Origin of the sequence: Moraxella nonliquefaciens (assembly GCF_001679005.1) — a bacterium.
Classification (GTDB): domain Bacteria; phylum Pseudomonadota; class Gammaproteobacteria; order Pseudomonadales; family Moraxellaceae; genus Moraxella; species Moraxella nonliquefaciens.
Map to the genome: position 1 here is coordinate 1 of NZ_LXTW01000034.1, position 57,671 is coordinate 57,671.

Consider the following 57,671-nt stretch of genomic DNA (forward strand, 5'->3'; position numbering starts at 1 on the left):
TCGCAGGTTTACGGCGGTGGGGATAAAAAAGCATTCAATTTTGAAACACTGTCCAAATCTTACTTTTGGGTATGTTTCATTGATGAATGCTTTTTGTGGCAAAATACCAATGGGCTTTTACATGCGATTAGTATTTACGTACGGTACGTGCTTGCTCACGCCATACTTTTTTCTTGTAACGCTTGACCGCAGCGGCTTTTTTACGCTTACGCTCTTGGGTTGGTTTTTCGTAGAATTCTTTTTTGCGTACATCAGCCAAAACGCCTGCTTTTTCACAAGCACGTTTAAAGCGACGAATGGCAATGTCAACAGGTTCGTTTTCTTTGACCTTTACAGAAGGCATGGGTTACTCCGATTATCAAGACAGCTAAGGCATCAATTTGGCTGTATGTTATAATTAGCTGGTACGGTCTTGGCGTAGGCATCAGCTCAAATTGGAACAAGGTGTTTTTACAAAACCTGCCGATTATAACAAATATCCACCGTAAATACAAGCGTTCATGTCTTAATTTTCTTAAATAACACCACCCCCATCAGGGCAACACAACCAGCAATAAAACCCACCATGCCATGATAAATCATCTGGGTCAGACCAGCAAACACCCCCGATAAATGTGATAAATGCTCGGCTTGATGATGAAGCATGTCCACACCATGCACCAAAATGCCACCACCAACCAAAAACATGGCAAGTGTGCCTGCAACAGACAAGAATTTCATCAGCAAAGGGGCAAAACCAAGCAACCAATTGCCCATTTTTTGTTTGATTGGGTCAGGTTGTGCCACCCAGTGCATCCCCACATCATCCATCTTGACAATCACCGCCACCAGTCCGTACACGCCCACCGTCATCACAACAGCAATGGCAGAAAGTGCCAACGCTTTGGACATAAAGGTTGTCTGTGTCATTGTTCCAAGCGAGATGACCACAATCTCTGCTGATAAGATAAAGTCAGTAGCGATTGCCCCTTTGACTTTATCTCTCTCCAATGCCACCAAATCCTCATCATTGGCGTTGGCTTTTAGATGTGCCTCATGAATTTTCTCACCATCTGACTCATGGGGCAAGAGTTTGGGGGCAAATTTATGAATGACTTTTTCAGAACCTTCATAGCACAAAAATAAGCCTCCAATCATCAACAAAGGTGTAATAAGCCATGCTGCCATCGCACTCATGCCAAGAGCAGCAGGGACAAGGATGCACTTATTGATAAATGACCCTTTTGCCACCGCCCACACCACCGCAAGCTCACGGTCAGCACGCACGCCCGTTACCTGCTGAGCGTTTAATGCCAAATCATCACCCAACACGCCCGCTGTTTTTTTGGCGGCGACTTTGGTCAGCACCGAGACATCATCTAGCACCGTTGCGATATCATCTAATAGTATAAGTAAACTGCCTGCCATGTTTGCCCCAGTTTTAGTCCAATTTATAAATATGGTGTTGCAAAAGAACTATTTTAACACAACAACGTGAATATTTTTTGATAATCAGCACCCAATCATCCCATCCAACGCATCATCTGCCACACTAGGGATTTGTAAAAACCAAAAGTGAGTAAAATGGTGCGTAAAATAATGAGTATTCTGCTTTTTATTTGAAGATTTTCATGAAAAATGCACATGATAAATACAAAAGACAAGCACATCCTAGTAAAACATGGAAAAATTTGGTATAATGAACCATTTTTCCTTATTATCATTATCGTTTATCATCATGACCATCAAACTTCACCCATCTATCACCCCAACCCCATCTATCGCCCTAACGCTCATCATGACCGCCTTACTGCTTGTTGGATGCAACCAAAACAGCAGTACCAACACAGACAATACAACAGCCACCTCAGACCAAACCCAAGGGGCAAATGCCGAGCCAATAAACAATGCCCCTGCCCACAATGATGACCCCAATCATCAGCCCGATGTCGCCCTTGCCCTACAAAACAACCTAAACAACTCAGGTCTAAACGCTCAGGTTCAATCTGTCATTTTAACTGACATGCCTGAGATGTATTGGGCGACTTTGGATGGTTTTTCACCATTTTTTGTTGATAAAACAGGTACTTATGTCATACAAGGTGCGGTCATGAAATTAGGCGATGGCGGACCTGTGGACATCAGCAGTGCCATGATGTCAAAAGCGGTCGTCTCTGAACTACAAGCCGTGGACAAATCCGAGATGATTGTATTCCCTGCCAAAGGCGAAACCAAAGCATCCATCTATGTGTTTTCAGACCCTACCTGCCAGTATTGTCAGCTCCTACATAAAGAGATTGACCAAACCAATGCCGCTGGCATTGAAGTGCGTTATTTAGCATGGCCTCGTGGTGATTCTATGGTTGGACTCACAGAACGTGTATGGTGCAGCAGCGACCGTCAAGCCGCTCTAACCGATGCCAAAAAAGGCAAAAATATCACTGCTTCAAGCTGTGATAATCCTGTACGCAAACACATGGCACTGGGTCAGAGATTAGGTGTATCAGGCACTCCTGCTGTCTTTGCTGAAAATGGACAACAGCTTGGGGGCTATCTACCATCGGCTGAGCTTGCCAAACAAGCCATTGCCAATCGGTGATTTGGACTGATTTAAAAAATCAATCAACAATCAATCAAAAAGGCTTAATAAAAGCCTAAAAATAACACCACGCTCATCAAGCTCCATTTTGTTTGGGATAATTTTTACAAATAATTTTGACAAAACTCTTAAAAATTTTTACAAACCCCTAGCATAAGCCACAAACTTATGATAAGTTAAGCAATTGGTTTTTACCGTCAATTTTTGTTATAGATAACCAGTTGGGGCATTCATGAAAGATAAAATTAATATTGCGGTTTTGGGTTTGGGTACGGTTGGTACAGGCGTGGTCAACCTGCTAAAAGATAACGCCATTGAGCTGTCTCGCCGTAGCGGTCATGACGTTTGTATCACTCATGTTGGCACAAGGCGACAGCGAGATGACATTGACCCCATCATCAAACAAAGTGATGACTTGATGGCAATCGCCTCTGATGATGATGTGGACATTGTCATTGAAGTCATTGGCGGTAAAACTGTTGCCAAAGATGTCATCATTCATGCCATCAAACACAAAAAACACGTTGTTACCGCCAATAAAGCCCTGCTTGCTGAGCATGGCAATGAAATTTTTGGGCTTGCTGAAAAACATGGTGTGCAGGTGCGTTATGAAGCGGCGGTGGCAGGTGGCATTCCCATCATCAAAATCATCCGTGAAGCCCTAGCCGCCAATAAAGTGGACTGGGTAGCGGGCATCATCAACGGTACAGGTAATTTTATCTTAACCGAAATGCAACAAAAAAACCGTCGTTTTGGTGATGTATTAAAAGAAGCCCAAGCCCTAGGCTATGCCGAAGCTGACCCCACTTTTGATGTTGAGGGTATTGATGCCGCCCACAAATTATCTTTGTTGGCATCGATTGCCTTTGGCATTCCCTTGCAATTTAACAAAGTGTACTGTGAGGGCATTACTAAGATTAATTTACAAGATGTGATTTATGCCAAAGAACTTGGCTACACCATCAAGCACCTAGGTTTTGCGTTTCGTCGTGAACATGGCTTTGAACTGCGTGTACACCCTACGCTTATCCCCAACAGCACCCTACTTGCCAATGTCAACGGCGTAAAAAATGCCGTCATGGTGGATGCTCACCCACTGGGGCAGTCGCTTTATTATGGCGATGGGGCAGGTGCAGGAGCGACAGCATCGGCGGTTATGGCAGATGTCATGGACTTAATTTATGTCATCAATGCCAACACTCCAAGCGATGTGCCACATTTGGCATTTGTGCCCGAAGAACTCTCCGACACTCGCATTTTATCTGGCGATGAGATGACCTGTGGCTACTATCTACGCTTGACCGTCAAAGATGAACTGGGTGTACTGGCTGACACCACTCGCATTTTAAGTGAAAATGGCATTAACATTGATGCCATCATGCAACGTGATGCCCACAAATCAGGGCTGGTGCCTGTCATTATCTTAACTTTGCCTGTGCTTGAATCAAGGATGAACAAAGCCATCAAAGAGATAGAAGCTCTTAGTGCGGTTACTGAACCTGTGGTACGTATTCGCCTAGAAAGTCTGGATTAGTAAATCCAAAATCAGTGATTTAACACACACAAAAGGCAATCGCTCAAATCACAAATGGTCAGATTTACTATGATAATTGTCAATGCCCTACCATTTGTGGCATAATAGCACCATTTAAATAGTCATCTCTTAGGAGTTCTTATGAAAGCCAAATTATTTACCGCCATCATCAGCACCAGTTTACTTCTTAGTGCCTGTGGCGGTCATAACCATCCAAAGGCTGTGGATAAGCTAGAAGAAGCCAAAAGCAATGCCATCGCCAACGCTCCAAAATCAGAAGAGATAAGATTTGATGACCACGGACAGCCTACCATGGGCAATGTTGGCGGAGCAACAGGCACGGTCGCTCCCACCACCACAGAGACAACACCAGAGGCAGAGCCTAAGGCAACTGACGAAGCCCCACAAACCAACACCACCGCTGATGCTACCGACACCCAGCAATGACAATACCAACCAAAAACACAACACCGCCTGCCCTCACATTTAACAAGCGGTGTTTTTTTAGCAACACTCCCAACACTCAACGCCTTTGCTCTACCACAAGCGAATCTATGCCATGACTGCTTAATTTTCTACTGGTAAAAATGGCCTCTTCTTTGGAATGCATAACATCAGAGATGACTTGATACAATGCCACGCCATCATCAACACGCTTGACAACTCGGGCATTCACCCCTGACATCATGACCTCAGCACGCATGCGGTCAGCTTCATCAGGGCTGTCATAACTGCGAATCTGCAAGATGTAGTAGCTGTTATTGGGTGCTGTGATATGAATACTGTCTCCCACATGATCATGTACGTCATCATAGGTCAGCTCTTCTTCTGTGATAAGCACAGCATCAGTCTGCCCTGCTGATACATTCTCTTGCTTGGGTTTGGTTGCATCACTTTGCTCAAAGACAACCACAGCATCAGGTGCGACATCGGGTTTTGTTATTAGCTCATCACCTTGCTTGGCACTTTCAATATCTGTCATGCTCTTGCCTGTTTGGAATTCACGAGTTGGCAAAACTTCATAAAACTCAAAATCATCGGGTGTGTTTGTTTGGGGCAGCGGCTCAACCTTAACGGGTGCATTGACCTCAACGTCGGTCTTAAAGCCATCAAATAAAGGAGACAAATATAAGAAAAATCCTATCATGACAGCAATCAGTGCTCCCACAAACATCCAAAGCAGACTGATAAGTCCTGATGATGTACGAATCTTTTGTTCACGACTGACTGGTTTATCATAAGGTCTTTGGGGCATAACATACCTTTATTTTTATGGTTGGCTGTTTATTTTTTAAAAATACATTTTAGTATAATCATTTTTTTAAATATTTTTATAAGAATATTGTAACATTTTTTAACGCCATAGCATATGGCACATATTCATCATACGATATTTTTTAGAATAAACCATTAATTTACAGTCCGTTTTGGTGTTTAAAACATCCCATGCCCGCCTTACTTGAATTTAGGTTTTTATTTTTTGGGTAAATGAAGAAAAACCCCCAAAAGCCGATCAGCTTTTAGGGTTTTTAAAATGCCGATTTTTAGGCCTTTAATTGACGTTGCATGTCATCAAACTCAGCCATAATCTTGGTGCTAGGCGGTGCTGTCATGAGTGATACCACCACAGTGGCGATGGCACTAAACACAAATCCGGGCATGATGGAATAAATGGCATCATTGGCAGGCGCCCCACCAATCTCAATACCCCCATACACCCAAATAATAACAGTCAATGCCCCAACAACCATGCCCGCCAACGCTCCTTGATAATTCATGCGTCTCCACATGAGCGAGAGTATTACCAAAGGGCCAAACGCCGCCCCAAAACCTGCCCATGCATGCGAAACCATCTGTAATACCGAGCTGTCTTTGTCTCCTGCCAACATGATTGCAAGCATCGCCACCAACACCACCGAAATGCGTCCGACCATGACCTGACGAGATTGAGATGCTTCTTTGTCCAAAAACAGCTTATATACATCACGGGTCAATGAACTTGACACCACCAACAGCTGACTGGATATGGTACTCATAATCGCTGCCAATATCGCCGCCAACAAGAAACCGCTGATAAGTGGATGAAACAAAAGCTGTGAGAATACCAAGAAAATCGTCTCGGGGTCATTTAGGTTCATGCCCTTATTGTGGATATACGCCACGCCCGACACACCAACCAATAAAGCCCCTATCAAACTCAATATCATCCAACTCATGCCAATGCCACAGGCCACAGGCACGTCTTTCACCGAGCGAATCGCCATGAACCGCACGATAATGTGTGGTTGCCCAAAATAACCCAAACCCCATGCTGCCAGCGAAATCGCTCCCATGACACTCACACCACTCATGACATTAAACAACTCAGGATTGACAGCATGTGCCACATCCATGCCAGCACTGATGCCACCGATTTCATTGAAGGCAACAAATGGCACAAGTAGCATGGCGATGAGCATAATCACCCCTTGGACAAAGTCGGTCAAGGATACCGCCAAAAATCCACCAAAGAGTGTATACGCCACGACCACACCCGCTGTTACCCAAAGACCCAAACCATAATCAAGCCCCAGTGAGCTTTCAAAAAGCTTACCACCTCCGACCAAACTTGCTGCCGTATAGACGGTAAAGAATATGATAATCACGATGGCGGATGCCATGCGAAGTAGGTGCGTTTTATCATCAAAACGGTTGGCAAAAAAGTCAGGTAAAGTAACGGCGTTACCTGCCACCTCAGTATACACACGCAGGCGTGGGGCGACCAGCAGATAATTGGCGAATGCCCCTATTGTAAGCCCGCCTGCTATCCATAAACTCACCATTCCTGATGAGTACATATAACCGGGCAGACCAAGCAGTAGCCAGCCAGACATGTCCGATGCCCCTGCTGATAATGCCGTTACCGCAGGCGATAAGTTGCGTCCGCCAAGCATGTAACCCTCAACGTCATTTTTTTGTTTAAAATAGGCATACACACCAATGGCAACCATGCCCAAAAAATAAATTGACAATGCAATCCATACACCAGCTCCACCTGTTGTTACAGCATCCATGACACACTCCTTACATTATTTAACAAAAAGTAACCCAAGGATTATAACAAAATTAAATTCATTTGCAAATAGGGATGACTCATCAAAATACTCACCAATTTTAAAGAATCATCGCCAATTTTAAAGAATCATCACCAACTCACTAATGCTCTGACCGACTTTAAAAAATCACTTGTCATATCAGAAGAATTATTTTATAATAGCTAGCTATTTTGCACTTTTGTGTGATGATTGGTCGAAAATCATCATTTTTGTCGCCTTTATATAGGAAATCCTTATGAGCTATACTCTAAATGCGGTAGCACGCACTACCGATGAGCAGGGCAAAGGTTCGAGCCGCCGCCTGCGTAAAGCCAACCTAATCCCTGCCATCGTATATGGCGGTGATGCCAAGCCACTGTCTGTAAGCGTCAAGCTAAATGAATTGGTAAAAGCCATCCAAGATGAGAGCTTCTTTTCAAGCGTAACCACACTGGCACTAGATGACAGCGAAAACGAAGAAGTTATCATTAAAGCCTTACAACGTCATCCTGCAAAGGGCACTCCGTTACACGTAGATTTTCAACGTGTTGTTCGTGGTCAAACCATGCACTTTACTGTTCCTGTGCATTATACTGGCACTGCCAAAGGCGTTAAAGCAGGCGGCGTCCTACAAACCAACGTAACCGAACTAAATATCAACTGCTTGCCACGCCAATTGCCAGAAGCCATTGAGGTGGATGTTACTGATCTGGAAATCGGCGATCTGCTTCGCTTCTCTGACATCAAACTTGCTGATGGCATCACCATCGTTGAGCTTGACAGCAACGCTACTGACCGTGTAGTGGTTAGCGTACAAGCACCAACCATGCCTACCGACGATGAAGAAGCAGTAAGCGAAACCGAAGAAACAACAATCCAAACAGTCGGCGAAAGCGAATCTGACAAGGATACAGACGTCGAATAAGCCGTTACTTATAACAAAAGCCAATGGTTCATCTATTGGCTTTTTGTTTATTTCATCATCCATGGGGACAATCATGATAAAACTCATCGTCGGTTTGGGCAATGTTGGAGCAGAATATAAAGACACTCGCCACAATGCAGGATTTTGGTTTGTGGATGCTTTGTCTGATAAATTTGGCATCATGCTCACCTATGATAAAAAATTTCACGGTAGTGTTGGGCGTGGCACGATAGTTGGGCAAGACATTCGTCTACTGACCCCAAGTACATTCATGAACCGTTCAGGACTGGCGGTTGCTCCCCTTGCCAAATTCTACAATATCGCCCCCCATGAGATACTCATCGCCCATGATGAACTGGACATATCAGCAGGCAGTCTACGTCTTAAAAAAGGAGGTGGACATGGTGGACATAACGGCTTAAAGGACATCATACCACACATTGGGGCAGATTTTTGGCGGCTGCGTGTTGGTATTGGCAGACCCACTCATTCATCCATGGTAAGCGGTTGGGTACTCTCAAAACCCAGCAGTGATGACCGTATTTGTATAGACAGGACGATAGAATATGGCATAGATGCCTTAGAGATACTCATAAAAGGTGATGAACAAAAAGCCATCAGTCTTGCCAATGGACTAAAACTGCCAACATGAATACTTTTGCCCATTTGTTCGCCAAACCTGTCCGCCTGCTTGCCCCCATGGAGGGCTTGACTGACCCACTCATGCGACAGATTTTAACGCAAATTGCCCACGATTTGGGGCGACCTTATGATTGGTCAGTGAGTGAGTTTATCCGTGTTACGCATTATCCTTTGCCTGCCCATGTGTTTTATAAATATGTGCCAGAGCTGTACACAAATGGCAAAACCACAAATGGCACGCCCATACATGTTCAGCTTTTAGGCAATAACCCTAAAACCATGAGTCAAAGTGCGGTTACGGCGGTATCGCTTGGGGCGTGTGCAATTGACTTAAACTTTGGTTGCCCTGCCAAAACGGTCAATCACCACAAAGGCGGTTCGGTACTGCTTGATGAGCCTGATACGCTACACACCATCATCTCTGCCGTACGTAAGGCTGTGCCTGCCCACATTCCTGTATCCGCCAAAATCCGTTTGGGCTATGCCGATATGGGTAAAATGCACGATATCGGACAAGCGGTCAAATCTGCCAACGCAAGCTGGCTTACCATTCACGCACGCACCAAAGTACAAGGCTATAAGCCACCTGCTTATTGGGATAAAATCGCTCCCTTTACCGAACTTGGGTTACCCATCATTGCCAATGGTGAGATTTGGCATGCCAAAGATGCCCACAACTGCATGATTCAGGCAAACACACCCCATCTTATGCTGGGGCGTGGAGTGGTAACTCGCCCAGACCTTGTAGCAAGCATTGAACATGGAGATACAGTCTTGACATGGGCAGAGCTACTTCCCTACCAAATCACCTTTTTAAATGATGACACCGACAACCAAAGCGGACTCATCGGACGCTATAAACAATGGCTAGGCATGCTCACCAAAGGCTATCATGAAGCCGAATGCCTGTGGCATGTCATCAAAAAAGAAAAAGACAAGATGCAAATCATCTCACACCTATCTGGGTCGGTGCTTACCTAACTTATAGACCAGATGCAACATAAAACAATCACTAAAAATCATCTTTTTATTTTAGCACCATCTTAGTGTTCATAAGTACAACATTAACTTTTAATCCGCTCAATATTCACACCAAGCGAGGTCAGTTTATTCTCAACGTTATCATAACCTCTATCAATATGATAAATGCGGTCAATGATACTCTCGCCATCAGCACACGCCGCCGCCATAACAAGCGACATGGATGCACGCAAATCAGTCGCCATGACAGGGGCAGGCATAAAACAATCCACACCCGTAACAATGGCGGTATGCCCATCAATGCGAATATTTGCCCCCATGCGATTGAGTTCAGGAACGTGCATAAAGCGATTTTCAAAGATATTTTCAATGATGGTGCTGGTGCCATCTGCCACACAACATATCGCCATGAGTTGGGCTTGCATGTCAGTTGGAAAGCCAGGATGAACCTGAGTGCGAATGTCCACCGCTTTGGGTCTGCCTTTCATCACAGCACGAATCCAGTCATCGCCTGTGGTGATGGTTGCTCCCATGGCCTCAAATTTGTTTAATACAGGGTATAACAGCTCGGCTGATGTGTTGGTCGTTAATACATCCCCCTCACTCATCAAAGCCCCTGCCAAATATGAGCCCGTTTCAATGCGGTCCGCTATCACGCCATACTCACAGCCATGCAAACTCTGCACGCCTTTGATAATCATGGTTGGCGTACCAATACCATCAATCTTTGCCCCCATGGCAACCAGCATATTTGCCAAATCAACCACCTCAGGCTCACAGGCACAGTTTTGCAAGCGGGTTGTGCCACGAGCAAGGGCTGCCGCCATAATGACATTTTCGGTGCCGCCAACGGTTACCATATCAAAGGTAAAATCACAGCCCATCAAACGCCCTCCTGTTGGTGCATGAGCCTTGACATAGCCATTTTCTACCACGATGGTCGCCCCCATCGCCTCAAAAGCCCTTAGGTGCTGATCCACAGGGCGTGAACCGATAGAACACCCCCCAGGTAGCGACACTTCGGCTTCACCAAAACGCCCAAGCAATGCCCCCAGCACCAAAATAGATGCACGCATGGTACGCACCAGTTCATAGGGGGCATAGTAATTGGTGATATGGCGAGCATCTGCGATGACGGTATTGCCTTCCTTTTTGACATTCACACCCATGCCACTCATAAGTTTTATAAGCGTATCGGTATCTTTTAGTGTAGGAACGTTGTGTAATACTGTCTCATCATTAGGCAGAAGCATGGCAGCAAGCAGTGGCAGAGCGGCATTTTTTGAACCAGAGATGGCAACCTCTCCTGCGATGCGACTTTTGCCAATGATTTTAAATTTATCCATGATGATCTCTATCAATATTTATTAAAAATGGTTGTGTTGGGCGTGTCTGCTTTAATATCTATAATAAAATAGCCATTTGGCAACATAACAACAAAGCAAGTATCTGTTTTGTAATAAAAAACACAGACTGATGGTCGTTTTGATGGTCGTTTTGTTAGATGAGTTTATTTTGACCTATTTTTAAATCATAAGTCATATGATAAAGGCTAGGCATGCTCAAAAATACCCACCACAAAACGACAAATACCCAATGACACAGGTGGCATCTTGGTCATTGGGTGCTGAATTGGTTAGGATTGGCGGGCTTGATATTCAGCATGGGTCAAGGCGTGAATGGTCAAGGCGTGCATGGCACCACTTTGGATGTGCTGATTGGCAATGGCATACACTGCTTGTTGGCGTTGTACCAAACGTTTACCATCAAAGCCATCATCAACAATAAGCACTTCAAATTTATTGCCTTGATTTACCGCTTGAATCTCGGCGTTAGGAAAATGGGGGCGTAATAAGGCGATTAAGTCATCTGCATTCATAAAATTCTCTATCATTGATGGATTATTGATTGATGGATTATTGGGATGGTGGTGATTGGTCTAAAACAATAAAAAACGTCTCACTACAAAAACCATTATACCAAATTTTGTGCTTTTGCAACACCACCCATCCAAAATGTAACAATTCATCATTCATGGTTATCAACTAAGGACTGCTGGTATTGTTATACAAATTGACATAGCTTGATGTTGGATTGCCATCCATAAATATTACAGGAGCATTAGGGTGATGGACGCCTGTCGGTGTCTGCGTTGTTGGCTTTGGTTTGGGCATGCTTGACTGGGATGGGTATGAGGTCTGTAAGTCTTGGGCGTTAGGATACATGCTGTATGGATAGCTTGTGGTTGCCGTGGAACTGCTGGGGGTGCTGGGATAGACAGTATTTTCTGTGTTATTTACTGTATTATTTTCTATATTACCGCCGTACATCATGCCTTCTGCATGTGAGTTATTTTCGCTCACAACCGCATTTTCTGTTAAGCTCAGCTGTGATACGTCACCATCAATACGAGTGGTTAGCACTCGCACCCCCTCCATGCCCTGCACCGATGCGATGGTATTGATGATGGTCTGCTCTTGTTGGGCGGTCAAAAATCCCAGTAGATATGCCATGTTATCACGCACTACCAGCTTGTATTGAGAAGGATGCACGCCACCTGTTCCTAGGATTTTAGCAATGATTTTTGATTTTAGGTAATTTTCATGCAAGGTATGGCTTTGGGCTTTGGGCGTGGCGGTTACCGTCAGATAGTTATAGACTTTTTTAACATCATGAATGGATGAGATCATATTTGCCACGTCTGTTTTTACCTGCTCGCTTGGCACTTCACCTGTTAGCAACACCTCACGGCGAAAACTATCAATACCAATGCGGACGCTGTTTTCACTCACACCATGAACATTGGTCAGATTCTTATGACTGGTGCGTTCAATGGCCTCATCACTAATGACCTCAGGGAGGGTGCGATACATGACAGGCACGCCATAATAACCGCTGTTATTATTGCTGTTGGCATTTTGTGTGGCACAGGCACTAAGGAGCATGGCAGGCACAATCAAGCATGTAAACGGTCTTAATAATGAATTCTTAATCGTTTTGGCAGACATGGACTTTTCTTGATAATCTATTTAATTGTCTCATTCTACCAAAAAGGCGTTTTTTAGCCAATGGGTTTTTGTCTGATTTTCACCACTTTTTTTGTCTTTTTGTGATTTTGATGGCACGTCAAAGGCAATCACGTCAAATCGGCATGCCAAGGCTTGTTTTTGACTGTCAGTTAGCCCCAGTTTTTGTATAAAATCATCGCCATAGACCAAAAAATGCTCAGCTGTTTTTATGATTTTCTTTTGCTTAGCACACGTTACCGCCTCCATCGCTTGCCCATAGTAAGCATTAGGATTCATCTGACGCATTTTAACCTCCACAAATACAAGTGTCGGACACACCCCACCTGCCTGCCGTGGTTCATCATGATAGGCGATAATATCAATCTCTCCCATACCATATACAGTGTAGTTGGTTGTGATGATAGTAAGTCCTTGTTGCACCAAAAAACCTTGGGCAAGCTGTTCATAATGGCATCCGATGGCTTTCATGGCACACTAAGCTAAATAACCTAGCATAACAAATTTTATAAAACTTTACCAATTATTTGTGATTTTTATTTATAATACACTTTTTCATTTTGACAAATACCATGAAATTAAGAATCCTAAGTGTCGGACACAAAATGCCTGCATGGGTACAAACAGGCACAGACGAATACACCAAACGCATCCAACCAATGATAAGCACTGACATCATTGAGATAGCTCCTGCCAAACGCACCAAAAATCCATCGCCTGCTGAGATAGAAAAATACAAAAGTCAAGAAGGGCAAGCCATCTTATCTGCTCGCCTACCCAAAGAAAAACTCTGGGTGCTGGACGTCAAAGGCAACATGCTCTCTACTCAAAGTCTGGCTGGGTGTCTGGAAAGTGCCATGACAGACGGTGCTGACATTGCTTTGGTCATCGGTGGGGCGGACGGGGTGTCGGCGGACGTACTAACGCAGGCGGATTTTAAATGGTCGCTGTCGGATTTGACCTTGCCCCACCCTTTGGTGCGAGTGGTGCTGATAGAACAGCTTTATCGGGCGATGAGCATTATTAATAATCACCCCTACCATCGGGCGTAAGTGGAGCGTGGCTTTTATGCCAATTTTTACAAAAAATAGGGCGTATCTGCCTTTGGTATTGGTGATAAAAATTCATGGGATGGTCATCATAACAAATTTATGGCAATTTTTTGTGAAAAAATGATGAATTTCGCCTATAATATGCCCTTTGTCCGCCCATTGTTCACTTTCATGCAAATCATTGACCTAGACCCACACATTCCCATCGCCCTACCCCCACACGCCTTGACCATTGGTAACTTTGATGGGGTGCATTTGGGTCATGAGGCGATGCTTCAAACCCTACAAAAAGATGCAAAAAATCAATCCCTTGCCACAGCTGTCATGGTATTTGAACCACAGCCTAGGGAATTTTTTAACCCACAAAATCCCCCTGCTCGCTTGACAAATTTCACCGAAAAAGTTGCTCTGCTAGATAAGCATGGCATAGATTTTATCATCAAGGCAGATTTTAATGACGATTTTCGCCACCTATCCGCCCACGCCTTTGCCATGCTTTTGACCACACTGGGCACACAGCATTTGGTGCTTGGTGATGATTTTCGTTTTGGGCATGACCGTATAGGTGATAAGGTTTTTTTACAGAATTTGGGATTTGGTGTAGACAGTCTTGCTACCATTACTCATGATAATGCACGCATCAGCTCAACGGCGGTACGTGAAGCATTGGCACAGGGTGATTTAAATGCCGCCAAAATCATGCTTGGGCGGGATTATGCCATGACAGGGCAAGTGATACATGGCGACAAAATTGGGCGTACACTTAATTTTCCAACTGCCAACGTCGCCTTAGGCAGATTAAAACCTGCTATACAGGGAGTTTTTGGGGTAGATGTTTTGGCGGATAAAGACGGTCAAATGATTGATTTATATGTCTTAGGAGGTGGCATCAAAGGGCAGACCATGAGCAGTCTACTAGGAGCGGTCAATGTTGGTAAACGCCCCAGCGTAAATGGCACGGATTATCGCTTGGAGGTGCATCTGCCTGAATTTAGAGGTGATTTGTATGGCATGACACTTACCGTGATTTTTAAAAAATACCTACACGGTGAGCGTCATTATGAGAGCTTGGCAGATTTAAAAGATGGCATAAACAAGGACGTAGATGAGCTTATGGCATGGCGTAATGCTTTGATATAACGCATGACTGGGCGTACAAATACACCCTATTTAGCGCATGGCACGCCTGCCTTTAAAATAAACCAACATAAGCACCCAATAAAAAGAGCGAATACATCGCCCTTTGTCTTAGATTATTGTTCGTTCATCGCAAGCATTGTGCCTGTATTTGCCGTAGCATCTAGGTGGCGAGTATCACGCCATACACTGTATCCATTATGGTTGCGATAGGGGCTAAAATTGGGCTGGCGAAAATCTGATACCCACTGATTACCATCATAGATTTGGATGTGACCGTGCGGATTTTTACTGGTGCGATTAAAGACCGCCACGTCGCCAATTTGTGGTTCATAGTTGTCATGATTAATGCGGGTAAAACCTGCACTGGCAAGCGTGCCATTGGCATACTGATAGGCAGATGTTTGAGGGGTAAAACTATAACCAGCTGATTGTAGTGCCTTACGCACATACATGGCACAGCGACCCACACTCCTGCCATGAGCGGCACGGGCAGCCAAACGGGCGGCGGTGGCAGGGGCAGAGCCATTTAAAGCAGCAACTGCACTGCCTGCATGATTGCTTGTTGAGAAGTTGGTGAGTGCTTGGGTATTGGTGCTAAACCCTTGGGTCAGACGAGAATTACTTTGTGATGCTCCCACCAGCTCATTAATGGCAGTGTCAAGCTCAGCATTACTTAGCGTTTGAGTGGACACAGATGGTGCGATGATGTCTATTTGACGCTCACCATTGGCAGATGAGATGGTGATTCTGCCACTTTCTGCATTTGCACCGACCATTGTAAAGGTAATTGCCGACATTAACCAAAAGAGTTTTTTCATAAAATTGCCTCGCATCAATCATGCACGACGACACAGTCATACTGTGGTGTCATCCCCTGTTCACATGAGTGATGTTAAATGGATTAGTTTTGTTAAAGCCCAGGTTTATGCCATACGCATCCGAACGTACCTTTTAGCTCAATTTCAATCAAAGGTATTGGCATTGAGCAGATGGCGTGATAAACTTAGCTCTTGGACACCATGTCCGTCAGTTTTTAAAGGTATCGTGATGAGTAATGATTTATATCTAAAAACCCATTTTCCAAACCACCTTGCCAATTATACCGAAAAACAAGCGGCGGCAGGGGCGAAACTTCCCAAAGAACTTAGCAGACAACTTGCCTACTTTACCCACTTAACCAATCTGTGCATTCCCCTACTGTCAAGTGTATTAGGCGAGCTTAGCAATCAGATACAAGTGGTGTATGCTCATGATGATAAAATCACCTTAGCACTACCAACAATCACAGCCGCCAATCATGTACGTTATCTACATCAAGAATGTCTGTTGGCACTGCATGGGCATTTAGCATTTGGTCAGTTTTCAAAAATAAAGGTTATTGTCAATCACAAGATTCATCGGATTGGCGGTCAAATTACCAATCAAGAAAATACCCAAGAAAAACCATTAAGCGAAAACACGGTGCAAACTATAACACAGACTGCTAAGCTTGTCATCAAGAATCCAAGTTTACAGGCGTCCTTCATCAAGCTCATTCAGACAGCCGCCATCAAAGCATGACGGTCGTTCTTAAATTGGTGATTTTTGCAAGCTCTTTGTAAGTTTATGTAAATAAATTCGCCAATATTCACAAAATTTTTATAAAACCATCATCAAAAATCCGAAAAAATATCCAAAAACCCCCATCAATACAACAGCGAATCATGATTGACTCGCTGTTATTTTATTACACTGAATATTGATTAATTTTTGGCTTTATTACCGAAATTTTTCCATAGGCTTACCAAACTTTAACTGACCATCTCTAAGCATCATTGTCATTTAAAGGTTTTTTGGGTGAAATAAACGCTATCGGACAGCTGTTTTTGTCATAATTTGTTACAATTTCGTAGGCATGCTCATCCGCCAGTACAGTGCGAATGAGCATGTTATTTAGGGCATGACCTGATTTGTAGGCATCAAACTTACCAATGATATTATGCCCAATGACAAACAAATCCCCCACCGCATCCAACAGTTTATGGCGGACAAATTCGTTAGGATAACGCAGTGTGCCATTAACCACCGATGTCTCATCAAGCACCACAGCATTATCCATACTGCCCCCTAAGGCAAGATTGTGCTTTTTTAGCATCTCCAAATCCTTTAAAAAGCCAAACGTGCGGGCCTGACCCACTTCATGGGCAAAATTGGCGGTATTAAAATCCAGTGATGTGGTCTGTTCGGTCGCTTTGATGGCAGCATGATTAAAATCAATCTCAAAATCCATCAAAAAACCATCATCATAAGGGCTAAGCTGTGCCCATTTGTCTTCATTGCTCACACGTACGGTTTTTTTGACTTTTAAAAAGCTCTTGGGAGCGGGCTGTTCTGCCACACCTGCTTCATCAATCAAAAACAAAAAGGGTGCTGCCGAGCCGTCCATAATCGGAATCTCAGGGGCATTGACTTCTATATACAAGTTATCCAGTCCACACGCTGACACCGCAGAGAGTAAATGCTCTATCGTGCCAACTCGCACATCACCTGCCACCAGATTTGATGACATCATCGTATCTTGGATGAACATGGCGTTCATGGGGATGGGGGTATTGTCAAGGTCAGTGCGTATGAAAACAATGCCTGTACCAATAGGGGCAGGTCGCAAGGTTAGCAGAACTTGCTTGCCACTGTGCAGCCCGATGCCTGTGGCAGTGATGGGTGTGGCAAGAGTGCGTGCAGGATAATAGGTCATGTTAGTATTATCATTCATGATAAATTCATCTGTTAGCATATCACGCATTTTATCATCTGATGACTGATTTGTCATCATGGCAGACTTGAATGGGCATGGATTGATAGAATGAACATGCTTTTACATGGCATGGGGAGCAAATTTTTGTATCCATGCCTGTATCAAGACACGAACGCTATTTAGAGCAGGCTGATGCTCAGGAGCATACAAAAACAACAGCAGGACGATGATATAGAGTATGATATAGCGTAAGGGTTTTTTAGATTCAAAGAGCTTTAATGCCGTGCCTGCTGATTTTTTGAGTCTAAGACCCAACACATTGACGCTGTATAACTCATCTAATGCCAAATGCACCATCGCTCCGATGAACAAAAATCCCCCCAAAAGCCAGCTTAATTTGGCGGTCATGCCAAAACCATAAAACGCCCCATGCACCACAAACAGTCCGCACATGACCATGTACGGTACCGAATGTATCATACCTCGGTGCACCGTCAGATGGTTAAATAGTCCAATCACACCATAACGCATGACCAAAAACACCACACACCACACCATAAATGCTCGCTCTGTCAGCTGTATGGCTGTCGGTTCATAAGTGGTATACAAAATGGCACTTAGCGTAGCGACAAACAAAGAGATGAGTACAAAAAAACGCTTGGCGGGAATGGATGTTTCAAGGTCAATATCAGGCAGTAATCCACCAATCACCCCCATCATCAAACAAAAAATTGCCGCACCAAACCCAAATAACCCACCCAAAAAGCCAAACATAACAAGGGCGGTACTGGTGATGACAGCAACGGTCAAATGCGTGGTGAAATTTGCCATAAAGTGAAAAACCTACCGACATAACAACAAATCCCCAAGTGATGACTTGGGGATTTAGAATGTGGCACTCCATAGGGGATTCGAACCCCTGTTACCGCCGTGAAAGGGCGATGTCCTAGGCCTCTAGACGAATGGAGCGTAAACTTAACGAAACCAATACAAGATTGCTCAAAGAGCGTGCCTAGGTGCTTGTATTTTTAACTTCCCAAATGGAAGTGGTGGAGCTAAGCGGAGTCGAACCGCTGACCCCTTGCATGCCATGCAAGTGCTCTACCAACTGAGCTATAGCCCCTTTGTTAAGGTGGGCGTATTATATAAAAGACCCGATGGCTTGTCAAATACTTTTTTTAAAAAAGTTTAAAAGTTTTATAAGCCATTGATTTTATTAAATTTATAAATGACAAGTACGCTTAGGCTTCATCTAACTTAGGCTTCATCTAAAAAGTTCGGTAATGACTTATTAACCTCCTCTAACTTTTTTAGTTTCTTTTTGCCAAACCCACCTAACACCTCACAAGCATGACGCAAGCGTGCCAAAGTCATGTCCGCTCCGATGACATACATGGCATTCATGATGGGTGTTCCAGACGTTGAACCTGCAATCGCCACAAAAAACGGTTGCATAAAGTCTTTTAATTTAATATCAAAATGAGATGCCAGACCTTTTAGGGTTTGATAAATGTTATTCTCGCTCCACTCGGACAAGGCTTCTAGTTGCCATGTGGCAAGATAGAGAATTTCAAGCAACGTCTCATCATCTAACGACTTGTGAGTAAAATCTTCTGCCCTAACATTTGGCAAATTTTGAAAATAAAACCCTGCCCAATTTACCGCATCAGACAACACATTAATGCGTGGAGCGATGGCTTTGGCGATGGCGGTCAGTTTATCATCATCGCTTGCCCATGCCAAAATCTTAGCCTTTAACTGCTCTGGACTCATCGCACGCAGATACTCGCCATTTAACCAGTAGAGTTTTTCAATATCAAATACAGGCCCACCCAAAGAGACACGCTTGATATCAAAGCTCTTTATCATCTCATCTAAGCTAAACTTTTCCGCTTCGCTTGGCAAGCTATACCCCATACGCCCCAGATAGTTAATCAAAGCCTCAGGCAACACACCTACATCTTTATAATAGGTAATGGATGTGGGATTTTTGCGTTTTGAGAGTTTGGATTTATCAGGATTACGCAGTAGGGGCATGTGGCACAAAACAGGCATGTCCCAACCAAAATATTCGTACAAAAGTTTATGTTTGGGGGCGGAGTTAATCCACTCTTCACCACGAATGACATGGCTGATTTGCATCAAATGGTCATCTACCACGTTGGCAAGGTGATAGGTTGGCAGACCATCTGCTTTTAATAAAACCTGCATGTCCACCGTCTGCCAAGGGATGGTTATCTTGCCACGCAACATGTCATCAATCACGCACTCGCCCTCTGTTGGTACACGCATACGAATGACAAAGGGTTTGCCACTGTCAGCCAGACGGTCGCTGTCTTCACGGCTTAGATTGGCATAACGACCATCATAACGCACAGGCAAACCTTGGGCTTCTTGTTCACGACGCATCTGGTCTAACTCGTCTGTCGTGCAAAAACAGCGAAAGGCATGACCTTTATCCAATAGCTCATTGGCGTATTTTTTATAAATCTCAGAACGCTCAGACTGACGGTAAGGGGCATATGCACCACCCACATCAGGCCCTTCGCTCCATGTCAGACCTGCCCATTTTAGGGCATTTAAAATCATCTGCTCAGACTGGTCAGTAGAGCGAACCTGATCGGTGTCTTCAATGCGTAGGATAAATTCACCCCCTTGTGATTTGGCAAAAACCATGTTGAACAGAGCGATATAAGCCGTGCCAACATGTGGAAAACCTGTTGGGGATGGAGCGATACGGGTGCGAATGGGTTTTGTGGTCATGATAAATTCTCAAAATAAGACATGGTCAATCAAAAAACAGACAAAAAAAATTTGGGATATGATACCAAAATTTGACTTAATTTTCAGCAGTTTTATCAAGCATCAATCTTGCCCCTATTGGCAGATGGTCGGACAAATCTGACCATGGCACACCACCATAAACCTGAGCGGACAGCACGGTCAAATGACGGACATAAATACGGTCAAGGCTTATCATAGGAAATTTGGCAGGAAATGTTGCAGGATGCTTACCGTGCTTGGTATAAAAAACCTCATTTAGCCCCAAATCTGCCATAAATCGCCCTGCTTTTTTTGCCCAATCATTAAAATCACCCGCTAAGATGAGTGGTTTTTCCTTATCAATCTCGCTGTTGATATAATCGCTGATTGCTTGATATTGTTTGGCACGGTCGGTTTCTAGTAGGTTTAGATGGGCGTTTAGCACAACCACAGGCACGCCCCAGCCATCGGGGGTTACCTCGCTGTGTAATACACCTCTTTTTTCTAGGCGTGAGACGGTGATATTGACATTATGCTTGGGGTCTAGGGGATGGCGTGAGAGCGTGGCATTGCCGTGATTGCCGTGCGGATAGCGGACGTTTTCGCCATAACTGTGCGACAGCGACAGATATTCACCAAACCACTCATGGTGCGACTGATTGGGGTATTCATTAAATGAAATGGCTCGTTTTAGGTTTTGACCTTGCACCTCTTGTAGGCACAAAATATCCATGGGTAAATCCGCCAATGCCTGCCCCATGTGTTGTAATTTAACCAAACGGTTTAGGGGCGACATGCCTTTATGGATATTATAAGAGACAATATGAATGGGGTTCATGTTTGATAATCACTGGACATTTAAAGATAAACATATCATGCCTTGATGATAAAAGCAACCTTTTACCTAATACCCACACCTTGTAAAAGTGCGTTTTATCCTTATTAATTATAAACCAAAATTTTCAAGAGCATATCCATGATTGATTTTCATACCACCATCGCTGATGACCTTAATGACCGCTTGCACCTTGTGGATTTTAACAAGGCAGACGCAAGCACGCTTAAAACCTTAGTAGAGCAGGATTTAAAAGTTGCCAATAAATTTTTAGATGACCTGCCAACCACAGATGAACCAACGCTCGCCCTTGATGTCATTGGTCAGTTTAACCGCCTAAATCTTAAATTAAATCGCAGTTTTGGGATACTCTCCCATCTAAACAGTGTGGCATCCAACACCGATCTTCGCACCGCCCATCATGACGTACTGCCTGCCTTATCCGCCTTTTCTACCAAAACAGGGCAATCGGTTAAGCTATATCAGCTTTATAAACTGGTCAATGACAATTTGGATGAACTAGGAGCAGACAACGCCCTAAGACGAGCGGTAGAGCTTGCCTTACAAGGCTTTACACTGTCGGGAATTGCCCTAGATGATGACAAAAAAGCACGCTTTGCTAAGATTTGTGCCGACCTGTCTGTGCTGTCCGCCAAATTCTCAGACAATACCCTAGATGCAACCCAAGCCTTTGCCCTACCTCTAACCCAAGAACAGCTGTCAGGCATCACCCCAAGCGGTCTTGCCCTACTAAAATCAGCAGGCGACAGCTACAAGAGCAAACACCCCAATGCTGTGCTAGCAACCGATTATCTTGCCACGCTTGATATACCCATGTATTTGGCAGTCATGCAGTACGCTGATGACCGCATGCTTCGTGAAACGCTATACCACGCCTATAATACCCGTGCCAGTAGTGTGTGTAGCTATGGGTATGACGAGTACGATAATGGCGACATCATGAGCAAAATACTCACCCTACGCCAAGAAAAAGCCAAATTATTGGGCTTTGATGACTACACTCAGCTGTCTTTGGCCAGCAAAATGGCCAGTGATAAAGATGAGATTGAAAGTTTTTTAAAAACACTCGCTCATCACGCCACACCTTTTGCTTTATCAGAGTTGGAAGAGATGCAAAGTTTGGGCAAAACTTTGGGTCTTGATAAGGTTGAACCGTGGGATGTGCCTTATTTGGCACAAAAAATCCGCCTTGACAAATACAATCTTAACAGCGATGAGATACGTTCTTATTTTCCCTTACCTGTGGTATTAGATGGTCTGTTTGACATTATTGGCAAGCTCTTTGATGTGTCCTTTAAAGAACGTACAGCAGACGTACCACGCTGGCATGATGATGTGCAATTTTTTGAGTTGCATGACAAAAATGGCCTCATAGGCGGAGTGTATCTTGACCTATTTGCTCGCACAGCTAAGCGTGGTGGTGCGTGGTTGTCAGGCTTTCAAGAAAAGCACAAGGATGACGACATTGAGCAATTACCTGTGGGCTTTATTGTAGGTAATTTCTCGCCTGCGGTGGATGATTTGCCCAGTCTTTTGACCTTTGATGAGGTTATCACGCTGTTTCATGAATTTGGGCATGGTCTGCACCACCTGCTTACCAAAATCACTCTAAGCGATGTGGCAGGTATTAGTGGCGTGGAATGGGATGCTGTGGAGTTGCCCAGTCAGTTCATGGAAAACTTTGCCATTGACAAAGACGGCATGACACGCATCAGTCGCCATGTAAAAACAGGCGAACCATTGCCCCATGATAAGCTGACAGCACTACTAAATGCCAAAAATTTTCAAAGTGGACTGCAAACTTTACGCCAAATAGAGCTTGGGCTTTTTGATTTACGCATTCATGGCAAATCATTGACAGATTATGATGAGATTTTAGCGGTGGCAAATGAGGTTCGTGATGAAATTGCCATCATCAAAGTGCCTGCCAATAACCGCTTTGCCAACACATTTAGCCACATCTTTGCAGGCGGTTATGCTTCGGGATATTATTCATACAAATGGGCAGAGCTGTTGTCAGCGGATGCCTTTGGCAAATTTGAAAGTGGTGAAAATACCGCCACATATGGTGTATTTGACGCTACCATCGGAGATGCCTTTAAAAGAGAAATTCTACAAATGGGTGCCTCTCGTGCTGCCAAAGACAACTTTGTTGCCTTTATGGGGCGGGACGCTGACATGGGGGCATTACTACGTCATAGTGGATTTGTCAAATAACAAAAACAACTAAACTTGCACAAGGCAACAAATGGGGGTAAAATTTACCCCTGTTTTTATTGAGCATACACATGAGATATCAATCCATCCGCCCCAAACGTCAATTTCTGGCAGGAGTCAAATGCACTCAGTGCCAAGCGACCGACACCACCGTACAGGTGCAGATTTTCACCCCCTGGCCTGACGAATATATTGAGTGCATAGCGTGCCAATACACAGCACGTCGACCTACCGCTGACGACCTGCCCAAAATCCAAGCCACCACCGAGGGCGGGATGGCAGATGGTGTGGGGGTGGTGCGTTTTATCAAATAACCATCAAGCATGCCAAAAATTGTGTTTTTTTCTTAATTTTGTTGTAAAAAGCTGAAAATTTTTGTAAATTTTGATATAGTACAGCAATATTTGTCATTTGTTGGCAAGTGTCAATCAGCATCACCAATCCAATGTGTTCTAGCTTGTATCAATATTGTATATATATTGTATCACGACTGGGTTGGCTCTTAGATGATAGACATCAGCCACCATCAGCCCAATTTAGCCAATAAGATAGGTTTACCATGTCAGAAAAAAAAGACCCAAATGAGATTAATTTTGATGATGAATTTTTAAACACTAATTTTGATGACGCATCCAACCCCACGCCATCAACTGATGAACAGACACCAAAAAGCGAGCCACACTCCAAATTAGATGAGTTGGATGCAAATTCGGTTACTTTATCCGACCTGCACCTTAGCACAAACACAGATGATGGCGTTGATTTGAGTAACGTCGCCAACTTGGCCGATGACTCTACCAAACCAGAGACTCTACAACAAAACTCCACACCAAACCCAGAACCTGACACCACAGGTGTGAGCAATGCACCAATTACCGCTGGTTCTGCTGTTGGTACTGGCATAAAAGCCACAGAAAAACCCACCAAAAAAGGGGCAAGCGGTCTATTTGGCAAAAAGGACTCACCAAAGCCATCAAAAAGACCCAAACCTGCCAAAGCTGGCGGTACAGATGACTTGACAAAACTGCTGGGAAACTCTAAGAAGCTCAACACAATCATCTTGGGCGGTGTGATTATTTTGGCATTAATTGGTGTAATGCTCTACATGGTAATCGGCGGCAATGATGAAAGCATTGACCATCACCATGCTTTAACTCCTGCCGTTAGTACACCCACGCCTACCACCACACCAGAGCCAGAACAAGTAGAAACTCAGAACCAAAACATTGAACATATTGATGCCACTGACAGTATCTTGCCAACCATCAAACCTGTGGTTGATCCTGATGAGATTTTAAATGCCACAATTCCAACCGACCCCACACTCATCAAAGAAGAGATTGACCGCCTGACAGATAAAGATGCCCAAATCGCTGAACAAGAAAAGCTCATCCAAGACCAACTTACCCTAATGGAAGATTTGACCACTGCCAAAGCCGAACAAATCGCTCTACTAGAAGCCCAAATCGCTGAACTTGAAAAGCAAAAAAACAGCACCGAGACCGCCACAGACGCCAGTGAACAATGAGCGGTACAGTCGGACAAAAAGCCCAATATCTGTCGGGCTTTTTGGTTTATGTGGTTTTATAAAATTCGTATCGCCTGCTCTTTCTTTTGTAATGCCCTGCCCTCTAACACTGATTTGGCGACATGACGTTCTTTGTCATCATCAAAGCCTAGGACATGCCAACTTCTGCCCAAATCAGTGATTACCAACGCATCATTTATCAGTTCAATACTGGCGTTCTCGCTAAGTTTTACGGTGTGTCCTTGTGTGATAAAGGCACGATTTTTGATGATAATCACCCCTGTGGCAATGCGACTTTGATATTTTAGGTGGTCTTTATAAACATTAAAGCCAAAAATGAGTACCGCAAACACTGCCATCGTCGCAATGGTCACTTTCACAGATGCCATCATGGCAACCACTGCCACAACCACCGCCAGCACGACCAACACCCCTGCCATAACAAAGATGGGGTTGGTGTCTGTGCCACTTAGCGTGATAGACACGCCATCATCAATGACTTTTAGCATTACCAGCCCAACGCTTGTTTTTGCAATTCAAAAATCTCCTCAATCCCAGACTGGGCAAGGTCAAGCATGGCATTTGCCTGTTCACGGGTAAAATGCTTATCCTCTGCTGTACCTTGAATCTCAATAAATCCGCCTGCCTGTGTCATGACTACATTCAAATCAGTATCACACGTTGAATCCTCATCATAATCCAAATCCAAATACACTCTCCCATCCTTGATACCAACCGACACCGCCCCCACCAGTCCGATGAGTGGGTCTGTGGTGAGTTTTTTGTTTCGTTGTAGGTTTTCTAAGGCATCCATGAGTGCCACCGCTGAACCTGTAATACTTGCTGTACGTGTGCCACCATCTGCCTGTATGACATCACAGTCTACATAAATGGTATGCTCACCAATTTTTGACAAATCAAGCATGGCACGCAGTGAACGACCGATGAGACGCTGTATCTCTTGGGTGCGTCCTGATTGCTTACCCTTAGTGGCCTCACGTTGGGTGCGTGTGCCTGTGGCTCGTGGGAGCATACCATATTCGGCAGTCAGCCAGCCTTGACCCTGACCTTTTAACCAACGTGGTACGCCCTGCTCTATGCTGACGTTACACAATACTTTGGTATCGCCATAACACACCAACACCGACCCTTCGGCATGTTTGGTATGGTTACGGATAAAGCTGATGGGGCGTAATTGAGATAACTCACGGTTGTTGTGTCGCATGATTTGCCTTGTGGTGATGTGGTGATGAATGAATGTGGGTTATTGTAACAGTTTTTGACCAAAAACAAAACCATCCAACCCAACATATCCCCATTGGCGACACCCAGATTGGACGGTTTTAAAAGCTAAGAGCTTGTAATTATGCTTTTTTGCTTGCTTCTATTTTTTGCTTTCTTCTAATTGACGTAAATCCTTACGCAAGATTTTACCTACGTTGGATTTTGGCAATTCGCTGACGAAAGCCACATATTTAGGGCGTTTATAACCTGTCAAATTCTCTTTTGCCCATGCAATGACCTCTTTGTCCGTTAGGCTGTCGTCTTTTTTGACCACATAGGCTTTAACAAGCTCGCCACTGTGCTCATCAGGCACGCCAATCACACCACATTCTAGCACTTTGGGATGAGCACTAATAACCCTCTCCACCTCATTGGGGTAAACATTAAAACCTGACACCAAAATCATGTCTTTTTTGCGGTCAACGATTTTAACAAAGCCCTGCTCATCCATTATGCCAATATCACCTGTTTTAAAGTAGCCGTCTTGTGTCATGGATTTTTCGGTCTCATCAGGGCGATTGTAGTACCCTTTCATGACCTGAGGGCCTTTAATGGCAATCTCTCCTGGCTCACCAAATGCCACCTCTTTGCCATCATCATCCAGTAAAATCACATCGGTATTGGGGAAGGGAATGCCAATTTTACCTGTATAACTGCCTGGGGGATTTATTGTGGCAACAGGCGATGTCTCAGACAATCCATAGCCCTCAACGATGTAATTACCCGTGAGTCTCTCCCACGCCTCTGCTGTGCTTGATAATACCGACATGCCACCACCAAGCGACAAACGTAGGTTTGAATGGTCAATATTTTTAAAGCCTTTATGGTTAGCAAGGGCATTAAATAAGGTATTGACCGCAGGGAAAAACACAGGGCGGTACTTGGCAAAATCTTTGGTTAAGGCGTCAAAATCACGGGCGTTGGTGATAAGTAGCAAGCCAAAGCCCATCTTAAAGCCAACCATAGACACCGTAAATGAAAAAATATGATACAAAGGCAACGCTGTGGCAATGTATTTGCCTGTCAAGTCCTCATCGGCAGGAAATACCTTATGAATGAATGTCATGCACTGCTCAACGTTAATGATGAGGTTTTTATGGGTAAGCATCGCCCCCTTTGCCACGCCTGTTGTACCGCCTGTGTATTGCAATACTGCAATGTCATCAAGCGACAGTTCGGGGCGGACATAGCGACTTGCTGACACTGCTGTTAGTGCGTCTTTAAAACTTACAGCATTAGGAATGTTCCAGCTTGGTACCATTTTTTTGACATGGCGGACAACCAAATTGACCAAAGTGCCTTTTAGTCCCATCATATCGCCAATGCTTGCTACGATGATGTGCTTCACCTGAGCTTTGTTTTTGACTTTCTCAAAAGTATGAGCAAAGTTTTCAACGATAAACAACGCCTTTGCCCCACTGTCATTTAGCTGGTGTTCTAGCTCATGTGGTGTGTATAGCGGATTAACATTGACAAGGGTGAGACCTGCTCGCACAATGCCCATCATCGCAATCGGATACTGTAAAATATTTGGCATCATCACCGCCACTTTATCGCCCTTGACCAACCCTAGCGACTGCAAATAACTGGCAATCTGACGGCTATATGTATCAAGTTCACGATAGCTAATAGACACCCCCATACACGTTAGGGCGATTTTATTGCCGTGTTTGGCAAAATTATGCTCAAAGCTGTCAAGTAATGAATTGACACCATCTGGCACCTTGACGTTAATATCAAGTCCATGATTGGCGTAAGTTTTTATCCAAGGGCGGTCGGATGGGATGCTAAAATTTTGCATGGCTCTTCCTTAATATCTAAAATAAAATGCAGAAACTGCGTCAGATTGCTAAAAAGTTAGGCAAAATCACAGACATAAATGTAAGCAAATATTACGCATAAAATACACCATTTTTGTCAAATTGCCAAATCATTTTTTAAAAAGATGAGATTTTTATCATGATGACGTTGTTTGTGGGGCTATTTGTAGGATTATTGACAAGATACAAAAATCAGATACAAGAAATCGCCAAAATCAAAAAAGATAAAGCAGCACAAGACACGCAGGCAAAACCCAAATCAAAAGCAAAGACCCCTATTTTTATTAAGTCAAAGCCAAAGATAAGGTCCTAAAATGCCAATTTTAAAAAAATTGGTAAAAACTCTTAGGATAAAAATAGGGCGACGGTTTGATGAATGAATTTTGAATTCATTGTGTTTTTAATGCTAAGGCAAAATGCCAATAAATAACGCCTTGTGCTACTTTGGTTTTTGGGTGATATGGGTTTTATAGGTCAAAACCCATTCCCCCAAAATTGATTATAATGGCTTGATGGTTAATAATTCATCAATGATGGATTTAAATTCGTTAGGGATGATGATTTTAAAATTGGCAATCTCATTTTTTATGCTAATGAGTTTTTGGGTTTGAATATTAACCCTTTCATTTAATAAAATTTGCCGTTCATGGAAGCGTTTGTTATATTCCTCTTCATAGGCTACAAGGGATTTATTTTGAAATTCACGGAATTTGGCTTTATAGGCATTGACTGTGCTTTCATGCTCTCTGTGTTCGGCCAATAGATAGTTTTGTAATTTTTGTAATTCATCTAAGTCATATAAAGGCGTGTGGTGAATTTTAAATACCTGCTCGCCCACTTCTTTAAAACTGATGCGTTCTTTTTTGTTCAGGCTTGTGCGGATTTTATCAAAATTATGAATGAATTTGCCAATATGAGATGCTCGGGCTTCGGCCGTTTTATAAATAATCACATCCGATAAAGGTAGGGTAAGCAAATAATCTTCCATATCTACATTTAATAAAGCCCCCAACTCTTCCATGTCAATCTCTTCTAACAGACGCTCCTGTTCATCTCTTACTTGTTTGATTTTGGTATTGAGTATGTCAAGACGTCTGTCTTTTTCTTTGATGGCACTTCTAAAAAAGGCAGAAATGGCGTACAGATGACCAATGTTGGCAAGTTTGGTATCAATATCATTGACCTTTTTAAAATTATCTAACGCCTCACCATCAAGGCTGGATGTATGCGTTTCAAGATTATTAACCTCATCTTGGATGGGTTTTAGCGTTTCTTTGATACGTTCACAGATGTAGTTAGCCTCCGATGAGCTAAGACCTGAGACGTTAAAATATGGGTTTTTGGTTAGTAATTTATGGGCAAGCTCTTGACTTATCATCATATTTTCCTATTTAATAAAAAATCATCAGTTAAATAACATGAATGGCATTAAAACCATATTAACGTAAATCATCAGCAAAATCAATGATACTAAATAATTCGTGCCACACATTCAACCAAACTTTTGGCGATGCTCTCTTTACTTGCCTTATCCAACACCATTTTATCCATACCATAGTGCTTGGCAAAAAATACCGTCATGGCGTTATCATCCGAACCAAAGCCAATGCTTTTATCTGATACGTCATTGACAGCTATCATGTCCAAATTTTTGGCGATAAGTTTGGCATGGGCGTAATTTTCGCTGTCTTGTGTTTCAGCGGCAAAGCCTACCATGACAGCATTTGGAAAGGTGTGGCTTATCGTTGCTAAAATGTCGGGGTTTTTGATAAGTGCTAAGGTTAAATCATCTTGGTTAGAGGTTTTTTTGATTTTTTGGGAGGCGATGTTGGCAACTTTATAATCGGCGACGGCAGCGGTGGCAATAAAAATACTATCACCATCATCGGTCATGACCAACTGGCAAGCACTTAGCATGTCATCAGCGGTGGTAACTGTGATGCGTTTTGCCCCAAAAGGGGTAGGCAGATGCACACCACGCCCTGCAACTATGGTAACATCCGCCCCTGCATTCATGCACGCTTTTGCAATGGCAAAACCCATTTTTCCTGTGGAATGGTTGGACAAAAATCGCACAGGGTCAATGGCTTCAACGGTTGCCCCTGCGGTGATGATGACTTTTTTGCCACGCAAAGATTGGGGGGTTTGGCTTTTGGCAAGCAAAGTTAAAATCCGCTCGCACAAGTCATCAGGTTCAGGTAATCGCCCTGCCCCCACATCACCGCACGCCTGTTCGCCACTGTCAGGGGTCAGCACGGTGTAGCCAAAACGGGTAAGTTTGGCAAGGTTATCCTGTACGATGGCATGAGCATACATCGCCTGATTCATGGCAGGGGCGATGACAATGGGAGCTGTTGTAGCAAGTGCAACGGTGGTTACAAGGTTGTCCGCCAAACCGCCAGCAAGCCTGCCAATGGTGTTGGCACTGGCAGGGGCGATGACGACCATGTCCGCCCATTTGGCAAGCTCAATATGTCCCATGCCACGTTCAGCTTCATCGTCCAGTAGCTTGGTGTGAACTTCGTTGCCTGTCAAGGCCTGTAAAGTCAAAGGGGTGATAAATTCACACGCCCCATCCGTCATCATCACACGCACAGTGCAACCTGCTTTTATCAGTAAACGAGCAAGGACGGCAGATTTATAGGCAGAGATACCGCCTGTAATGGCAAGTAGGATATTGGGGCAGGTCATGGCAGTTTTGTAACTAAACTAAATGGGTTATTGTACCACATATTACACACCTTGACACACCTTGACAAAAAACTTGTCAAAACAATGGCTGTTTTTAGCATGTCAAACCAACTTGCCTTGTAAACCGATTTGGTCAGTTTGCTTTTTGCTGATACAATCTGTTATAAAAATTACAAGATGAACAAATCACCCCCACACCAATTTTGCCACCATACAAAAGCACACCACCACAATCACAGGGCGAATAAGTTTTGCACCCCCTTTGACAACCATGTGCGAACCCAAATACGCACCAATGAGTTGCCCTACCATCATGACAAGCCCCAAAATCCACACCACTTGACCACCCAAAATAAAGAAAATCAGTGATGCAATGTTAGTGGCAAAATTTAATAATTTGGCTCGTGCGGTTGCTTGCACCAAATCACGTCCACGCAGTACCACCTGAGATAGGCTAAAAAACGTTCCTGTTCCTGGCCCAAAATAACCGTCGTACAGCCCAATAAGCGGAGCAATTGTTCGCTCATAGAGTGTTTGGCTCATTTTGGGCGTGGTTTCAAGTTTACCCAAATTAGGGCTAAACAGCGTATACACCCCAACCGCCCCAATGACAAAAGGCAATGCCTTTTGCAAAAAATCAGGGGGAGACAATTGCACCAGTACCGTCCCCATCCCTGATGCCATGAATGCCACAATAAGGGCAGTCTTCATCATCTTAGGGTGAATGAACCCCTTTTTTATCATGGTAACACTTGCTGAAAATGACCCTGCACAGGCTTGCAATTTATTGGTGGCAAGCACCGATACAGGATTCATGCCCGTCAAAAGCAGCGCAGGAATGGTCAAAAGTCCGCCACCGCCTGCCATGGCATCAATAAACCCTGCCATCAGTGCCACAAAAAATAGCAGGAATATAAGGTGAAAGGTGAGTGCCATGTCATTATTCCAAAAATCTTATTTTAACAAAGAATAAAATGATTTTGTTGATTTGTGTTAAAATAGTGTGTTTTTTGTTAAAAATTATGCTTTTTTACATCAATAGGACTGGTTATGTCAAAACTTTTTTCATGGTATTTTAAACCAAACTTATTATTAAGAATTCTCATCGGTCTAATTCTAGGTTCAATCTGTGGTATTATTTTTCAAAATGCCCAAACCGCCATCAGTATTTTATCGCCCATTGGTGAGCTTTTCATTCGTCTGTTAAAAATGATTGTCATCCCCGTCATTGCCTCCACGCTCGTCGTAGGGGCAAGCTCAATCACGCCTGCCCAACTTGGGCGTATCGGCATAAAAACGCTGATTTATTATACCATAACCTCTGCTTTTGCCATCATCATCGGTCTTGGTGTGGGCAGGCTCTTTAACCCTGGTATGGGGCTAGAACTCATCGCTGACACCACAACCGAAGGCAAAACTGCCCAAGCTCCAAGCATGCTCCAAATTTTGCTTGAAATTGTCCCAACCAACCCCATCGGCGTGATCAGCAGTGGTCAAGTGTTGCCCATGATTTTCTTTTGTCTGATATTTGGTATCGCCCTTGCCTTTGGACGTGATAGCGATGATGACAATGTCAAAAAAAGCTCGGATGCGGTATTTTATTTTGTAGATGGGGTCAGCCATGCAATGTTTAGGATTGTCGGTTGGGTCATGCAGTACGCTCCGATTGGTGTTTTTGCCCTAATTTTTATCGTTTTTTCAAAAAATGGGGCAACCGCTTTTGGTTCGCTTGCCAGTGTTACAGCAACCGTTTATGTTGGTTTTGCCTTGCAAATTGCCCTTGTATACTGTGTGATTTGCGCCCTAATGAAACTGTCTCCACTTATTTTTTTAAAAAAGGTTCGCCCTGCTTTTATCACCGCCTTTGTTACTCGCTCATCAGGGGCAACCTTGCCTGTATCTATCCAAGCATCACAAAATATGGGCATTCCCAAAAACATTTATAGCTTTGGTTTGCCTGTTGGTTCTACGATGAACATGGATGGCACAACAGTATATCTGGGCGTGTGTGCCATTTTTATCGCCAATGCGGTGGGTGTGTCGCTTGATGGCTCACAAATGCTGACCATCACCATGACCGCCATACTGGGTGCAATTGGCACAGCAGGTGTACCGGGGGCTGGGGCGATTATGCTACTTATGGTGCTAGAATCCATTGGTTTGCCTGTGGAGGCTGGCTCTGCGGTGGCGATTGCCTATGGCATGATTTTAGGTATTGATGCCTTGCTTGACATGGGTCGCACCGCCTTAAATGTCGTGGGTGACATCACAGGGGTTGCAACCGTCGCCAAACAAGAGGGGGTTTTGGATAAACAAATGTGGGATTCTTGATTTTAATATCTTCTAGAATGGATACAAATGGTTAGTATTATCGCTTGTTTATCACTTGTATTTGTATTATAATTTTACTTATTTTTACAAACTTTAAACCAAAATAACCAAAATCAAAAATTCAATCACTTTGGTTGGGTGTTTTTAGCAAGCAAATGGTTATTTTGGTAAAAAATAAGTTTTCAAAGACGATACACTTCATACACATTTTTGGCATCTTAAACTTGATGCTTGCCTTGTGGTTGATTGGGGTGTATCGGTGTGTCAAAGTGCAAAAGCCAACAGGTGGTCATTGATGAATCAATCAAAACAAAACAACAAATCCAAAAAATCCAAACAAGTATTAAAACTTAGTGCCTTGTCTTTGGGTCTGCTTAACATCACGCAGGTGGCACTGGCAAACACAACGGCCGATAAGGCGGAGGCAACAGATAAGACAAACCTTGTTGTTGTCTTGGATGAAACTGTCGTAACAGCGAAGAAAAACGCTCGTAAAGCCAACGAAGTTACAGGGCTTGGCAAGGTGGTCAAAACTGCTGAGACCATCAATAAAGAACAAGTACTAAACATTCGAGACTTAACACGCTATGACCCTGGCATTGCTGTGGTTGAGCAAGGTCGTGGGGCAAGCTCGGGCTATTCTATTCGTGGTATGGATAAAAATCGTGTGGCGGTATTGGTTGATGGCATCAATCAAGCCCAGCACTATGCCCTACAAGGTCCTGTGGCAGGCAAAAATTATGCCGCAGGTGGGGCAATCAACGAAATAGAATACGAAAATGTCCGCTCCATTGAGATTAGTAAAGGTGCAAATTCAAGTGAACATGGCTCTGGGGCGTTATCTGGCTCTGTGGCATTTGTTACCAAAACCGCCGATGACATCATCAAAGATGGTAAAGATTGGGGTGTGCAGACCAAAACTGCCTATGCCAGTAAAAATAACGCATGGGTTAATTCTGTGGCAGCAGCAGGCAAGGCAGGTTCTTTTAGCGGTCTTGTCATCTACACCGACCGCCGTGGTCAAGAATACAAGGCACATGATGATGCCTATCAGGGCAGCCAAAGTTTTGATAGAGCGGTGGCAACCACTGACCCAAATAACCGCACATTTTTAATGGCAAATGAATGTGCCAATGGTAATTATGAAGCGTGTGCCTCTGGCGGTCAAACCAAACTTCAAGCCACGCCAACCAATGTGCGTGATAAGGTAAATGTCAAAGATTATACAGGTCCTAACCGCCTTATCCCAAACCCGCTCACCCAAGACAGCAAATCCTTGCTACTTCGCCCAGGTTATCAGCTAAACGATAAGCACTATGTTGGTGGTGTGTATGAAACCACCAAACAAAACTATGCCATGCAAGATAAAACCGTGCCTGCTTATCTGACGGTTCATGACATTGACAAATCAAGGCTCAGCAACCATGCCCAAGCCAATGGCTATTATCAAGGCAATAACCTTGGTGAACGCATTCGTGATGCCATTGGGGAAAATTCAGGTTATGGCATCAACTATGCTCATGGCGTATTTTATGATGAAAAACACCAAAAAGACCGCCTAGGGCTTGAATATGTTTATGACAGCAAAGGTGAAAATAAATGGTTTGATGATGTGCGTGTGTCTTATGACAAGCAAGACATTACGCTACGCAGCCAGCTGACCAACACGCACTGTTCAACCTATCCGCACATTGACAAAAATTGTACGCCTGATGTCAATAAACCTTTTTCGGTAAAAGAGGTGGATAACAATGCCTATAAAGAACAGCATAATTTAATCAAAGCCGTCTTTAACAAAAAACTGGCGTTGGGTAGTACACATCATCACATCAATCTGCAAGTTGGCTATGATAAATTCAATTCAAGCCTTAGCCGTGAAGATTATCGTTTGGCAACCCATCAATCTTATCAAAAACTTGATTACACCCCACTAAGTAATCCTTTGCCAGATGAGTTTAAGCCGATTTTAGGTTCAGACAACAGACCCATTTGCCTTGATGCTCATGGTTATGGCAGTACCCATAACCATGCTTGTAACACCAACAACAGCACTTATCAAAATTTTGCCATCAAGCAAGGCATAGAGCAATACAACCAAAAAACCAATACCGATAAGATTGATTATCAAGCCGTCATTGACCAATATGATAAGAAAAACCCCAACAACACCCTAAAACCCTTTGAGAAAATCAAACAAAGTTTGGGTAAAGAAACATACGACAAGATAGACAGACTGGGCTTTGATGCTTATGCAGAGTTGCGTACCCAATGGGCGGATTGGAGCAATAACAACAGCCGACAAAATGCCAATAAAGGCACGGATAATATCTATGAGCCAAATCAAGCGACTGTTGTCAAAGATGATAAATGCAAATATAGCGAGACCAACAGCTATGCTGATTGCTCAACCACTCGCCACATCAGCGGTAATAATTATTTCATCGCTTTAAAAGACAACATGACCATTAATAAATATGTTGATTTGGGGTTGGGCGCTCGCTATGACAGAATCAAACACAAATCTGATGTGCCTTTGGTGGACAACAGTGCCAGCAACCAGCTGTCTTGGAATTTTGGCGTGGTGGTTAAGCCCACCAACTGGCTGGACATCGCTTATAGAAGCTCGCAAGGCTTTCGCATGCCAAGTTTTTCTGAAATGTATGGCGAACGCTTTGGCGTAACCATCGGTAAAGGCACGCAACATGGCTGTAAGGGTCTTTGGTACATTTGTCAGCAGACTGTCCATCAAACTAAGCTAAAACCTGAAAAATCCTTTAACCAAGAAATCGGAGCGACTTTATATAACCACTTAGGCAGCCTTGAAGTCAGTTATTTTAAAAATCGCTATACCGATTTGATTGTTGGTAAAAGTGAAGAGATTAGAACCCTAACCCAAGGTGCTGATGCAGGCAAACAGCGTGGTAAAGGTGATTTGGGCTTTCATAATGGACAAGATGCTGATTTGACAGGCATTAACATTCTTGGCAGACTTGACCTAAACGCTGTCAATAGTCGCATTCCCTATGGACTATACTCAACACTGGCTTATAACAAAGTTGATGTTAAAGGCAAAACCTTAAACCCAACTTTGGCAGGAACAAACATGCTGTTTGATGCCATTCAGCCATCTCGTTATGTGGTGGGGCTTGGCTATGATGCCCCAAGCCAAAAATGGGGAGCAAACGCCATGTTTACCCATTCTGATGCCAAAAATCCAAGCGAGATTGTGGCAGATAAGAACTTAGGTAATGGCAACATTCAAACAAAACAAGCCACCAAAGCAAAATCCACGCCGTGGCGAACACTTGATTTGTCAGGTTATGTGAACATAAAAGATAACTTTACCTTGCGTGCTGGCGTGTATAATGTATTTGATACCTATTACACCACCTGGGAGGCTTTACGCCAAACAGCAGAAGGGTCGGTCAATCAGCATACAGGACTTAGCCAAGATAAGCATTATGGTCGCTATGCCGCTCCTGGACGCAATTACCAATTGGCACTTGAAATGAAGTTTTAACCTGCACCTTTAATCAGTGGTTTGGATGTGATTTTGGCATGCCAAACCCCAACCAACCAATGAATAAAGCCCCCATCTACCATGAGGGCTTTATTTTATCATCGCTAAGTGATGCTCTTAGCGGTCATCATTCATGATTAGTCATTAATTTATTAGCAATTAATTTATCAGTAATCACGCTGCTCTTTTAGGATGTTAAGTGATGGGTATTCAAGAACGATGTCATACTCAGCACCGTTTTTATAGGCTTCCACTTCAAAGACAGGCTTGCCCAAATAATCATCAACTTCAATCTTGGCAACTTGATAGCCACGAGAAGACAACATTTGCATGGCTTTTTGACGATTTTGGTTAAAATTGCTGTCGCCATAAGCTTGTGCTTTAATACGGTCGTTAGCAACTGCGGTGGTAGAGAAGCCAACGGCAGGCAACAAAACAGCAACACTTAGCACGCCGGCCAATAGTTTATTGGTTAAATTTTTCATAGTAGTTTCCTGATTATTATCATTGTAATTCATGTTTATCGTTATAAACAATCGTTATAAATAACTGTGTCGTGATAACCATCAATCACAAATGGGTTAAATGCCTTTTGCCCAATGGCAAATAGGCACAACGCTCTGTTTGTTCTATGATGATGACTTTGTTAATCTCAATGCTTGTTTAATTTGAGCGTCATCAGTCATCTTTATCATAGTGTGCAAACAGGTTTCGTATTTTACGGATATTTATCCAGATGTCTGTGGTATTTCATAGATGATTTGTAAAATAATTGTCAATAATTATTATCAATTGTAAACTTGTGGCTAATGATGGACAAAACCATGAACAACTTTTTCATCAGATACTAATTTTTGACAAAATAATCATTATTATTCACATTTTTATTTTTAAATACCATAAAAAATGGTAAAATATGCTCGCTTTTTTGATAGGAGCTGTCATGACAATCACGCCTGTTTATACCACATTCACCCCCAGCAAAACACCCATAAAAATTTTTATGGCTGGCTTGACTTTTCTAATCGCTCATATCAGCCATGCCGATGATGGTCGCACCGACAATCAAGAGTCAATCAATCAAGAAATAACCGCCCTTGAACCCATCATTAACCATGCTCAGCCTGAACTATTGCCCCATGGCACATTAACACCAACAACAGAACCAACACTGGCACAAACACCAAATCCTGCCGAAGATACGCTCATCGCCGATGAAGCGTTACTGCTTGATAATCCCGATTTGCTCAATCACGCCCTAAATTCTGCTGTCATGACCAATCATATGGCAGGGGTTCACGCATTATTGCCCATTTATCAAAAACTGCCCAAAGACCATCAAAATGGCATTTTACTTGGATATGCCAATGCACTGGCTGCCTTGGACAAAGGCAACGCCAAAGCAGCCATTGATGAGCTGCGTCGCATCATCGCCATCATGCCTGAATATAATGTGGTGCGTTTTCATCTGGCAAGGGCGTTATTTATGGACAAACAAAACGAAGCCGCCCTTGACCAATTTAATAAATTACATGCTGACAACTTACCATATGATGTGCGACAGGTTGTTGGGCAGTACAGACAAGCGTTAAAACAACGAGATTCATGGACATGGCAAGCAGGCATGAATCTGGCCAAAGAAGACAACATTAATCAAACCCCCAAAAACACCACGCAAGGTCAATGGACTTTTGACAAACCCATTGACGCCATCACCCTAAGCTACCAATTGGGGGCGGATAAAAAGTGGTCTTTGCCCAAAGGGGCATATGTGGGAGCGAACGCCCAAATCTATGGCAAACATCATCAAAATCACAAAAAATACAACGACCATTGGGGCAGACTGGGGGCAAATTTGGGCTTTGCTGATGCCAAAAAAGACCTTGGCATTGAGGCCTATGGTGAAAAAAGATTTTATGGGCATGAGCGTTATACCGACACCATAGGCATACGCATGTCAGCTGATTATAGAATCAACCCAAAATTTCAAAGCCTAAACGCCATAGACATATCACGCCTAACTAACCATCGGACACCTAGGGCTGACAGTAACAACACTTTATACAGCACATCATTGATTTATTACCCAAATGCCACACGCTATTATCTTTTGGGGGCAGACTTTTATGATGAAAAAGTGCCACAAGACCCATCTGACAGCTATGAGCGCCGTGGCATACGCACAGCGTGGGGGCAAGAATGGGCGGGCGGTCTTTCAAGCCGTGCCCAAATCAGCATCAACAAACGCCATTACCAAGGGGCAAACTTAACCAGCGGTGGACAAATTCGCCATGATAAACAAATGCAAGCATCTTTATCATTTTGGCACAGAGACATTCACAAATGGGGCATCACGCCACGGCTGACCATCAGCACAAACATCAATAAAAGCAATGACATTAAGGCAAATTACCATAAAAATCAAATGTTTGTTGAGTTTAGTCGCATTTTTTGATGGGATAAGCACGCCCTGCTTTTGTTTTTGTAAAAAAAATGTACCATCATAGACAATATCAAGAAAAAATCAAGAAAAAAATCAAAAATATAATAGATAATTGTTATTGTTTATGTTATTATTTATCAATGTAAATTTGCCGTATTTTGTCCATCACAAACGCATTTATCATAAATGCCCAAACAAATACGCCAAATGCACATTGTCGGCATGCCAAAATAGGCATTAACAGACTTGTTTAGATAATACCATCAACCCATCAGAGGATTATTTTATGAAACACATTCCTTTAACCACACTGTGTGTGGCAATCTCTGCCGTCTTATTAACCGCTTGTGGTGGTAGCAGTGGTGGTTTCAATCCACCTGCCTCTACGCCCATTCCAAATGCAGGTAATTCAGGTAATGCTGGCGGTACTGGCAGTACTGATAATGCAGGCAATGCTGGCAATGCTGGCGGTGCAAACTCTGGTACAGGCAATGCAGGTAATTCAGGTAATGCAAACTCTGGTACAGGCAGTGCCAACACACCAGAACCAAAATATCAAGATGTGCCAACCGATAAAAATGAAAAAGCTGAAATCTCAGGCATTCAAGAACCTGCCATGGGTTATGCAATGGAATTAAAGCTTCGTAACTGGATGCCAAGACAGGAAGAACATGCCCAAATCAGTACAGATGATGTTGTAAAACTTGAAGGTGGCTTGGAGCATAAGCCATTTGATAACTCTATTTGGCAAAACATCAAAAATAGTAAAGAAGTACAAAATGCTTACAACCAAGAGAAGTCACATATTGAAGAGCAAATCAGAAGAGACAATAAACAACGCCCTGACAAAGAAAGACTTGATGAAGTGGCACTAGAAGCTCATATTAAAAAAACTCTTGATGACCATCTAACAAATCTTGCTAAACCCATTTATGAAAGAAATATTAATTATTCACATGATAAGCAGAATAAAGCACGCACTCGTGATTTGACTTATGTGCGTTCTGGTTATATTTATCACTCAGGTTATTCTAATATCGACATTCCAAATAAAATAGCTAAAACTGGTTTTGATGGTGCTTTATTTTATAAAGGTGAACAAACTGCTAAACAATTGCCTGTATCTGAGGTTAAGTATAAAGGCACTTGGGATTTTATGACCGATGCCAAAAATAAACAATCATTTAGCAGTTTTGAAGCACCGCAAGCTGGTAATCGCCATAGTGCAATATCTTCCCATGAGTACCCATCTTTATTAACTGATGAGAGAGACAAACCAAATGATTATAATGGCGAATATGGTCATAGTAGTGAATTTACGGTAGATTTTAGTAAAAAGAGCCTAAAAGGTGAATTATCCAGTAATGTAAAAAGCTCATCAAATGCCAAGCCTGTTAAAACCAAACGCTACGGTATTAAGGCTGATATCCACGGCAACCGCTTCCGTGGCAGTGCCACCGCAAGCGATAAAGCAGAAGACAGCAAAACCCAACACCCCTTTACCAGCGATGCTACAAACAAGCTAGAAGGTGGTTTTTATGGACCAAAAGGCGAGGAGCTGGCAGGTAAATTCTTAACCGATGACAACAAACTCTTTGGTGTCTTTGGTGCTAAACAAGAGGGTAAAGTAGAAAAAACCGAAGCCATCTTAGATGCCTATGCGCTTGGGACATTTAACACCAAAGAAGCGACCACATTCACCCCATTTACCAAAAAACAACTGGATAACTTTGGCAATGCCAAAAAGTTGGTCTTGGGTTCTACCGTCATTGATTTGGTATCTACCGATGCCACCAAAAATGAATTCACCAAAGAAAAGCTAGAATCTGCCACAAACAAAGCGGGCGAGACTTTGATGGTGAATGATAAAGTTAGTGTCAAAACCTATGGCAAAAACTTTGAATACCTAAAATTTGGTGAACTCAGTGTCGGCACAAGCAACAGTGTCTTTTTACAAGGCGAACGCACCGCTACCACAGGCGAGAAAGCCGTACCAACCACAGGCAAAGCCAAATATCTGGGGAACTGGGTAGGATACATCACAGGAGCGGACTCATCAAAAGGCTTTAATGATGCCAAAGATGTTGCTGATTTTGACATTGACTTTGCAAGCAAAACAGTTAATGGCAAACTTATCACCAAAGACCGCAAAGACCCTGTATTTAACATCACAGGTGAAATCGCAGGCAATGGCTGGACAGGCAAAGCCAGCACCGCCGAAGCGAACGCAGGGGGCTACAAGATAGATTCTAGCAGTACAGGCAAATCCATCGTCATCAAAGATGCCGAAGTTACTGGGGGCTTTTATGGTCCAGATGCAACCGAGATGGGTGGGTCATTTGCACACAAAAACAGCGGTGATGATGGTAAAGTCTCTGTGGTCTTTGGCACAAAAAAACAACAAGAGGTTAAGCAGTAATTTAAACACAATGTTTGGTTTGGCTAATGGGGTGGACACTTAATCAAATATGAATGATTAAGATGATAAGCCCAAGCCATGCCAACGATTGATAGCAACGATGGCAGATGATGAGTTTTCATTATCTGCCATTATTATTTCTTAGTTATTGCTTAGTTATTTGGTGGCATTTTACTTAGGTGGTGTTACTGGTTTTGGTTATGATGCACCATTTTAGAACAAATGGTCGGATTATTTTCACATCAGACACTTGCCTGCAAAGGCTTATGGTTACCGCTGTTCTGCTTAAAAAGCATATACCCTCTACTGTTTATATGGATATTTTTATGGTAAATACAAAATTTCAACACGCCTTATTAATTTTTATGATATATTTATAAGATTGATTTATTTTTATTTATAACTATTTTTTATAGTTATTTTGTTTTTATTCATCTACGTTTATAGGATAAGATAGTCATGCCAATGAGTCGCATAAAATCCTTTTTTGAGCTAGAAGCTGCTGGGGGCATTGTACTTGCCTTTGCTGCTGTGCTTGCCATGATGGTCGCCAATTCGCCCCTGTACGAGTTATACAACGCCTTTATTCACGCTCCTGTGGTGGTGCAAATTGGTCAGTTTGAAATTGCCAAAGATGCTCATCATTGGATTAATGACGGTCTGATGGCAGTATTTTTCTTTTTGGTGGGGCTAGAATTAAAACGTGAGGCCTTGATAGGAGAGCTCTCCGACATCAAGCAAATCATCTTACCTGCCATCTGTGCCATCGGTGGCATGATTGCCCCTGCTTTGGTCTACTATGGGCTAAACCATGGTGATGCCGAAGCCCTAAAAGGATGGGCAATCCCTGCCGCCACGGACATTGCCTTTGCCATTGGCGTGCTTAGTCTGCTTGGCAACAAAGTTCCCAACGCCTTAAAAGTGTTTTTGGTATCCATTGCCATCTTTGATGACATCGGAGCGATCATCATCATTGCCCTGTTCTACACATCCGAGTTATCACTGTTGTCGCTTGGGGTGGCGGCGGTGTGTTTGCCATTTTTATTTTTACTAAATCGCTTAAATGTTACCCGTCTAACGCCTTATTTACTCATCGGAGTCATCTTATGGGCTGCCATGTTAAAATCAGGCGTACATGCAACATTGGCAGGGGTACTTTTGGCGTTTTTCATTCCCTTAAAAAACAATGCTGACCCTGATCATTCGCCCCTAGAAGAGTTAGAACATGACCTGCATAATACCGTCGCTTTTGGTATCCTGCCTTTATTTGCCTTTGCCAATGCAGGCATCTCATTGGCTGGCACCAGCATGAGTGAACTCATGCATGGTGTGCCCATGGGGATTGCTTTGGGTTTGATTATCGGTAAGCAGATTGGCGTAATCATCCCTGTGCTTGTCGTTGTCAAGTTAGGTCTTGCCAAATTGCCCAAAGGCACCACTTTCATACAAATCTATGGCGTGTCCCTGCTTTGCGGTATTGGCTTTACCATGTCACTCTTTATCTCAGGGCTTGCCTTTGGGGGCATTCCTGATGAGTATGACCCACGTTTGGGTATTATCTTAGGTTCGCTTGTCTCAGGCATTATCGGCTATCTTATCTTACGTACTAATATCAAAGATGCCAACCACCCCACTCTCATCAAAAATGATGAGATGTATCTTGGGGTTGGCGAACCGCCCAAACACTAATCAACGACAAATCACCAATAAAAGCGGGCAACATGTCCGCTTTTTGCTGGTCGCTCTTTTCTTTTATCTGCGTTTATCATACAATAAACCGATCTTATTATTTTACCATTGCCATCATCAACCCATCATTTAAGGAACAGACCTCCATGTCGTATCGCACCGCCCTTGATTTGGCATCCGCCCTATCTGATACAGACAAGCTAAAACTTGCCCATCATCTGCTCGGACAGCTTATGCTCTCGCCTAAATCATCATCTGCCCCCACGCCCAAACTGCCACCATCTGCCGATTATGATTATTGCCTAGAACGGGTATTAAAAAGCAAGCCTAATCGCCTGCCTGCTCTACAAACATTTTTGGAGGCGATTTTTAGCTTTCGAGGCGGACAAGATGCCAATATTGATGACATCATCAAACGCTTAGAGTTAAACAAAATCATCAAAAAAGAGGGGGATAATGTGGTATATTTGGTTGATTAAAGTTTTTTACAAGTTTAGCATTATTTTGAAAAAATTTGTTACATATCTTACCGTCATTTCATATATAATAAGACGGTTAGATGGTTATACAAAACTGCTTTTTAACATTTATATTCATCCCTTGTAAGGAGATTGTTATGAAAAAATTATTAATTGCCACGGCGGTAGGTGCGTTAGTTTTGACAGGTTGTGCCACAAATACCCCAACCATGAATCAGCCCATCACTCAGCAGATGCACGGCGAACACGCCCACAAGCATGGCAATCATACCAACAATTCCCATCATGGTATTATATCAAAAACCTACACCTGCAATAATGATGCCAATGATGCCAACATTGTTGCACACTACAACCCTGATGCCAAAAAAGCCTTGCTTAACATCACCGCTTCTCAATTGGGTCTAAATGGTACTGATGTTGAGTTTAAAATTGCCCCCACGGATTCTACATCCAAATCTGGCTCTGGCATGCTGTTTATCAATGACGTCAATCCCAACTCAAAATACGAATGGCACACCAAAGGCAACATAGGCATGCTAGACATCACAACTGCTGATGGTTCGGTATATAGCCTAAGTTGTCAAAGCACCCTTCCCACGCATCATCATATTCACAGCCACTAAAAAAATCACGCATGAGACAAATGCTCTGCTTTGACCCAAAAAACGCATGAGCTTGGCTTGTGCGTTTTTGTAGTTCATATGGTTTGTTGGTCATAAAAGGCAGACACACCCCAAACCGCTCATCTTATTTGCCACTCATCTTAGTTGCATGGTTTATTTTTTCATGATAAGCTGACAGGTGTAATTGGCACATTCCGCCTTTAATATGCCATGTTTTTGTAGTAGCTCTGCCCCAACCATTTGCTCTGTCAGCATTTGCTCCAACACCGCTTTGCCATCATTGCCATACAAAGCCGTGGCAAGAGCGTAGGCTTTTTGGGCGTGGGCATAGCTTGCCTGCTTGATGGCATCGCTGTCTTTGGGATGGGCATAATACCACGTCAGCTCAAAGAGTTCATCTGACTCAATGACATATAACGGTGGCTCATGTGCTGATGTATGACTGTATTTATCCGCCATGACCCCATGAAAATCCAAAGCATCCGATTTGATGGCAGTTTGGGCGATGAATGTTTTGGCACGCTCAAACCGATCTTGTCCCATCTCGGTCATGATAGGCCAGGCTTGCCAACTTGCCACATCATAGACCACTTTTTTATAGACCTGTGGCTCGCCGTCATCTTGTATCACATCCTTGTGTGTGGTGGGACGAAAAAACAATACTAATGCCAATGCACAGGCAATGATAAACACCCAAATGATGGGGGCTTTTAAGAATTTTTTGGTAGGTGTTGTGTTGGTCATGGCTTATGATAAACTGGCAAAATGGATTGATTAAATCAATAAATGTATGCAAAATAATGGCGGTTATTGTAGCTGTTTTTGTGCCATTTTAACAGTTCTAATTTTTAAATTTATCAGGACACCACATGCAACATTTCATCGTCATTGGCAACCCCATTAGCCACTCAAAAAGCCCTGACATTCATACTGCCTTTGCTCGCTTGGTGGGGATTGATATTAGTTATAGATGCCAATTTTGCCCTGATGATTTTGACAGTCTTAGGGCGGTGATAGAAGCTTTTTTTAACGGTGGCGGTGTGGGGGCGAATGTAACCTTGCCCTTTAAAGAAATGACGTTTGACATCTGCCAAGAAGTCGGCACATTAAGCGAATACGCCAAAAACGCAGGGGCGGTAAACACGCTTGCCCTAAAAAATGGCACGCTCTTTGGCGACAACACAGATGGTCAAGGACTGGTGGCGGATTTGGTGAACCATGGTGTGGATTTATACAACAAAAAGGTCGCCATACTTGGGGCAGGTGGAGCAACTCGGGGGGTTATTTTACCACTGGTTCAACGTGGTGCCAGAGTATCAGTTTTTAACCGTACACCATCAAAAGCCCACATACTTGCCCAAAATTTCATCACGCAAGGCATTACCATAAATGCCCACGCCTTGGATGATTTGACAGGACATTTTGACGTGATTATCAATGCCACATCCGCCACAACCACAGGGCAAACGCTGGATTTGGGTGATGTATCGGCTGATGTGGCTTATGACATGATGTATGGCAAGCCGTCTGCTTTTTTAAAGCATTTTCATCACGCTGAGCAGATAGATGGCATGGGCATGCTCATCAATCAAGCTCGCTTATCCTTTGAACTTTGGACAGGACGGACGGTAGATTTGGATAAAGTGATGCCCAATTTATAATTAATTTTTATAAAAAAATTAGAAATTTATGAAAAATCGTTATTTTTAACACAAAAGCCCCATCACAAATCTCAAAATAAGGTATAGTAACAATAAGGTATAGTAACAAAATGACGTTCTAATACACAATTACACTTATATTGACTTGAACTTGACTTGTAATTATTGTCTACGCATTACCCATCTACCATCACAAAGGAGCTGTATCATGCTGACGTACAAAGCCCCCCTACGGGACATTAAATTTCTCATCAATGAAGTTTTTGACTATCCTGGCCACTACCAAACCTTTGAACATGGCAAAAATGCCGACAGCGAAACCGTTGCCATGATTTTAGAGGGTTTTGCTGATTTGGCTCAAAATGTCATCGCCCCCTTATATCAGTCAGGTGATGCCGAAGGTTGTCATTTTGAAGATGGCAAAGTTAGCACACCCAAAGGCTTTAAAGAAGCGTACCAGCAATTTGCACAAGGGGGCTGGCAAGGCATTTCCTATCCTGAACAGTATGGTGGTATGGGTCTGCCAATGTCTCTTAATCTCATCAAATCAGAAATGCTTGGTACTGCCAACTGGTCATTTGCCATGTATCCGGGGTTATCGCTTGGAGCGGTCAATACCATTTTAGAATACGGCACGACCGAGCAAAAAGACCTATACCTACCTAAGCTCGTTACTGGCGAGTGGTCTGGCACCATGTGTCTGACCGAATCCCAGTGTGGTACTGACCTAAACCAAATGAAAACCTCCGCCAAACCCAATGATGATGGCACTTATCTTATTAATGGTTCTAAGATTTTCATCAGTGCAGGTGAACATGACCTAACTGATAATATCGTGCATGTCGTTTTGGCACGCCTGCCCGATGCTCCTGCTGGCACAAAAGGCATTTCGTTATTTATCGTACCAAAATTCTTAGCTGACAATGATGGCAACATGGGCAAACGCAATGGTGTCAGCTGTGGTTCTATTGAACATAAAATGGGCATTCGTGCATCAGCGACGTGCGTACTTAACTTTGACAACGCCACAGGTTATCTCATTGGCGAACCAAATAAAGGACTAAAAGCAATGTTCACCTACATGAACACCGCTCGTGTCGGTACAGGCATTCAGGGTCTGGCACACATGGAACTTGCCTTTCAAAACTCACTGCCTTATGCCAAAGAACGCCGTTCTATGCGTGCTTTATCTGGCACCAAAGAACCCAACAAGCCTGCTGATGCCATTCATCATCACGCCGATGTCCGCCGTATGCTATTAACCCAAAAGGCATTTACCGAGGGGGCAAGAAGCATGATTTATCATGTTGGGCGTTATTCGGATAAACTGGCAGATGCGACCGTGCGTGGCGATAAAAAAGAAATTGCACGTTGGGAGGACAAAATGGGCTTTTTTACACCTGTATTAAAAGGCTTTTTGACCGAAATCGCCCAAGAATCTGTAAAAAATGGCTTACAAATCTTTGGCGGTCATGGTTATATCAAAGAATGGGGCATGGAACAAATCGCTCGTGATGCTCGTATTGCCACATTATACGAAGGCACAACAGGCATACAAGCTCTGGACTTACTCGGTCGCAAGGTGCTACTACATGGTGGCGGTAAAGTGGTGCGTGATTATACCGCCAGTATCATGAAATGGTGTGGCGATTATGCTTTGGATAAAGACATGCGTAAGTACGTTTGGGCATTGACCAAACTGTGTGCTGAATGGAATGCTCTGACCTTGCGTCTTGCCATTACCGCCAAACGCAAAAACCGTGAAATCATCTCAGCGGCGTCCGATGACTATCTCATGTACTCAGGCTATGTGATGATGGCATACCACTGGGCAAGAATGGCAAGTGTTGCTCTTGATAAGATGAAAAATGGCGGTGAACAGCCCCATGAATTTTATCTTGCCAAAACACAGACGGCAGAGTTTTACTTTGATAAAATCCTACCACGCACGAGTGGGCTTGCTGACAGCATGACCACATCAAGCGAGGTGATGACCGAGATGGACATTGAACATTTTATCATCGATTGACAACTGATTAATGGCTGATGATTTTCACACATCACCAAAAACCACTCAGTAAATGAGTGGTTTTTATTTGACCTTATTAATAAATTGACACAGATGGTCATGGTATTTTGTGGTAAAATCACCCTTTTATAAAACCAATGACAATCATGACCAACGCCAATTCTCTACACCCCAATCCACAAGCCCCAACCGCCCTAAATCCCAAGCCCAACGACATAATACCCCCAAAATCCATCCACACCATCAAGCATGGCAACAAACATGTTCTAAGAGTGGTATCTATTAATGTCAATGGATTAAGGGCATCTGAGAAAAAAGGGCTGTTTGATTTTATCATCAAATCAGACGCAGACGTCATCTGTATGCAAGAGACGAGACTCACGCACGAACAATGGACGGATAAATTTAAGCCTGTGGGTTATCATACTCATTTGTTCCCTGCCGAGCGAGCGGGATATGCAGGGGTGGCGATTTATAGTAAATTGCCCTTTGTCCCAACAGATGGTCTGGGTTTTGAGATTGCCGATACACAGGGGCGGTTTAGCTGTGGGCGGTTTGATTTGAGTGAATGGGGACTTGATACGCCTGTGCATATTGCATCTTTGTATTTGCCATCTGGTTCATCAGGTGATGATGCTCAGGCTCGCAAAGATGAATTTTTGGAAAAATACAAAACCATATTAAAACGCTGGCGAGATGACAATAAATCCATCATCATCTGTGGCGATTATAATATCGTGCATAAACGCATTGACATCAAAAACTGGCCTGGCAACCAAAAAGCATCTGGCTGTCTGCCCCATGAACGGGCGTGGCTTGACCATATTTATGATGAGCTTGGTTATGTGGATACATTTCGGGTGGTGCGAGATGACAGCGACATCTATTCATGGTGGTCAAATCGCGGGCAAGCCCGTGCCAAAAACGTGGGCTGGCGTATAGATTATCACGTCTGTTCACCCGACTGGATGGCTCGTACGCTGGGGGCATGGGTCTATCGTGATGCGTGGTATTCTGACCACGCCCCTGTGGTTGTGGATTATGTGATTGGGTAGGTAGGTACATTGTTCAGTTAAGAATAAAAAATTGAGACAACGTTGGGGAAAATGATATTTGTCCCAATACGGCATTTGATTTGAGCGAATATTTTTACCCCCACATGTCAGATTTTATGTTTTAATTTTATATTATAGCAAATTAATACCAATTCACGCCAACTCCATATTTTTTAATAAGGATTTTGTAGGGTTGCGTAACATGCACCTTTTAAATGAAAAATCTTATTGGTGCGTGATACGCACCCTGTCGCCAATGGGTTTATTTTGAAGTTAATTTTACAGGGAGAAAAAATGAGCGATGATTTTTACAAAGAACTGTATGCGTCCGCCCAAGAAGCCCTAGCCATTGCCAAGGGCGAGATTGAGCCAAGCCGTGTTTTCACTTATGAACGTCCCAACGCCAAAGCCAATTACAATTTATTCACAAACTCAATATCCGCCCAAAAACCTTGCAAAATTGGCAAAATCCACAAAAATTCTGTATAATGGGTTAAATCTATTTTTTAGGAGAAATGCAATGGCATTTAAAGAGATGGTTGGGCAAAAAGTCCCAAATGTAACTTTTCACACCCGTCAAGACGGCGAGTGGGTTGATGTTACCACTGATGAGCTGTTTGACGGCAAAAAAGTCGTGCTGTTTAGCCTGCCAGGGGCATTTACGCCAACCTGCTCATCCATGCATCTGCCCCGCTACAATGAACTGTATGGCGAATTTAAAAAGTTGGGTGTGGATGACATCATCTGCGTGTCGGTCAATGACACCTTTGTCATGAACGCATGGCAAGACGACCAAGACTGTGCTAACATTACCATCATCCCAGATGGTAATGGCGAATTCACAGATGCCATGGGGCGACTTGTAGATAAAGAGGAGCTGGGTTTTGGCAAACGTTCATGGCGTTATTCTATGCTTGTGGATGATGGCGTGATTGTCAAAATCTTTGACGAACCCCAAAAAGACGGCGACCCTTTTGAGGTCTCAGATGCTGACACCATGATTAAATACCTAAATCCTAAATGGACAGACAAGCCATCTGTGGCGATCATCTCAAAAGAGGGTTGTCCGTTTTGCATGAAAGCCAAAGAAGCTCTAACAGCTCGTGGCGTAACATACGAGGAGCTGGTGCTTGGGCGTGACATCACCACAACAGCAGTACGTGCCATGACAGGGCATGAGACCGTGCCACAGGTCTTTGTCGGTGGTAAGCACATTGGCGGTTCGGAGGATTTGGAAAAATATCTGACGAGCGGTGAGTGTGTACTCTAATTAGCACCCATTAGAAATATCAAAAACGTGGCACAAATGCCACGTTTTTTATTGGTTAAGTTTGGTGGGGTTTATTGATTGGTTTGTTGAGTATTTAATAAATTGAGCATTTGTTTTAATAAGGCGTTTTCTTGTTTTAATTGTTCAATGATTTCATCTTTATGGGTGATAATAAGTTGCATTTTTTCATTATCATGTTTTAATTCTTGTTCGTTGATAGATTGTTGATTGCCATGATAAATAATTGCCCCATTGTTTAAATTTTCATTGGTACAATTTTCATTAATCAACAAAAACACACCATTATCATTATTATGAATTAATTTGGTAACATCAATATTTAAAATTTGGGCGATTTGTTGAATGCGGTCTAGGCTTAATTTGGTTTTTGCCTGATTCTATTTTTGAGTAAGCTTGTGGGGTCAAATCAAGACGTTCTGCCATTTGCTCTTGGGAGATTTTTTGCTGGGTGGAAATGGCTCGGATTTTGTCTTGGGTTTTCATAAATCAACTTTTGGTGGAATTTTTCAACAAATGGTTAGTGGTGATGGTTTTATTTTTTGATTATAATACAAAGTAGGCAATAAATCAATTTCTAAGGAGAACATTTATGGCAAAAGGCAAAAAGTGTCCATCGTGTGGCAACTACACGATGCATGAAAAAAGACCAAACTACTGGTATTGTTCTAATTGTGGTGCAACCACCTTTGGCAATGGTCGTTTTATTTTTGTTCAAATTTAGGATAACGTCATGGGGATTTTTTCAGCAATAGGCAATTTGATTATACAGGCTGGCAATAATGCTAGTAAACTACATCAAGAAATTAAAGTTTATACGGAAGATTACCGCAATGAAAGTGATGAGTTTTTAAAAAAGAAGCTAAAAAATGGTTACGGTGCTTAAAAATACGCAGCCGCAAATGTTTTAAAGGAACGTGGTTATGGCTCACAAAATCTTAGTGAATAGACGATTTCTAAAAAAACGGCAACACTACTATTTTTAATATTCAATACTTTCAAAAAACGTGGCACAAAAGCCACGTTTTTTGGTGCTATCGCTCACCCAGACCTTCGGACAATGTCTTGGTAATTGGCTTGGTCAAATAAGACAATACCGTGCGTTCCATTGCCTTGATGTCCACACTGGCGGTCATGCCCGGTTTGATGATAATCTCATCTTCACGAGCCGCTACCTGAGCCCCTTCTATGCGAATCTGCACACGATAATAGGGTTTATCGCCTTGTGGGGTTTTCTCCATGAGCGTGTCTGGACTGATATAGATAACCTCGCCATTCATCGCCCCAAAGATAGAATAATCATAAGCATCCAATTTAACACTGGCAGTCTGTCCCTCTTTGACATAGGCAATATCCACAGGTCTCACCTTTGCCTCCACCACCAAATCACTGCTGGTCGGAAGCAGCTGCATGATGGTATCGCCTGATCGCACCACACCACCAATGGTCGTTACGGCGATATTATTCACTTTACCATCCACAGGAGCAAATAGGCGTTTTTCTTCTAGTACCTGAGCTCTGTCTCTTAGCTGTTCGGTTTCAGATTCTAGCTCTTCTTGGGCTTTGGTCAGCTCGGTTTGAGCATCTTCAAAGTATTTGTTGCGTTTGTTGGTAATCTGTGCCTCGATGTCCGCCACTTGACGACGAAGTCTGATCACGTCCGCCTGACTGACATCACCATGTGCCAGCAGTGGTTCGTTCATGGCAAGTTCTCGCTTGGCAAGTTCTAGCATTTTTTGTAATGATGCCACATCTTGGGTAATGGCTTGACGGCGACGATTGTATAGCTCGGTTTGGTTTTGGACGTATTCAGCATACTTTTGTATCTCTTCTGGAAAATTTAATGGACGGTCAAAAATCTCCGCCTCCAAACGTGCTACTCTTGCTCGCAGTGCTGCTACTTTGGTTGCTGAATTGTCCAGTGCTGCTTTGGCACGCTCTTCTTCTAATATCGCCAATAAATCGCCTTTTTTGACATCATCGCCCTCTTTGACCAAAAGTTCTGATACCACGCCATTATCGGTTGCCTGAATCTCTTGGGTGCGGTCAGATGCGATAACAGTCGCCTGAGCTCTGGTAACCTGGTCAATCTTGGCAAATGATGCCCATGTAATAAGAACAATGATGACTGCCAGTGCCACCCAAATGATTATGCTGGGCTTACTGCGTGATTTTGCTTTTTGATAGTTTTTTTGACTCACAGTATCTCCCTTTATGGTTGATTGGGTGTATTAGGATTGATATCTATACTTTGTGTGGTATCGCCCTGTTCCACTTTTTTCATGGCATCTTTGGCATTTTGTTCATTTTGGATAAGTCGTGATAATACCGCCTGCTTAGGCCCATCCATGACCACTTTACCATCTGCCATGATGATGATACGATTGACCAAAGCCAGTAGCCCCATCTTGTGCGTTGAGACGATGAGTGTCTTGGTGGGATCTTGGAGTTCTTGGGAGAGCACTTGCAAGCACTGATTTTCTTGCATGTTATCCATGGATGCTGTCGGTTCATCCAGTAGCCACACCGATGGCTTGGTTAGCACCAAACGAGTAAAGGCAACCAGTTGTTTTTGTCCGCCTGACAGACCTTTGCCCCCTTCGCTGATGGGCAAATCTAAACCACTAGAATGCCCTGACACTAAGCGGATAAGTCCTGTGCGATGTAGTGCTTGTCTGATGACATCGTCAGATGGGGCAGGCATGCCAATCAGTAAATTCTCACGAAGCGTTCCTTGAAAGAGACGATGGTCTTGTTGCAGATAACCTACCTGCTCACTCATCGATTCACGGCTGATATGAGCGATGTCTAGCCCATCTAACAGCACATGACCGCTTGTGGGCATATATAACCCTGATAGGATTTTTAATAAAGTGGATTTGCCAGAGCCGATAGAGCCTAATATTGCCACACGCTCGCCTGCTTTGATTTCCAACTGTTCAATGCTGATGGCATTGCGTTCATTGCCTGTATAGTTAAAGGTCATGTTATTGCATTGATACCAGCCATGAATGCGAGATGGGGCAAGCGGATGAGCAACATTGTTATTGTCTTGTTCTAATGCAAAAAGCCTTTCAATATTGACTTTGGCGGCTTTTGCGTGTGAATACTGTACCAGCAAGTTTGGGGCGTTCATGATGGGAGCAAGAATACGGCCGCCCAAAATGGTACAAGCAATCAAACCACCAATGGTCATGCCCTGCGACATCACCACAAACGCCCCTGTAATGACAATCCCCACATAGCTGATTTGTTGGAGCATTTGTACGCTATAATTTAGGTTGTCATTGGCATGACGCATTTTTAGGTCATTATCAATGGTCTCGCCTGTTACATTTAGCCATTTAGATAAGAATTTCCAATTACCAGAACCTGCCTTGATGGTCTCCATACCCTCAACCGTCTCTACCAAAATTCCTGTTTTTAGATAGGAAGCCGTGGCATTTTGGGCAGATATTTTATCAATCTTTTTGCGACCAGACAGACCCAATGTAATGCCAATCACCGCAGCAATGAGTGGAATGATGGCAATGATGGGCGAGCCGATGACCGCAATCAAGATGATGAACAAAATACTCATCGGAATATCAACAAGCGTAAAGAGTGTGCTTGCTGTAAAAAACGAACGCACCTGTTCATAGCCACGAAGCTGGGCTGCCAGTGAACCAACCGAGCTTGGCATTTTGTCCACACGCACCGCCAACAATCGCTCAAAGATATTTCTTGACAAAACCTCATCAACCCCAATAACCATCTTATCCATGACTTTGGAGCGAGCAAATTTCATCATCGCCTCAAAGATAATCATCAAGCCCACGCCCGATGCTAGGATAATCAATGTGTGCTGGCTGTTGGTTGGGATAACACGGTCATAGACCTGCATGGAAAATAACGAGACAGCAAGGGCAAGCAAGTTGATGATAAAAGATGCCACAACTGCTTCTATTACAACACGCTTATGCTCTGTCAGATTTTGTATCAAAAGTTCGTGAAAGCCAATTTTTTTGTCAGCGACCAGTTTGTCTGAGACACGAATTTTTGCCACAAAATCCAAATCCGAGCCCTGACAACTCACTCTGCCTTGGATGCTCTCAAAAATCCAGTTGAGACCGTATTTTTGTACAATACGACCATAACCCAACCTTTGATGGTAAGCAAGCAGGGGCATATAAGCGGCGTCTGGTTCATCCATAACGTCGGGCTCATCTACAATGCCCAGTATGTCAAGCAAATGGGTTAATCGCTCTTCATGGTCATCAAAGCCTGACACACGAACAAGTGCGGTATCTAGGCGATTTTTATCCACAGTTATGCCCACATCTTTTAACAGCTCAAATACCGCCACGCCCAAAGCGTTATTGTTGGTGTATTGTTTTGGCAGTTGTTCGTTATTGGGGTTGTCAGTGGTTTGGTGTAACGACATCAGTTATCCTTGGCTTGTCATATGTTTAAACACGACAATATTTGATAAATACATTTGATAAATACAAAAAAACTCATCACAACATGAGATGCTTAAAAACGACGTTCATCCATCTACCAGACTAGTTCATCCATTTGTATGCCCTCACCATCAATGATATGCTCTATTTGAACATCTGATGGTGTCTGACCCATCGTGCCATCATTGATCATATCTGACTTGCTTGGCTCATCGGTTTCACGAGGTGGCTCTATCCATAAATCCTGCTGATTGACAAAACTGTCATCGGCGGTTGGCACTTGTGTCATCTGCACCACTGGCAGAGTACGGCTCTTGTGCCATGCCAAAAACGTGCGATAAGGGCGAAATTCACTGACGGGTGTATGAATGGTGTGATGCTCCAACTGCCAATCCATCGCTCCAAAGTCTACTTGTAGCTTATAAAAACTTGCCACCATCTGACTTTGGACTTCTAGTAGTTGCTGTTCATATTGGGTATGTTCACGCACAGCATTTAGCACCTCAAGCCATGATTTTCTCCCTGCAATGAACTGACGACCGTATGAGTCTACTACCAACTTTGCCCCATCAATGGCAAGTTTAATGGAACGCTCCTTATCCCTTGATGAGATAAACTCTTGGTATTGGGTTTGTAGACTCTCCATGACCACCCGCCTTGTCGCCTCTTGGGTTTGGGTCAGACTTATGGCACGAGCATTGGCAGCACGAGTTAGGGCAAGTGATGAAAAACCTGCCCCTGGGTCATAAGACATGCCCAGCGAAAATTTACCATCATTTTTGTTATTCTTATGCTCAAAGGTGTGTTGATATTGGGCATAGACGTTAGGATAACGCCCTGCCGCTTGGGCTTTTGCTTCTTGTTTGGCAGCTTCCACCTGAAAATGCTGACGCACGACACTGGGATGATGACCGCCCATATTGTCAAACACCTGCATCTCAAAATTTATTGACTGTGCTTTGACATAGTCCGTCAAGGACTTCATGGTGATGTTATATTTTTTCTCACCCAGCGTCTCACCAATAAGCTGTGAGAGTCTGGCAGCGGCAACTCGCTCTTGTTCTATGGCATTTTGTTGTGAATTTTGGTCTTGATAGATGCGATTTTTTACCAAATCCAGTTCAATCTTAGCTGAAACACCCTGTGCCACACGACGTTCCATCATCGCCTCAAACTCGTTTAGACGTGCCAAACTGTCAGCGTATAACTCTTGCAAGGCAACAGCATAGATATAGCCACGCCAAACATCAATGGTATTTTTGGCAACGGTATTTTGCTGTTCAAACACATGGGCACTGGCGGCTTTATTGTCATACATGCTTTGGTTAATCTGTGCTGTCAATCGCCCGCCCGTCCATAGTGGCTGACGGATGGCAACTGTACTTATCAATCCATCATTTTTGTCATGTCCCACACTCATTGTTGGAGTTGGTAGCATGCCCAATTTGGCAGCACGCACACCCTCAGCTGATGCCATCTCATCTGCTTTGGCAGCATTAACCAAAGGGTGTGTTTGCGTAGCACGAAGTAGCAGTGCATCTAGGTCTAGCGGATTAATATTTGCCAAAACAAAGGTAGGCATGAGTACCAGTCCACAAAGCACGCGTTTTTTTAGATAGTAAAAGCTCATCAAAAAGTCCAATTACTCACACTCATCACAATAATAAGCAAAGGTTATACCAACGTGAACACCGTTTTGGTTTTATTAACATCATTGTATACAAAATTGACCGAATCTTTCAGGTGGTTTGGTCTGTGGCTTATCTTGCATGCGTCATTTTGAGCATTTTTGTGGGATTATTTTAATACATTTAGTCACTCACCATGTGTCAGTATGGTAATGAAGCTGTCTTATTCATGGCATAAATTCACAGGCTTAGGACAACAGATAAAACCAATAAATGGGTCTGCAAGTTAAGATTTGGCTAAATTTAACATCATAATAACAAATGTTGGCAAAAAATGCTCTAAACTTTGGATAAAAACCCTATTTAATGATAAATAAGGTTTTTCAAATCACTGGGTGGTTTTTTCTGTATCAGCATCACCAGTTGTTATATCACTGGCAACAGGTTGATCCTCCACTGGCTTTTCTTGGACAGGTGTTTGGGCATCGCCCTTTGAATCAGCAACTTGCTCGGCGGCTTCTTGCTCGGATGCACCGCTGGCGGCGGTATCAGAGGTTGCATCAGGAGCGGTTGCTACTGCCACAGCTTCGGCCTTTTGGGCATCGGTGGGGTTATCTTCTTGTTGGATAAGCTCTTCTAAGGCTCTGCCTGCGGGTGTGGCTGAGACGGTTGCAGGCTCATGGTTGCCCGCTGGACGTAGCCATGCAAAAACAGCAATACCACCGATAAGAATCAAAAACAGAACCACGCCGATCAAAGCATGGATGATCTCTTTGGTTGGGTTATTGTCAGAAGCGTCGTGTGCGTGTGCCATAAATCACCTGTCGTGTTGATGGGTTTGATTTAACCATTTATTTGAGCGTTTAATGATGAAGTGTTTACAATGTTTTTAAATTTAAATAAATTTTTCTTTATTATATACCAATTTTTACCATTTTGTACAATACCCATTAAAATTATAGGTAATTTTTATATTTTGCGGTCAGTCTCGCACGCCATCACCTTGATAATACAACTCATGACTGGCATCATAGCGATTTTGGCGTCTGACGATAACACTCAGTGCGATGAGTAAAAAGCACAATGCCAATATCGGATAACTGCCCCATCGCATAAAAGGTGTCGTCCCTGTCATCATCAGTACCTCCCCACGCAACACCGTTGGCACAAAAGAAGGTGCTTGACTGACGATACGTCCCTTATCATCAATAAATGC

Annotated in this window: 53 protein-coding genes and 2 tRNA genes (1 of these 55 running past the window's edge); 25 read left to right on the top strand and 30 right to left on the bottom strand. The window is 43.3% G+C overall.

Annotated features, from left to right (window positions below; genetic code table 11):
* Positions 1-127: 127 nt before the first annotated feature.
* The gene (rpsU, locus tag A7456_RS09765) at positions 128-343 is read right to left on the bottom strand and encodes a 30S ribosomal protein S21 (protein WP_062499344.1); all 216 of its coding nucleotides are present in this window, start codon (positions 341-343) and stop codon (positions 128-130) included.
* A 155-nt stretch (positions 344-498) separates the two neighbouring features.
* Positions 499-1,407 (bottom strand): DUF808 domain-containing protein, encoded by a 909-nt coding sequence (locus A7456_RS09770; RefSeq protein ID WP_066892247.1) that lies wholly within the window; start codon positions 1,405-1,407, stop codon positions 499-501.
* 271 nt (positions 1,408-1,678) lie between these two features.
* Between A7456_RS09770 and A7456_RS09775 the strand changes: the two genes are divergently transcribed.
* The 3 genes from A7456_RS09775 to A7456_RS09785 all read left to right on the top strand — a co-directional run bounded on the left by A7456_RS09775 (position 1,679) and on the right by A7456_RS09785 (position 4,559).
* Positions 1,679-2,578, top strand: a complete 900-nt coding sequence (locus A7456_RS09775) for a DsbC family protein (protein WP_158512520.1) — start codon at positions 1,679-1,681, stop codon at positions 2,576-2,578.
* Between the two features lie 232 nt (positions 2,579-2,810).
* On the top strand, positions 2,811-4,112 hold the full coding sequence (locus A7456_RS09780; RefSeq protein WP_066888498.1) for a homoserine dehydrogenase: 1,302 nt from the start codon (positions 2,811-2,813) through the stop codon (positions 4,110-4,112).
* A 141-nt stretch (positions 4,113-4,253) separates the two neighbouring features.
* Entirely contained in the window at positions 4,254-4,559 is a 306-nt protein-coding gene (locus A7456_RS09785; RefSeq protein WP_066892253.1) for a hypothetical protein, read from the top strand.
* 76 nt (positions 4,560-4,635) lie between these two features.
* Here A7456_RS09785 and A7456_RS09790 read toward each other — a convergent pair whose 3' ends face one another.
* Both A7456_RS09790 and putP read right to left on the bottom strand, forming a co-directional pair.
* Positions 4,636-5,367, bottom strand: coding sequence for an SPOR domain-containing protein (locus tag A7456_RS09790; RefSeq protein ID WP_067010186.1), 732 nt, complete (start codon positions 5,365-5,367; stop codon positions 4,636-4,638).
* 289 nt (positions 5,368-5,656) lie between these two features.
* Complete coding sequence (putP, locus tag A7456_RS09795; protein ID WP_067010189.1) at positions 5,657-7,165, bottom strand: sodium/proline symporter PutP; 1,509 nt, start codon at positions 7,163-7,165, stop codon at positions 5,657-5,659.
* A gap of 277 nt (positions 7,166-7,442) precedes the next feature.
* Here putP and A7456_RS09800 point away from each other — a divergent pair, with 277 nt between their 5' ends.
* The 3 genes from A7456_RS09800 to A7456_RS09810 all read left to right on the top strand — a co-directional run bounded on the left by A7456_RS09800 (position 7,443) and on the right by A7456_RS09810 (position 9,734).
* Positions 7,443-8,111 carry a 50S ribosomal protein L25/general stress protein Ctc gene (locus tag A7456_RS09800; protein WP_066892262.1) on the top strand — a complete coding sequence of 223 codons (669 nt, stop codon included), beginning with the start codon at positions 7,443-7,445 and terminating at the stop codon, positions 8,109-8,111.
* Positions 8,112-8,181: 70 nt separating this feature from the next.
* Complete coding sequence (gene pth, locus A7456_RS09805; protein WP_082995569.1) at positions 8,182-8,763, top strand: aminoacyl-tRNA hydrolase; 582 nt, start codon at positions 8,182-8,184, stop codon at positions 8,761-8,763.
* The gene (locus A7456_RS09810) at positions 8,760-9,734 is read left to right on the top strand and encodes a tRNA dihydrouridine synthase (RefSeq protein WP_066892267.1); all 975 of its coding nucleotides are present in this window, start codon (positions 8,760-8,762) and stop codon (positions 9,732-9,734) included. The genes pth and A7456_RS09810 overlap by 4 nt, the downstream gene beginning before the upstream one ends.
* A gap of 83 nt (positions 9,735-9,817) precedes the next feature.
* Here the strand turns inward: A7456_RS09810 and murA are convergent, their stop codons facing one another.
* From murA to A7456_RS09830, 4 genes are all read right to left on the bottom strand, one after another.
* Positions 9,818-11,080 carry a UDP-N-acetylglucosamine 1-carboxyvinyltransferase gene (gene murA, locus A7456_RS09815; protein ID WP_066892269.1) on the bottom strand — a complete coding sequence of 421 codons (1,263 nt, stop codon included), beginning with the start codon at positions 11,078-11,080 and terminating at the stop codon, positions 9,818-9,820.
* A gap of 290 nt (positions 11,081-11,370) precedes the next feature.
* Positions 11,371-11,613: a BolA family protein gene (locus tag A7456_RS09820; RefSeq protein ID WP_066888514.1), complete on the bottom strand. Its 243-nt coding sequence runs from the start codon at positions 11,611-11,613 to the stop codon at positions 11,371-11,373.
* Positions 11,614-11,779: 166 nt separating this feature from the next.
* Positions 11,780-12,742, bottom strand: a complete 963-nt coding sequence (locus A7456_RS09825) for a BON domain-containing protein (RefSeq protein WP_067010195.1) — start codon at positions 12,740-12,742, stop codon at positions 11,780-11,782.
* Between the two features lie 30 nt (positions 12,743-12,772).
* Complete coding sequence (locus tag A7456_RS09830; RefSeq protein WP_067010198.1) at positions 12,773-13,231, bottom strand: YraN family protein; 459 nt, start codon at positions 13,229-13,231, stop codon at positions 12,773-12,775.
* A 101-nt stretch (positions 13,232-13,332) separates the two neighbouring features.
* Between A7456_RS09830 and rlmH the strand changes: the two genes are divergently transcribed.
* Together rlmH and ribF are read left to right on the top strand one after the other, a co-directional pair.
* Positions 13,333-13,812: a 23S rRNA (pseudouridine(1915)-N(3))-methyltransferase RlmH gene (gene rlmH, locus A7456_RS09835; RefSeq protein WP_067010201.1), complete on the top strand. Its 480-nt coding sequence runs from the start codon at positions 13,333-13,335 to the stop codon at positions 13,810-13,812.
* 120 nt (positions 13,813-13,932) lie between these two features.
* The gene (gene ribF / locus A7456_RS09840) at positions 13,933-14,952 is read left to right on the top strand and encodes a bifunctional riboflavin kinase/FAD synthetase (RefSeq protein ID WP_227713283.1); all 1,020 of its coding nucleotides are present in this window, start codon (positions 13,933-13,935) and stop codon (positions 14,950-14,952) included.
* 113 nt (positions 14,953-15,065) lie between these two features.
* Here the strand turns inward: ribF and A7456_RS09845 are convergent, their stop codons facing one another.
* Positions 15,066-15,770 carry a CHAP domain-containing protein gene (locus A7456_RS09845; protein ID WP_067010204.1) on the bottom strand — a complete coding sequence of 235 codons (705 nt, stop codon included), beginning with the start codon at positions 15,768-15,770 and terminating at the stop codon, positions 15,066-15,068.
* Positions 15,771-15,999: 229 nt separating this feature from the next.
* On the opposite strand from A7456_RS09845, the gene A7456_RS09850 reads away from it, so the two are divergent.
* Entirely contained in the window at positions 16,000-16,512 is a 513-nt protein-coding gene (locus tag A7456_RS09850) for a hypothetical protein (RefSeq protein ID WP_067010207.1), read from the top strand.
* 244 nt (positions 16,513-16,756) lie between these two features.
* On the opposite strand, the gene lpxC is transcribed toward A7456_RS09850, so the two are convergent.
* From lpxC to A7456_RS09880, 6 genes are all read right to left on the bottom strand, one after another.
* Positions 16,757-17,686: a UDP-3-O-acyl-N-acetylglucosamine deacetylase gene (lpxC, locus tag A7456_RS09855; protein WP_067010329.1), complete on the bottom strand. Its 930-nt coding sequence runs from the start codon at positions 17,684-17,686 to the stop codon at positions 16,757-16,759.
* Positions 17,687-17,806: 120 nt separating this feature from the next.
* Entirely contained in the window at positions 17,807-18,517 is a 711-nt protein-coding gene (locus A7456_RS09860) for a metal-dependent hydrolase (RefSeq protein WP_066888524.1), read from the bottom strand.
* Positions 18,518-18,579: 62 nt separating this feature from the next.
* Positions 18,580-18,655 (bottom strand) — tRNA-Glu (locus tag A7456_RS09865).
* 78 nt (positions 18,656-18,733) lie between these two features.
* A tRNA-Ala gene (locus tag A7456_RS09870) sits at positions 18,734-18,809 on the bottom strand.
* A gap of 134 nt (positions 18,810-18,943) precedes the next feature.
* On the bottom strand, positions 18,944-20,449 hold the full coding sequence (gene gltX / locus A7456_RS09875) for a glutamate--tRNA ligase (protein WP_067010210.1): 1,506 nt from the start codon (positions 20,447-20,449) through the stop codon (positions 18,944-18,946).
* Between the two features lie 76 nt (positions 20,450-20,525).
* A complete protein-coding gene (locus A7456_RS09880) occupies positions 20,526-21,287 on the bottom strand; it encodes an endonuclease/exonuclease/phosphatase family protein (RefSeq protein ID WP_067010213.1) in 762 nt (253 codons plus the stop codon).
* A 138-nt stretch (positions 21,288-21,425) separates the two neighbouring features.
* On the opposite strand from A7456_RS09880, the gene A7456_RS09885 reads away from it, so the two are divergent.
* The 3 genes from A7456_RS09885 to A7456_RS09895 all read left to right on the top strand — a co-directional run bounded on the left by A7456_RS09885 (position 21,426) and on the right by A7456_RS09895 (position 25,050).
* Positions 21,426-23,522 carry a M3 family metallopeptidase gene (locus A7456_RS09885; protein WP_067010217.1) on the top strand — a complete coding sequence of 699 codons (2,097 nt, stop codon included), beginning with the start codon at positions 21,426-21,428 and terminating at the stop codon, positions 23,520-23,522.
* 71 nt (positions 23,523-23,593) lie between these two features.
* On the top strand, positions 23,594-23,836 hold the full coding sequence (locus A7456_RS09890; RefSeq protein ID WP_067010220.1) for a YheV family putative metal-binding protein: 243 nt from the start codon (positions 23,594-23,596) through the stop codon (positions 23,834-23,836).
* 245 nt (positions 23,837-24,081) lie between these two features.
* On the top strand, positions 24,082-25,050 hold the full coding sequence (locus A7456_RS09895; RefSeq protein WP_067010222.1) for a hypothetical protein: 969 nt from the start codon (positions 24,082-24,084) through the stop codon (positions 25,048-25,050).
* A gap of 56 nt (positions 25,051-25,106) precedes the next feature.
* On the opposite strand, the gene A7456_RS09900 is transcribed toward A7456_RS09895, so the two are convergent.
* From A7456_RS09900 to A7456_RS09925, 6 genes are all read right to left on the bottom strand, one after another.
* Positions 25,107-25,559: a hypothetical protein gene (locus A7456_RS09900; protein WP_067010225.1), complete on the bottom strand. Its 453-nt coding sequence runs from the start codon at positions 25,557-25,559 to the stop codon at positions 25,107-25,109.
* Positions 25,559-26,275: a ribonuclease PH gene (gene rph, locus A7456_RS09905; RefSeq protein WP_066892333.1), complete on the bottom strand. Its 717-nt coding sequence runs from the start codon at positions 26,273-26,275 to the stop codon at positions 25,559-25,561. Before rph ends, A7456_RS09900 begins: the two co-directional genes overlap by 1 nt.
* A gap of 159 nt (positions 26,276-26,434) precedes the next feature.
* A complete protein-coding gene (locus A7456_RS09910) occupies positions 26,435-28,135 on the bottom strand; it encodes an AMP-binding protein (protein ID WP_067010227.1) in 1,701 nt (566 codons plus the stop codon).
* A 518-nt stretch (positions 28,136-28,653) separates the two neighbouring features.
* Complete coding sequence (locus A7456_RS09915) at positions 28,654-29,532, bottom strand: hypothetical protein (protein ID WP_067010230.1); 879 nt, start codon at positions 29,530-29,532, stop codon at positions 28,654-28,656.
* A 92-nt stretch (positions 29,533-29,624) separates the two neighbouring features.
* Positions 29,625-30,845 carry a bifunctional phosphopantothenoylcysteine decarboxylase/phosphopantothenate--cysteine ligase CoaBC gene (gene coaBC, locus A7456_RS09920; protein ID WP_067010233.1) on the bottom strand — a complete coding sequence of 407 codons (1,221 nt, stop codon included), beginning with the start codon at positions 30,843-30,845 and terminating at the stop codon, positions 29,625-29,627.
* Between the two features lie 186 nt (positions 30,846-31,031).
* Positions 31,032-31,781, bottom strand: a complete 750-nt coding sequence (locus A7456_RS09925) for a TSUP family transporter (protein WP_067010236.1) — start codon at positions 31,779-31,781, stop codon at positions 31,032-31,034.
* 114 nt (positions 31,782-31,895) lie between these two features.
* Between A7456_RS09925 and A7456_RS09930 the strand changes: the two genes are divergently transcribed.
* Positions 31,896-33,176, top strand: coding sequence for a dicarboxylate/amino acid:cation symporter (locus tag A7456_RS09930; RefSeq protein WP_067010239.1), 1,281 nt, complete (start codon positions 31,896-31,898; stop codon positions 33,174-33,176).
* Positions 33,177-33,471: 295 nt separating this feature from the next.
* Positions 33,472-36,696: a lactoferrin/transferrin family TonB-dependent receptor gene (locus tag A7456_RS09935; RefSeq protein ID WP_067010242.1), complete on the top strand. Its 3,225-nt coding sequence runs from the start codon at positions 33,472-33,474 to the stop codon at positions 36,694-36,696.
* Positions 36,697-36,863: 167 nt separating this feature from the next.
* On the opposite strand, the gene A7456_RS09940 is transcribed toward A7456_RS09935, so the two are convergent.
* On the bottom strand, positions 36,864-37,181 hold the full coding sequence (locus A7456_RS09940; RefSeq protein WP_067010245.1) for a PepSY domain-containing protein: 318 nt from the start codon (positions 37,179-37,181) through the stop codon (positions 36,864-36,866).
* A 458-nt stretch (positions 37,182-37,639) separates the two neighbouring features.
* Between A7456_RS09940 and A7456_RS09945 the strand changes: the two genes are divergently transcribed.
* The 5 genes from A7456_RS09945 to A7456_RS09965 all read left to right on the top strand — a co-directional run bounded on the left by A7456_RS09945 (position 37,640) and on the right by A7456_RS09965 (position 44,352).
* Positions 37,640-39,151: a surface lipoprotein assembly modifier gene (locus tag A7456_RS09945; RefSeq protein ID WP_067010248.1), complete on the top strand. Its 1,512-nt coding sequence runs from the start codon at positions 37,640-37,642 to the stop codon at positions 39,149-39,151.
* 274 nt (positions 39,152-39,425) lie between these two features.
* The gene (locus tag A7456_RS09950; RefSeq protein ID WP_067010250.1) at positions 39,426-41,558 is read left to right on the top strand and encodes a transferrin-binding protein-like solute binding protein; all 2,133 of its coding nucleotides are present in this window, start codon (positions 39,426-39,428) and stop codon (positions 41,556-41,558) included.
* A gap of 459 nt (positions 41,559-42,017) precedes the next feature.
* Positions 42,018-43,247 (top strand): Na+/H+ antiporter NhaA, encoded by a 1,230-nt coding sequence (gene nhaA / locus A7456_RS09955; protein ID WP_066892361.1) that lies wholly within the window; start codon positions 42,018-42,020, stop codon positions 43,245-43,247.
* 32 nt (positions 43,248-43,279) lie between these two features.
* Complete coding sequence (locus A7456_RS09960; protein ID WP_067010253.1) at positions 43,280-43,726, top strand: hypothetical protein; 447 nt, start codon at positions 43,280-43,282, stop codon at positions 43,724-43,726.
* 137 nt (positions 43,727-43,863) lie between these two features.
* Positions 43,864-44,352 carry a hypothetical protein gene (locus A7456_RS09965; RefSeq protein WP_067010256.1) on the top strand — a complete coding sequence of 163 codons (489 nt, stop codon included), beginning with the start codon at positions 43,864-43,866 and terminating at the stop codon, positions 44,350-44,352.
* 153 nt (positions 44,353-44,505) lie between these two features.
* Here the strand turns inward: A7456_RS09965 and A7456_RS09970 are convergent, their stop codons facing one another.
* Positions 44,506-45,096 (bottom strand): hypothetical protein, encoded by a 591-nt coding sequence (locus tag A7456_RS09970; RefSeq protein ID WP_067010259.1) that lies wholly within the window; start codon positions 45,094-45,096, stop codon positions 44,506-44,508.
* Between the two features lie 125 nt (positions 45,097-45,221).
* Between A7456_RS09970 and aroE the strand changes: the two genes are divergently transcribed.
* The 5 genes from aroE (at position 45,222) to A7456_RS09995 (ending at position 50,367) form a co-directional block, all read left to right on the top strand.
* Positions 45,222-46,013 (top strand): shikimate dehydrogenase, encoded by a 792-nt coding sequence (aroE, locus tag A7456_RS09975; protein WP_067010262.1) that lies wholly within the window; start codon positions 45,222-45,224, stop codon positions 46,011-46,013.
* 208 nt (positions 46,014-46,221) lie between these two features.
* On the top strand, positions 46,222-48,042 hold the full coding sequence (locus A7456_RS09980; protein ID WP_067010265.1) for an acyl-CoA dehydrogenase C-terminal domain-containing protein: 1,821 nt from the start codon (positions 46,222-46,224) through the stop codon (positions 48,040-48,042).
* A 218-nt stretch (positions 48,043-48,260) separates the two neighbouring features.
* Positions 48,261-49,097, top strand: a complete 837-nt coding sequence (locus A7456_RS09985; protein WP_067010332.1) for an exodeoxyribonuclease III — start codon at positions 48,261-48,263, stop codon at positions 49,095-49,097.
* A gap of 294 nt (positions 49,098-49,391) precedes the next feature.
* Entirely contained in the window at positions 49,392-49,586 is a 195-nt protein-coding gene (locus tag A7456_RS09990) for a hypothetical protein (RefSeq protein ID WP_067010266.1), read from the top strand.
* A gap of 31 nt (positions 49,587-49,617) precedes the next feature.
* The gene (locus tag A7456_RS09995) at positions 49,618-50,367 is read left to right on the top strand and encodes a glutathione peroxidase (RefSeq protein ID WP_067010269.1); all 750 of its coding nucleotides are present in this window, start codon (positions 49,618-49,620) and stop codon (positions 50,365-50,367) included.
* 71 nt (positions 50,368-50,438) lie between these two features.
* On the opposite strand, the gene A7456_RS10000 is transcribed toward A7456_RS09995, so the two are convergent.
* Entirely contained in the window at positions 50,439-50,660 is a 222-nt protein-coding gene (locus tag A7456_RS10000; protein WP_079363908.1) for a hypothetical protein, read from the bottom strand.
* Positions 50,661-50,700: 40 nt separating this feature from the next.
* On the bottom strand, positions 50,701-50,871 hold the full coding sequence (locus A7456_RS11020) for a helix-turn-helix domain-containing protein (protein WP_082995565.1): 171 nt from the start codon (positions 50,869-50,871) through the stop codon (positions 50,701-50,703).
* 247 nt (positions 50,872-51,118) lie between these two features.
* On the opposite strand from A7456_RS11020, the gene A7456_RS11495 reads away from it, so the two are divergent.
* Positions 51,119-51,271: a hypothetical protein gene (locus tag A7456_RS11495; RefSeq protein WP_156629003.1), complete on the top strand. Its 153-nt coding sequence runs from the start codon at positions 51,119-51,121 to the stop codon at positions 51,269-51,271.
* A gap of 148 nt (positions 51,272-51,419) precedes the next feature.
* On the opposite strand, the gene A7456_RS10005 is transcribed toward A7456_RS11495, so the two are convergent.
* From A7456_RS10005 to lnt, 5 genes are all read right to left on the bottom strand, one after another.
* A complete protein-coding gene (locus A7456_RS10005; RefSeq protein WP_067010272.1) occupies positions 51,420-52,586 on the bottom strand; it encodes an HlyD family type I secretion periplasmic adaptor subunit in 1,167 nt (388 codons plus the stop codon).
* A gap of 11 nt (positions 52,587-52,597) precedes the next feature.
* Positions 52,598-54,808 (bottom strand): ATP-binding cassette domain-containing protein, encoded by a 2,211-nt coding sequence (locus A7456_RS10010; RefSeq protein ID WP_082995566.1) that lies wholly within the window; start codon positions 54,806-54,808, stop codon positions 52,598-52,600.
* A gap of 113 nt (positions 54,809-54,921) precedes the next feature.
* Positions 54,922-56,457 (bottom strand): TolC family protein, encoded by a 1,536-nt coding sequence (locus A7456_RS10015; protein WP_067010278.1) that lies wholly within the window; start codon positions 56,455-56,457, stop codon positions 54,922-54,924.
* A 386-nt stretch (positions 56,458-56,843) separates the two neighbouring features.
* Positions 56,844-57,269 carry a hypothetical protein gene (locus tag A7456_RS10020; RefSeq protein WP_067010281.1) on the bottom strand — a complete coding sequence of 142 codons (426 nt, stop codon included), beginning with the start codon at positions 57,267-57,269 and terminating at the stop codon, positions 56,844-56,846.
* Positions 57,270-57,437: 168 nt separating this feature from the next.
* Positions 57,438-57,671, bottom strand: the final stretch of a protein-coding gene (lnt, locus tag A7456_RS10025; RefSeq protein WP_067010283.1) for an apolipoprotein N-acyltransferase. Its footprint extends 1,398 nt past the window's final position; 234 of the gene's 1,632 nt are visible here — the last part of the coding sequence; its start codon lies off the right edge, out of view; the stop codon is at positions 57,438-57,440.

Coding starts and splice junctions, on each gene's coding strand:
- A7456_RS09910 (WP_067010227.1), bottom strand. CDS start 28,135: ATGCAAAATTTTAGCATCCCATCCGACCGCCCTTGGATAAAAACTTAC.
- A7456_RS09820 (WP_066888514.1), bottom strand. CDS start 11,613: ATGAATGCAGATGACTTAATCGCCTTATTACGCCCCCATTTTCCTAAC.
- A7456_RS09775 (WP_158512520.1), top strand. CDS start 1,679: ATGAACCATTTTTCCTTATTATCATTATCGTTTATCATCATGACCATC.
- murA (WP_066892269.1), bottom strand. CDS start 11,080: ATGGATAAATTTAAAATCATTGGCAAAAGTCGCATCGCAGGAGAGGTT.
- A7456_RS09935 (WP_067010242.1), top strand. CDS start 33,472: ATGAATCAATCAAAACAAAACAACAAATCCAAAAAATCCAAACAAGTA.
- A7456_RS11020 (WP_082995565.1), bottom strand. CDS start 50,871: ATGAAAACCCAAGACAAAATCCGAGCCATTTCCACCCAGCAAAAAATC.
- A7456_RS09965 (WP_067010256.1), top strand. CDS start 43,864: ATGAAAAAATTATTAATTGCCACGGCGGTAGGTGCGTTAGTTTTGACA.
- A7456_RS09880 (WP_067010213.1), bottom strand. CDS start 21,287: ATGAACCCCATTCATATTGTCTCTTATAATATCCATAAAGGCATGTCG.
- putP (WP_067010189.1), bottom strand. CDS start 7,165: ATGGATGCTGTAACAACAGGTGGAGCTGGTGTATGGATTGCATTGTCA.
- A7456_RS09995 (WP_067010269.1), top strand. CDS start 49,618: ATGGCATTTAAAGAGATGGTTGGGCAAAAAGTCCCAAATGTAACTTTT.
- A7456_RS09980 (WP_067010265.1), top strand. CDS start 46,222: ATGCTGACGTACAAAGCCCCCCTACGGGACATTAAATTTCTCATCAAT.
- gltX (WP_067010210.1), bottom strand. CDS start 20,449: ATGACCACAAAACCCATTCGCACCCGTATCGCTCCATCCCCAACAGGT.
- A7456_RS09780 (WP_066888498.1), top strand. CDS start 2,811: ATGAAAGATAAAATTAATATTGCGGTTTTGGGTTTGGGTACGGTTGGT.
- A7456_RS09895 (WP_067010222.1), top strand. CDS start 24,082: ATGTCAGAAAAAAAAGACCCAAATGAGATTAATTTTGATGATGAATTT.
- A7456_RS09885 (WP_067010217.1), top strand. CDS start 21,426: ATGATTGATTTTCATACCACCATCGCTGATGACCTTAATGACCGCTTG.
- lpxC (WP_067010329.1), bottom strand. CDS start 17,686: ATGACCTATTATCCTGCACGCACTCTTGCCACACCCATCACTGCCACA.
- A7456_RS09950 (WP_067010250.1), top strand. CDS start 39,426: ATGAAACACATTCCTTTAACCACACTGTGTGTGGCAATCTCTGCCGTC.
- A7456_RS09830 (WP_067010198.1), bottom strand. CDS start 13,231: ATGAAAGCCATCGGATGCCATTATGAACAGCTTGCCCAAGGTTTTTTG.
- A7456_RS09915 (WP_067010230.1), bottom strand. CDS start 29,532: ATGATAAGTCAAGAGCTTGCCCATAAATTACTAACCAAAAACCCATAT.
- ribF (WP_227713283.1), top strand. CDS start 13,933: ATGATGAATTTCGCCTATAATATGCCCTTTGTCCGCCCATTGTTCACT.
- A7456_RS09850 (WP_067010207.1), top strand. CDS start 16,000: ATGAGTAATGATTTATATCTAAAAACCCATTTTCCAAACCACCTTGCC.
- A7456_RS09960 (WP_067010253.1), top strand. CDS start 43,280: ATGTCCGCTTTTTGCTGGTCGCTCTTTTCTTTTATCTGCGTTTATCAT.
- A7456_RS09990 (WP_067010266.1), top strand. CDS start 49,392: ATGAGCGATGATTTTTACAAAGAACTGTATGCGTCCGCCCAAGAAGCC.
- rlmH (WP_067010201.1), top strand. CDS start 13,333: ATGAAATTAAGAATCCTAAGTGTCGGACACAAAATGCCTGCATGGGTA.
- rph (WP_066892333.1), bottom strand. CDS start 26,275: ATGCGACACAACAACCGTGAGTTATCTCAATTACGCCCCATCAGCTTT.
- A7456_RS09845 (WP_067010204.1), bottom strand. CDS start 15,770: ATGAAAAAACTCTTTTGGTTAATGTCGGCAATTACCTTTACAATGGTC.
- A7456_RS09890 (WP_067010220.1), top strand. CDS start 23,594: ATGAGATATCAATCCATCCGCCCCAAACGTCAATTTCTGGCAGGAGTC.
- A7456_RS09825 (WP_067010195.1), bottom strand. CDS start 12,742: ATGTCTGCCAAAACGATTAAGAATTCATTATTAAGACCGTTTACATGC.
- A7456_RS09785 (WP_066892253.1), top strand. CDS start 4,254: ATGAAAGCCAAATTATTTACCGCCATCATCAGCACCAGTTTACTTCTT.
- A7456_RS09790 (WP_067010186.1), bottom strand. CDS start 5,367: ATGCCCCAAAGACCTTATGATAAACCAGTCAGTCGTGAACAAAAGATT.
- A7456_RS10015 (WP_067010278.1), bottom strand. CDS start 56,457: ATGAGCTTTTACTATCTAAAAAAACGCGTGCTTTGTGGACTGGTACTC.
- A7456_RS09930 (WP_067010239.1), top strand. CDS start 31,896: ATGTCAAAACTTTTTTCATGGTATTTTAAACCAAACTTATTATTAAGA.
- nhaA (WP_066892361.1), top strand. CDS start 42,018: ATGCCAATGAGTCGCATAAAATCCTTTTTTGAGCTAGAAGCTGCTGGG.
- A7456_RS09970 (WP_067010259.1), bottom strand. CDS start 45,096: ATGACCAACACAACACCTACCAAAAAATTCTTAAAAGCCCCCATCATT.
- A7456_RS09860 (WP_066888524.1), bottom strand. CDS start 18,517: ATGGCAAATTTCACCACGCATTTGACCGTTGCTGTCATCACCAGTACC.
- A7456_RS10010 (WP_082995566.1), bottom strand. CDS start 54,808: ATGTCGTTACACCAAACCACTGACAACCCCAATAACGAACAACTGCCA.
- A7456_RS09810 (WP_066892267.1), top strand. CDS start 8,760: ATGAATACTTTTGCCCATTTGTTCGCCAAACCTGTCCGCCTGCTTGCC.
- A7456_RS09925 (WP_067010236.1), bottom strand. CDS start 31,781: ATGGCACTCACCTTTCACCTTATATTCCTGCTATTTTTTGTGGCACTG.
- A7456_RS10020 (WP_067010281.1), bottom strand. CDS start 57,269: ATGGCACACGCACACGACGCTTCTGACAATAACCCAACCAAAGAGATC.
- A7456_RS09900 (WP_067010225.1), bottom strand. CDS start 25,559: ATGCTAAAAGTCATTGATGATGGCGTGTCTATCACGCTAAGTGGCACA.
- A7456_RS09770 (WP_066892247.1), bottom strand. CDS start 1,407: ATGGCAGGCAGTTTACTTATACTATTAGATGATATCGCAACGGTGCTA.
- A7456_RS09945 (WP_067010248.1), top strand. CDS start 37,640: ATGACAATCACGCCTGTTTATACCACATTCACCCCCAGCAAAACACCC.
- A7456_RS09800 (WP_066892262.1), top strand. CDS start 7,443: ATGAGCTATACTCTAAATGCGGTAGCACGCACTACCGATGAGCAGGGC.
- coaBC (WP_067010233.1), bottom strand. CDS start 30,845: ATGACCTGCCCCAATATCCTACTTGCCATTACAGGCGGTATCTCTGCC.
- aroE (WP_067010262.1), top strand. CDS start 45,222: ATGCAACATTTCATCGTCATTGGCAACCCCATTAGCCACTCAAAAAGC.
- A7456_RS09940 (WP_067010245.1), bottom strand. CDS start 37,181: ATGAAAAATTTAACCAATAAACTATTGGCCGGCGTGCTAAGTGTTGCT.
- rpsU (WP_062499344.1), bottom strand. CDS start 343: ATGCCTTCTGTAAAGGTCAAAGAAAACGAACCTGTTGACATTGCCATT.
- A7456_RS11495 (WP_156629003.1), top strand. CDS start 51,119: ATGGGGATTTTTTCAGCAATAGGCAATTTGATTATACAGGCTGGCAAT.